Genomic DNA, 57,671 nt, shown 5'->3' on the forward strand with positions numbered 1-57,671 from the left:
CCCGTCGCCCCGCTCACCGCAGCGCCTCTTCCTCGTCCTCGACCACGCGGCCGGCGTAGATCAACGCTGCCATCCGCACGCCCTCGGACCAGGCGACCGGCCCCACCTCGGCGAGCGGCACGCGGCCCCCGCCCTCGCCGAGCCACGTCAGCCCGCCCGTCATCGCCTCCGCGTCCGGATAGTCCGCACCGAGCCAGTACGCCGCCTCCAGCGGCCGGCCGTCCTCCACCAGCGGGCACACCGCCCGGCCGTCCCGCACCCGGTACCCCAAGGTGGCCGCGCGTGCGGTGGCGTGCCGCAACTGCTGGAACCGACCGTTCTGATACGTCTCGCAGACGTCGCCGGAGATCGTCTCCGGGCGCCGCCACACTTCGCGGAACAACTGCTCGACCTGCTGCTCCACGCCCAGCTCGACCGCGAACTCCCGCAGGTCCTCCAGGTCGTCCAGGAGCACGGGATGCGGCACCAGCACCATGGCGCAATCCAGTCGGACCGAGTCACCGTCGAGGTCGACGATGCCCAGCCCCCGGGCCCCGTCCGCGTCCCGCAGGAAACCCGCCCGCGCCATGTCCGCCGACCCGTCGTCCCCCACCGGGGCGACCACCAGGTCCCGCAGCGCCCGCTGCCATCCGGCGTCCGGCCAGACCCGGGCGAGCACCGCGACCGGCACCGGCAACGAGCGCACCAGCCAGGCGTCCACCTGCTCCCGGCACTCGCGCTCATGGCGCTGCAACCACTCCGACAACTGACGCAGCTGCACGACGACGGAGTCGTCCTTCAGCTTCGGCGGCACCTGCTTCAGCTGCCGCCCCGCCGCGTTCCTGCACAGCACTTCGCTGCCGTCCAGCGACACGGTGTAACCACCGCTCTGTGTCTCGATCCAGCCCATGGCGAGACCGCCTCCCCGACGCTTTCGGTTTCGATGACGATCACAGTAGGAGCACCCTGTGACAGTCGCTTGAGCCTGTGGATAACCCAGGTCCCGGGCGCTTGCCGACCGGACGGGCGGACAGCCTTTCGAGCCGGTTACCTTCGGTGCATGGAAGGTACGACCAGCACACCCGCCGGCCCCGCAGCCCGAGGCCCACATTCGTACGACAAGCGCACCTATTCCGAGGGGGCTCCGGGCGCCGACCACGACGCCTACGACGAAGCGGCCACCGCCCGCTTCGCCCCCGAACCCGACAAGCGCCCCGGCCGCACCGCCTTCCAACGCGACCGCGCCCGCGTGCTGCACTCCGCCGCACTGCGCCGCCTCGCCGGCAAGACCCAGGTCGTCACCCCCGGCACCCGCAACGAAGCCTGGGACGCCAGCCCCCGCACCCGGCTCACCCACTCCCTCGAATGCGCCCAGGTCGGCCGGGAACTCGGCGCCGCGCTCGGCTGCGACCCCGACCTCGTCGAAGCCGCCTGCCTCGCCCACGACCTCGGCCACCCGCCCTTCGGACACAACGGCGAGGTCGCCCTCAACGAGGTCGCCCAAGGCTGCGGCGGCTTCGAGGGCAACGCGCAGTCCCTGCGCCTGCTCACCCGCATCGAACCCAAGCGCTTCACCCATCCGGCCGCCGGGGACCCGGTCAGCGTCGGCCTCAACCTCACCCGCGCCGCCCTCGACGCCGCCACCAAGTACCCCTGGCCCCGCGGCGGGCACCCCACCGACCCGGACTCGGCGAAGTTCGGGGTGTACGAGGACGACCTGCCGGTCTTCGCCTGGGTGCGCGAGGGAGCGCCCGCACACCGCAAGTGCTTCGAGGCCCAGGTCATGGACTGGTCCGACGACGTCGCCTACTCCGTCCACGACTTCGAGGACGGCCTGCACGCCGGCCACATCGATCCCGCGCTCCTGCGCGACGACTCCGAGCGCGCCGAGATCTGGCGCGTCGCCGTCGGCCGCTACGTACCCGACGACACCGACCCCGAGGAACTGGCCGCAGCCCTGGACCGCCTCATCGCCCAGGAGTGGTGGCCCCACCAGTACGACGGCTCCGCCGTGGCACAGGCCCGCCTCAAGGACGCCACCAGTCAGCTCATCGGCCGCTTCTGCCTCGCCGCCGAGGGCGCCACCCGCAGCGCCTACGGCACCGGACCGCTCACCCGCTACGCAGCCGAGCTGGTCGTCCCCCGCGCCGCCCGGCACGAGTGCGCGGTCCTCAAGGCCGTCGCGCACCGCTACGTGATGCAGCGGGCCGAACAGAAGACGCTCAGGGCCGATCAGCGGATCCTGCTGGCGGAACTGGCGGAGGCGATCACCAGCCGTGCACCGGACAGCCTCGACCCCCAGTTCCGCGCCCTGTTCCTCGCGGCCCCGGACGACCGGGCGCGCGGTCGGGTGATTGTGGATCAGCTCGCGTCGCTCACCGACGCCTCCGCCCGCACCCTCCACGCCCAGCTCACGGCGCGCCGCTGAGCCCCTACGGGGCTCGTGGGCGGGGGCGCGGACGAGACACGCCAGACGCACTCCCTCTTCCGCCATCACGCTCCGTGCGGGACGCTCGCTGGAGGCTGCGCAGCACGGAACGGGACGGGCTCCGCACAAGCACGAAGCACGAAGGAGGCATCAAGTGGTCGACGGGCATCGCACATTCGTCATCGTCGGCGGTGGTCTCGCCGGGGCCAAGGCCGCCGAGACCCTGCGTGCCGAGGGATTCACCGGACGCGTGATCCTCATCGGCGACGAAGGCGAGCACCCCTACGAACGGCCTCCGCTGTCCAAGGGATACCTCCAGGGCAAGGAGAGCCGCGACAGCGTCTTCGTCCACGAGCCGGGCTGGTACGCCCAGGCCGACGTGGAACTCCACCTGGGGCAGAGCGTCGTAGCCGTCGATCGCGCGGGCAAGTCCGTACGCCTCGGCGACGGCACCGTCCTGCACTACGACAAGCTCCTGCTCGCCACCGGCGCGGAGCCCCGGCGCCTGGACGTCCCCGGCACCGGCCTGGCCGGCGTCCACCACCTGCGCCGGCTCGCCCACGCCGAGCGGCTGCGGCAGATGCTCACCGCGCTCGGCCGGGAGAACGGCCAACTCGTCGTCGCCGGCGCGGGCTGGATCGGCCTTGAGGTCGCCGCGGCGGCCCGCGGATACGGCGCCGAAGTGACCATCGTCGAGCCCGAGCCCACCGCGCTGCACCAGGTCATCGGCCCCGAGCTGGGTGCGATCTTCACCGAACTCCACCGCGACCACGGGGTCCGCTTCCACTTCGGCGCTCGCCTCACCGAGATCACCGGTCAGGACGGCATGGTGCTCGCGGTCCGCACCGACGACGGCGAGGAGCACCCCGCGCACGCCGTGCTCGCCGCCATCGGCGCCGCCCCCCGCACCGGGCTCGCCGAAGCCGCCGGCCTCGCGCTCGCCGACCGGGCGCACGGCGGCGGCATCGCCGTCGACGCGTCCCTGCGCACCTCCGACCCCGACGTGTACGCCGCGGGCGACGTCGCATCGGCCCACCACCCCCTCCTCGACACCGCGCTGCGCGTGGAGCACTGGGCGAACGCGCTCAACGGCGGCCCGGCGGCCGCCCGCGCCATGCTCGGCCAGGAGGTGTCGTACGACCGCGTCCCGTACTTCTTCTCCGACCAGTACGACCTCGGCATGGAGTACTCCGGCTGGGCGCCGGCCGGCACGTACGACCAGGTCGTCCTGCGCGGGGACGCCGGCCGACGGGAGTTCATCGCGTTCTGGTTGAAGGACCGGCGCGTGCTGGCGGGCATGAACGTGAACGTGTGGGACGTGACGGAGCAGATCCAGGCGCTGATCCGCTCCGGCGCGACGGTGGACCCCGAAGCCCTGAGCGACCCGTCCGTGCCGCTGGCCGCGCTCGTCCAGCAGCCCACCCCCTGACCCCGCCCCGCGAACGGGCCGAACCCGCGGTGCCCGGGGCCGGGAACGAGGTTATCCACAGGCCAGCGGGAGGGCCGCCGGGAAACCGTAGACTTCACGCGTGGCAGGCAGGATCAACGATGACGACGTCAAGGCGGTAAGGGACGCGGTCCCGATCGATGCCGTCGTGTCCGAGTACCTCCAGCTACGCAACGCTGGCGGCGGCAATCTGAAGGGGCTCTGCCCCTTCCACGACGAGAAGTCGCCGTCCTTCCAGGTCAGCCCGAGCAAGGGACTCTTCCACTGCTTCGGCTGCCAGGAAGGCGGTGACACGATCGCCTTCGTCATGAAGATCGACCACCTCACCTTCTCCGAGACGGTCGAGCGGCTGGCGGCCCGCGCGGGCATCACCCTGCGGTACGAGGAGGGCGGGTACAACCCCAGCCACCAGCGGGGCGAACGCATCCGCCTGGTGGAGGCCCACAAGATCGCGGCGCAGTTCTACATCGAGCAGTTGGAGAACGGCGCCGAGGCGGAGAAGGGCCGCGCCTTCCTCGCCGAGCGCGGTTTCGACCACGCCGCGGCCCAGCACTTCGGCGTCGGCTACAGCCCCCAGGGCTGGGACCACCTCACCCGCTTCCTGCGCGGCAAGGGCTTCAGCGACAAGGAGCTGGTGCTCTCCGGCCTCTCCCAGGACGGCCGCCGCGGCCCGATCGACCGCTTCCGCGGCCGACTGATGTGGCCCATCCGGGACATCTCCGGCGACGTCGTCGGCTTCGGTGCCCGCAAGCTCTACGACACCGACAACGGCCCCAAGTACCTGAACACCCCCGAGACGGCCATCTACAAGAAGTCCCAGGTCCTCTACGGCATCGACCTGGCCAAGAAGGAGATTGCCAAGTCCAGCCGCGCCGTCGTCGTCGAGGGCTACACCGACGTGATGGCGTGCCACCTCGCCGGGGTGACCACCGCCATCGCCACCTGCGGCACCGCCTTCGGCGGCGACCACATCAAGATCCTCCGCCGTCTCCTGATGGACAACGCCACCGCCGAGGTGATCTTCACCTTCGACGGCGACGCCGCCGGTCAGAAGGCCGCCCTGCGCGCCTTCGAGGACGACCAGAAGTTCGCCGCGGAGACCTCCATCGCGATCACCCCGGGCGGCATGGACCCCTGCGAGCTGCGGCTCGCCGACGGGGACGTGGCCGTGCGGGGTCTGGTCGACAGCCGTACGCCGCTGTTCGAGTTCGCCCTGCGCCACGTCGTCTCCCGGCACAACCTGGAGACCCCGGCCGGCCGGGCCGCCGCCCTGGACGAGGCCGCACCCATCGTCGCCGGCATCAAGAACATCGCGATCCAGCACGAGTCGGCCGTGCAGCTCGCCGGCATGGTCGGCATCCTCGACACCCAGTTCGTCGTCAAGCGGGTCGCCCAGCTCGCCCGTTGGGCCCGGGACCGCGGCGGCCGCGGCCCGGCGGGCTCGGCCCGCTCCGACGGGTCCCGCGCGCCGTCCCGCGCCGGGCAGGCCCAGGCCGTCGCCGCACCGCCCGTCCCCGGCGGCCCCGCGCTGAATCTGCGCAGCCCCGCCCACCGCACCGAGCGCGAGCTGCTGAAGCTCGCCCTCCAACACCCCGAGCTGGTCTCCCCGGCCTTCGACGCCTACGGGGTGGACGAGTTCACCGCCCCGCCGTACGCGGTGGTGCGCCAGACGATCGCCGAAGCCGGCGGCGCCGAACAGGGCCTGACGGACTCCGCCGGATACCTCGCCCGGGTCCGCGACGCCGCGTCCGACGACACCGTGCGCGCCCTGGTGACGGAGCTGGCCGTGGAGGCCGTGCACTGCCGCACCGTCGACGAGACGTACGCCGGCGTCCAGCTCGTCCAGGTCCGGCTGCGCGCGGTCGACCGCCGCGTCGCCGAGGTCCAGGGCACCCTCGCCCGCCTCGGCCAGCACGCGGACGCCGAGCAGTACGCCGCCGTGCAGAACGAGCTGTGGGTGCTCCAGCAGTACGGCCAGTCCCTGCGCAACCACGGCGCCGCGGCCCTCTGAACGACGGTCCGCCACCACCGCGGCACCCGCCCGCGGCGGTGGCGGCGCACCATGGAGCGTAACCGCACGGTCACGGACCGGACTCAAAAAACCATCGCACGCCCCTCGTGGTGGGGATGTGCCGTACCCCACACTGGGGGCGGTGCCTGAGTCCTCGGAGCGCGGCCGGCCCACCCCCGGTGGGCCAACCATCCCCGCGGATCCGCTCATCGTGTACGGGACGGACAGCGGCCCGGCCGCAGCCGTCCCGCTGCCGCACGCCCTCGAACCGGCAGCGATCACCCTGGAGGTCGCCCCCGTGCAGACCCAGACCCTGACCGAGACGGAGGCCGCTTCGGCGCCGGCGCCCGCGCCGGTGGCGGACGCCATCGCGGCCGTCCCCGCCCAGAGCCCGCCCCCGCAACACCCCGAGACGATGCCGCAGGCACTCGTCGACGTGCTCCCCACCGACGCACCCGGCGAGGAGCAACAAGGGTCCGAACAACGAGGACCCGAGTCGGAAGCGTCGGACTCGGGAGCGGCGGAGCCCGCGCGGGCCGCTCCCCGCGCCGAGAGCAGCGGCCCGTCCTCCGACCTGTTCCGCCAGTACCTGCGCGAGATCGGACGGATCCCGCTGCTCACGGCGGCCGAGGAGGTCGAGTTGGCCCGCCGCGTCGAGGCCGGCCTCTTCGCCGAGGAGAAGCTGAGCAACACCCCCGACATCAACAACTCCCGACTCGCCGTCGACCTCGACCGGCTGGTCGTCATGGGCCGGATGGCCAAGCGCCGGCTGATCGAGGCCAACCTCCGGCTCGTCGTCTCGGTCGCCAAGCGCTACGTCGGCCGCGGCCTGACCATGCTCGACCTCGTCCAGGAGGGCAACCTCGGCCTGATCAGGGCGGTGGAGAAGTTCGACTACGCCCGCGGCTACAAGTTCTCCACGTACGCCACCTGGTGGATCCGACAGGCCATGTCCCGCGCGCTCGCCGACCAGGCCCGCACCATCCGCGTCCCGGTGCACGTCGTCGAGCTGATCAACCGCGTGGTGCGCGTCCAGCGCCGCATGCTCCAGGAGCGCGGCCAGGAACCGACGCCGGACGAGGTCGCGATCCAACTCGACCTCACGCCCGAGCGCGTCAGCGAGGTGCTGCGGCTCGCCCAGGAGCCGGTGTCGCTGCACGCGCCCGTCGGCGAGGAGGACGACGTCGCCCTCGGCGACCTGATCGAGGACGGCGACGCGGCGTCCCCGGTGGAGTCCGCCGCGTTCCTCCTGCTGCGCGAGCACCTGGAAGCGGTGCTCTCCACCCTCGGCGAGCGCGAACGCAAGGTGGTCCAACTGCGGTACGGGCTGGTCGACGGCCGGCCGCGGACCCTGGAGGAGATAGGCAGGATCTTCGGCGTCACCCGGGAACGGATACGCCAGATCGAGTCCAAGACCCTCAACAAGCTCCGCGACCACGCCTTCGCCGACCAGCTCCGCGGCTACCTGGACTGACGCCGAAGGCCCGGCCGCCCGGCTACTCCACCTCCGCCACCGCGTGCGCGAACTGCGCCGAGTACAACCGGGCGTACGCCCCGTTCACCGTCAGCAGTTCGTCGTGCGTGCCCTGCTCCACGATCGAGCCGTCCTCCATCACCAGGATCACGTCCGCGTCCCTGATGGTGGAGAGCCGGTGCGCGATGACGAAGCTGGTGCGCCCGTGGGACAGCCGCGCCATGGCCTTCTGGATCAGCACCTCCGTACGGGTGTCGACCGAGCTGGTCGCCTCGTCGAGCACCAGGATCACCGGGTCGGACAGGAAGGCGCGCGCGATGGTGATCAACTGCTTCTCGCCGGCGCTCACCCCCGCGCCCTCGTCGTCGATCACGGTGTCGTAGCCGTTCGGCAGCGTCCGGATGAAGCGGTCCGCGTGCGCCGCCCGCGCGGCCTCCTCGACCTCCTCGCGCGTGACCTCCCGGGACGCCCCGTACGCGATGTTGTCCGCGATCGTGCCACCGAAGAGCCAGGTGTCCTGGAGGACCATCCCGATCCCCGAGCGCAGCTCGTCCCGCGGCATCTTCGCGATGTCGACGCCGTCGAGGGTGATCCGACCGCCCGTGACCTCGTAGAACCGCATCAGCAGATTGACCAGGGTGGTCTTGCCGGCACCGGTGGGTCCGACGATGGCCACGGTGTGGCCCGGCTCCACGGTCAGCGAGAGGTTCTCGATCAGCGGCTTGTCCGGCTCGTAACGGAAGGCGACCTCCTCCAGCGCGACGTGCCCGAGCGGACGCTTGAAGCCCTCGCCCACCGCTGCCGCCGCCGGGCCCGCCTCGGGACCCGCGCCCGCCGTGCGGCCCTTCTCCGACACCGCGTCCGGCTCCTGCTCCTCCGCGTCCAGCAGCTCGAAGACCCGCTCGGCCGACGCGACGCCGGACTGCACCAGGTTCGCCATCGAGGCCACCTGCGTCAGCGGCATCGAGAACTGCCGCGAGTACTGGATGAACGCCTGGACGTCGCCGATCGACAGCGACCCCGACGCCACCCGCAGCCCGCCGACCACCGCGACCAGCACGTAGTTCAGATTGGAGACGAAGAACATCAGCGGCTGCATCACACCGCTGTTGAACTGCGCCTTGAACCCGGCCTCGTACAACGCGTCGTTCTGCTCGGCGAAGTCCCGGGCCGACTCCTTCTGCCGCCCGAAGACCTTCACCAGCGTGTGCCCGGTGTACATCTCCTCGATGTGGCCGTTGAGCCGGCCCGTCGACCGCCACTGCTGCACGAAGTGCGGCTGCGAACGCTTGCCGACCTTCGCCGCCACGACGATCGACAGCGGCACCGTCACCAGCGCGACCAGCGCCAGCAGCGGGGAGACCCAGAACATCATCGCCAGCACCCCGATGATGGTGAGCAGCGAGTTGATCAACTGCCCCATCGTCTGTTGCAGGGTCTGCGCGATGTTGTCGATGTCGTTCGTGACCCGGCTGAGCACCTCACCGCGCTTGGCCCGGTCGAAGTACGCCAGCGGCAGCCGCTCCAGCTTCGTCTGGACGTCCTCGCGCATCCGGTACACGGCGCGGTTGATCGCCTTGATCGAACATCGCGTGGCGACCAGCGCCAACAGCCCCGAGGCGAGGAACAGCACCAGCGCCAGCAGCAGCGCCTGGCCGACGGCGGTGAAGTCGATGCCCTCGCCGGGAGTGAAGGCCACCCCCGAGAGCATGTCGGCGAGCCCGCCGTCCCCCTCGCTCCGCAGCCCCTCGACGGCCTCCGCCTTGGTGAGGTCCTCCGACATGCCCTGCCCGACGACGCCGGCGAAGATTACGTCGGTGGCGTGCCCGAGGACCAGCGGCCCCACGACCGACAGGCCCACGCTCAGCACGGCCGCGGCCGTCATCAGCCACAGCAGCGCCCGGTCCGGCGCCAACTGCCGCAGCAGCCGCTTGCCGGACCCCTTGAAGTCCAGGGACCGCTCGCCGTTGCTGGCCATCATCATGCGCGGCCCGCTCATGCGGCCTCAGCCTCCGTCAGCTGCGAGAGCACGATCTCCCGGTACGTGTCGTTGTCCTGCATCAATTCGTGGTGGCTTCCGACGCCCACGACCCGTCCTTCGTCCAGGACCACGATCCGGTCCGCGTCCCTGATGGTGGCCACGCGCTGGGCCACGATCACCACCGTCGCCTCGGCGGTCTCGCTCGCCAGCGCCGCGCGCAGCGCCGCGTCCGTGGCGTAGTCCAGCGCCGAGAACGAGTCGTCGAAGAGGTAGATCTCCGGGCGCTGCACCAGCGTGCGCGCGATGGCAAGTCGTTGCCGCTGACCGCCGGAGACGTTGGTGCCGCCCTGGGCGATCGGTGCGTCCAAGCCGTGCTCCAGACCCCGCACGAAGTCGGCGGCCTGCGCCACCTCCAGGGCGTGCCACAGCTCCTCGTCGTCCGCGTCCGGCCGGCCGTAGCGCAGGTTGGTGGCGACGGTGCCGGAGAAGAGGTACGGCTTCTGGGGCACGAGCCCCACGGTGCGCGCCGTCAGCGCGGCGTCGAGGGCACGCACGTCCACGCCGCCGACGAGCACCTGGCCGTCCGTGGCGTCGAAGAGCCGCGGCACCAGGCCGAGCAGGGTGGACTTGCCGCTGCCGGTCGAGCCGATGATCGCGGTCGTTTCGCCCGGCCGTGCGGTGAGCGAGACGTCGCGCAGCACGGACTCCTCCGCACCGGGGTAGCGGAAGTCCACGTTCCGTACCTCCAGGTGGCCGTGGCGCGCCAGCTCGGCGACGGGCCGGGCCGGGGGCGCCACGCTGGACTCGGTGGCCAGCACCTCTTCGATCCGCTCGGCGCAGACCTCGGCGCGCGGCACCATCATGAACATGAAGGTCGCCATCATCACGGCCATCACGATCTGCATCAGATACGCGAGGAACGCGGTCAGCGCACCGATCTGGATGGCGCCGCTGTCGATCCGCTGGGCGCCGAACCAGACCACGGCGACGGACGACACGTTCACCACCGTCATCACGGTGGGGAACATCAGCGCCATCAGCCGGCCCGTGGCCATCGAGACGTCCGTCAGCTCGGTGTTCTCCTTGCGGAAGCGCTCCTGCTCGTAGGCGTCGCGGACGAAGGCCCGGATGACGCGGTTGCCGGTGATCTGCTCCCGCAGCACCCGGTTCACCGTGTCCACCCGCTCCTGCATGGTGCGGAACAGCGGGCGCATCCGGATGACGATCAAGGTGACCGCGATGCCGAGCACCGGCACGACGGCCAGCAGCACGGCGGAGAGCATGACGTCCTGCCCGAGCGCCATCGCGATGCCGCCGATGCACATGATCGGCGCGGACACCAGCAGGGTGAACGCCATCAGCACCAGCATCTGGACCTGCTGGACGTCGTTGGTCGTCCGGGTGATCAGCGAGGGCGCCCCGAAGTGCCCGACCTCGCGGGCGGAGAAGCTCTGGACCCGGTCGAAGATCCCGGCGCGGATGTCGCGCCCGATCGCGGCTGCGGTGCGGGCTCCGTAATAGACGGCGCCGATGTTGCACAACACCTGCACGAGGCTGATGCCGATCATCACGGCACCGAGCTGAAGGATGAGGCCCGTGTCGCCCTTGACCACGCCGTCGTCGATGATGTCGGCGTTCAGGGTGGGCAGGTAGAGGGTGGCGCTGGTCTGGAGGAGTTGAAGCACCACCAATAGGACGATCTGGACTTTGTACGGGCGCGCATACGTCCGTAGCAGGCGTATCAGCACGTGCTTGTCTCTCGGAGTCGGCGAGGGCGGGTGCCCCGGAAGTCATGGGCGGCATCGGACCACGACCCGACACGATGACCTGACGGATCCGGCACGGGCGACGCCCCGACCCAGTTTGCGGCACCGTGGCGCTGAACCCCAGGTGAATTCTGCCAAGGCAGGGTCAAGACGGCGTGCTGTCCGGGCGCCCGGACAGCACGCGCCCCCGACCGCCGGACGCCGTGCTTCCGGACTCCGTTTGCCCGCCGCCGGCGACGGGCAGGGCCCGGCCGGCAGTCGGTGCGCGGGCCGACGCCGACGTCAGCCCGCGCTGCTGGGATCGACTCGCCCGCGCGCAGAAGCGCTGGTCGAGGCCGGCTCAGTCCGTGGCGTCGTTCACGGAACCAGTCCGAGCAGGCCCGGGTCCCCGCCCGGCAGCCCGTTCCCGTACGGCCCCGGCACCGGACCGAACGCCCCCGGGTGGAGCTGGTCGCGCGTCGCACCGTACTGCTGGCGCACCGCCTGGCCCACCGGCCCGTCCTCGCCCGGCTCCAGCACCTCCATCGCCGGCGGCTGCCACAGCGGCGGGGCGGCGGGGGAGAGGGAGCCCTGCGAGACCCCGAGCGCCCAGGCGGCCTGCCGGGCCGCGCCGATCGCCGTGTAGTCCGCCGGCTGCGGGACGACGACCTGCGCCCCGAAGATCGCCGGCGCGGCCGACCGGACCGCGGGCAGGTCGGCGCTCGCGCCCAACAGGAAGACCCGGCGCACCGCGACCCCCCGCCCCCGCAGCACGTCCAACGCGTCCGCGAGGGAGCACAGCATCCCCTCGAACGCGGCGCGCGCCAGGTGCTCCGGCCGCATCGACTCCCGGCGCAGCCCGCTGAGCGTGCCCGCGGTGTGCGGGAGGTGCGGGGTGCGCTCGCCCTCCAGGTACGGCAGGAACACCAGCCCCGAAGCCCCCGGCGTGGACGCCATCGCCAACTCCGACAACGCTTCGAGGTCCGCGACCCCCAGCATCTCCGCCGCGCCGCGCAGCACCCGCACCGCGTTGAGCGTGTGCACGACCGGCAGGTGCATGCCGGTGGCGTCGGCGTACGAGGTGATCATCCCGCTCGGGTCGGCCAGCGCCTCGTGGTGCACGGCCATCACGGACCCGGAGGCGCCCAGCGACACCACCGCGTCACCGGGCCCGACGCCCAGCCCGAGGGCCGCGGCCATCGTCTCGCCGGTGCCCGCGGAGATCAGCAGCCCCTCGGGCGTGGTTCCGGCGGGTTCGGCGGGGCCCAACACGTCGGGCAGCGCGCACGGCCGGCCGAGCGCCAGCTCGACGAGGTCGGGCCGGTAGGCGCCGGCCGCGGCGGACCAGTAACCGGTGGACGAGGCGCCGCCGCGGTCGGTGGTGCGCCGCGCGGGTCGTCCCAGCAACTGCCACACCAGCCAGTCGTGCGGCTGGAGCACGGCCGCGACCTGCTGCGCGGCCTCCGGCTCGGAGCGCGCCAGCCAGCGCAGCTTCGCCACGGGCAGCGAGGACTGCGGGACGGAGCCGACCGCGTCGGCCCAGGCGTGCCGTCCGCCGAGCGCGTCGATCAGATCGGCGGCGGCGACCTGCGCCCGTCGGTCGTTGCCGACCAGCGCGGGCCGCACCGGTGCGCCGTGTTCGTCGAGCGGTACGAGTCCGTGCTGCTGCGCGGAGACCCCGATCGCCTGCACGCCGTCCAGCAGCCCGGCCCCGGCCGCCTCGCCGAGCGAGAGCAGCCAGGACTGCGGGTCCACGTCGGTGGACTTCGGGTCCACGGGGTGTTGGGCGTACCCCTGCCGTAGTACGGCACCGGAGTCCGCGTCACAGACGATGATCCGAGTGAAGGCGGACGAGCTGTCCAAGCCGGCGACTATCCCCATGGGCATGGATTGTGCCGCACGCCCGGACCGCGGGTGTCACAAGCCGTCGGTTCCGCCCCTCGACCCCGTGGCCCCTCGGAGCTACGTATTGCTGGTGCCCCAGTCGTCCTCGCCGTTCTGCGTGCGCTCCCGCAGCGTGCGGACGCGTGCCGCGACGGACTCGGGCACGTGCTCCCCGACCTTGTCGCTCACCACGTGGAACGCCCGGCCCGCCACCTGTCGGCCGTTGTGCGCGGCGGACTCGGCGGCGTTGCGCACCGCCGGGTTCTGGGAGAACTCGCGGACCGACTTCTTCATCTGCTCGTAGCGTTCGCGGCCCGCACGCGTGCCGATCACGTAGCCGATGGCCAGCCCGACGACGAACGTGAGCTTGTACCGCATGGGTCTGCCACCCTTCCCTGGTGTACCTCGGTGCCCGCCCGCCTACCCGGGCCGGACCGTGATCACCCGGGACCCTACCGATTGGCGGAGCACCCCCCTGCTTGCGCTAATGTATGTGTCGCAGCGAGCACACGCCCTCCGGGAGCCCCCCGGTAGGTACGTTCGGTGCATGCAGCAGTCCCCTGTAGCTCAATTGGCAGAGCAGCCGGCTGTTAACCGGCAGGTTACTGGTTCGAGTCCAGTCGGGGGAGCGCGATCCCCTGTAGCTCAATTGGCAGAGCATTCGGCTGTTAACCGGAGGGTTGCTGGTTCGAGTCCAGCCGGGGGAGCACCTAACGGAACGGGACCCCTTGTGGGTCCTTTTTCGTATGACGAGGTTTGTGTGATCTAGGTGACTCTTCCTGCCGTCGGGAACCGGTGGGGCCCCGGCACGGTCTTCACCTGCGAGCGTTGCCGGCCATCCGAGGCAGGAGATCGTATGACCGGCTATGCTGCGGCAGACGGCGCGCACATTTGTGCGCGACGCGCCGTTAGGGGCGGTAGCTCAGCCGGTTAGAGCAGCGGACTCATAATCCGTCGGCCGTGGGTTCGAGTCCCACCCGCCCCACTGCGGGTCGAGGGTAAGAACCCCCTCTGACCTGCGGAAACGTTCCACCGCTCGGTGGTCTCGCCGCTCGTCGGCAAGGCCGTCGGGCGGTGGTTTTTTCATGTGCGGCTGCCGTAAGCCGTCCGGGTGCGCCGAAGGCGGTCGTCGAGGAGACGGGCGCGGGCTTCCCGGTCGACCCGGCGGACCGGGAGGGCGCGCTGCGCGCCCCCGGGAAGCGAGGGACGGAACGCAGAGGGAGGGCGCCCGGGCGGGGGCCCGGGACGCCCTCCCTCCTCCGTGGGAAGGGTCCGGCTACTGCTGCTGGGAGTGGTCAGACCGCGTGGTCTCAGGCGCCGGGGCCGGGAGCGGCACGTACGGTGGGCGCCGCTCAACGGACGGCCCGTCAACGCCCTTGCCCGCGCCCCGGCCGGACGCCGAGTGGCGGCCCCGGCTGCCGACGGCCGGGCCGCCCGGCCACCAGTTCCACCCGCCGACGACCGACATCAGCGCCGGGAGCACGAAGATCCGGATGGCGACGGCGTCCAGGAAGATCGCCACGGCGAGACCGATGCCCAACTGCTTGAACTCGACCGCGTTCAGCGTGCCGAAGATCGCGAACACCCCGATCATCACGACCGCCGCACTGGTCACCACGCCGGCCGAGCGGGTGATGCCGTCCTGGACGGCCTGTCGGACGGGGGCGCCCGCCAGTGCGGCCTCGCGGATCCGGCTCACCACGAACACGTGGTAGTCCATCGACAGTCCGAACAGCACCACGAAGAGGAACAGCGGCAGCCAGTTCACGATGGCGCCGGTGCTGTCGAAGCCGAGCAGCCCTTCGGCCCAGGTGTTCTGGAAGACCGCGACCAGGACGCCGAAGGACGCCGCCGCCGACAGCAGGTTCAGCACGATCGCGGAGAGCGCCACCGCCAGCGAGCGGAAGATGATGCCCATGGTGGTGAAGGTCAGCAGCAGCACGAAGCCCACCACCCACGGAATGCGCTCCGCCAGGTGGCCGGTGAAGTCGGCACCCCTGGCCACCTCGCCGCCGACGCCGCTCTCGACGCCGTCGATCCCGTCCAACTCCTGCGGCACCCAGGCGCGCAGCACCTTCAGGGACTCCTTCGCCTCGTCCGTGTTCGCCTGATGTGGCGTGGCGACGTCGACCGTGTGCACCCGCTCGTCCTCGGACGTGCGGATCGCCGGCTCCTGGTCGTGCGCGAACGCGTCGTCCGCAGCAGTGCGCTCAAGCAGGTTCCCCAGGGCCGCCTTGACCTCGTCGGCCGCCTCGGCGGGCGCGCGCACCGCGACCCTGTGCACGGTGCCCTCGCTGGGAAAGGACTCCGTGAGCCGGTCCAGCGACTGCACCACCGGTATGTCCCGGGACAGGTCGTCCGAGCCGGACTGCTTCAACTCCATGTCCAACGCGGGCAGCGCCAGCAACAGCAGCGCGCCGATCGACACCACCAGCGTGATCACCGGCTTGACCAGCGCCGGGCGCAGCAGCGCCGGCCACAGCGTGGACTCGCCCGTACGCATCGTCAGCCGCCACAGGAACGGCACCCGCGGCCGGTCCACCCAGCCGCCCAACTTGCCCAGGAGCGCGGGCAGCACGGTCAGCGAGCCGAGGACGGCGGCCCCGACGACGATGATGGAGCCGGTGGCCAGCGAGGCGAAGGTGGCCTCCCGGGCGAGGTAGAGCCCGGCCATCGCCACGATCACGGTGGTGCCGGAGACCACGACGGTGTGTCCGGAGGTCTCCGCGGCGATCTCGATCGCGTCGATGTGCCCCTTGCCCTTGTGCCGCTCCTCCCGCTCCCGCTTCAGGTAGAAGAGCGAGTAGTCCACGCCCACCGCCATGCCCATGAGCAGGATGACGCTGCTGATCGCACTGGTCGCCGGCAGTACGTGGGAGGCCAGCGAGGACAGCCCCATCGCGGCGCCCACGCAGGACAGCGCGAGGACGACGGGCACCCCGGCGGCGATCAGCGCGCCGAAGACGACGACCATGATCAGCAGGGTCAGCGGAAGGCTGATCAACTCGGCCTTCTTGAAGTCCTCGCCGATGGTCTCCTGCATGCCCTTGGCTGTGGAGCCGGTGCCGACCTGCTCGATCCTGAGCCCGTCGTGGGCGTCCTCGACCGCGGCGCTGACGTCGAGCAGCGGCTCGACGTTCTCGGCGGCGTCGTCCTTGTGGCCCTTCATCGTCACCGGCACCAGCACGGCCTTGCCGTTCTCCGCCGGCACCACGGACCCCACGCTCGCCACCTCGGGCAGCGACTTCATCCGCTCCGCGACGTCGGCGGCGGCCCGCTGCGCCGCGGCCCGGTCCAGCGCACCGCCGCCCTCGGCGGTGATCAGCACGTTCTCCTCGGGCCGTTCGGGGAAGTCGCCGTCGACGACGATCTTGCCGGCCCGCCCCGACTCCCTGACCCCGGACTCCTGCTCGTCCAGCTTGTTCGTGCCCGCCGCTCCGCCGAGGAAGATGCACAGCGCGACGAAGACGGCCCACAGCCCCATCGCGGACCACGGATGGGTGGCGCTCCATCGAGCGATCCGTACCGTTGCCGGTTTCTTGGCCACTTTCTGCATTCCTTCCGCCGAGCCAACGTGGAAAACGCTAGTTCGGCGGCCCGGGCGTGGACACGAGGTTAACCGTCGAGGTCCGCGGGGTTTTCCACAGTTGAGACCCTGCGGTTTCCCGCAGTTGGTACCCAGTGGATTCCCGTACTTGGGAACCTGCGGGAGGTCGTAGGCGGTCGGGGTAAACCTTGACCGAAAGAAATGGGAGCGGATATTTCCATGCTCCGGTTCTCGAATTGTCTGGCGATGATCGAGCGGCGTCGCCCTCGGGCCCGGCTTGCTCGCCCTGTGCGCCGCGCAGGAGGCGGCCGCTGCCCGGCGGGAGCGGGTGAACGTCTTCGACTCGACCGGCTTCGGGCCGGAGGAGCACATCGTCTTCGACGTGCTCCTCGAACTCGTCTCAGGACTCCAAATAGCGCAGGACCGCCAGGATCCGCCGGCTGTAGCCGGTGGTGTGGGACAGCTCCAGCTTGTCGAAGATCGTGTTGAGGTTCTTCTCCACCGAACTCAGCGAGATGTGCAGCTTCTGCGCGATGGCCGTATTGGTGTGTCCCTGGGCCAGCGCCTCCAGCACTCCGTGCTCGCGCGGGGTGAGCCGGGCCAGCGGATCGCCGTGGGTGGTGCGGATGACCAACTGCCGCACCACCTCAGGGTCGATGGCCGCGCCGCCTGCGTGGATCCGCTCCAGCGCGTCGAGGAACTCCTCGACCTGCGCCACCCGGTCCTTGAGCAGGTAGCCGACCCGCTCCGCGTTGGAGGACAGCAACTGGGCCGCGTAGTTGCGCTCCACGTGCTGGGAGAGGACCAGCACGCTGATCTCGGGCCAGCGCCGGCGGATCTCCACCGCGGCCCGCAGTCCCTCGTCCGTGTGGGTCGGCGGCATCCGGATGTCGACGACGGCGATGTCCGGCTTCCGCTCCTCGATCTCCCGCATCAGGGCGACCGCGTCGCCCAACGCCGCGAGGACCTCGTGGCCCTCATCGACGAGCAGCCGCACCAGGCCCTCCCGCAGCAGGGTCGAGTCCTCGGCGAGGATCACACGCATGGCAGCTCCGCGGTAATCGTGGTGGGTCCCCCGGCGGGGCTTTCGACGTGCAGCACGCCGTCCAGGGCGCCCACCCGGCTGCGCAGCCCCGTCAGCCCGCCGCCGGCCGGGTCCGCCCCGCCGGCGCCGTCGTCCTCGACGCGCAGCACGAGGATGCCGCCGGTCCGGACCAGCCTGACCGAGATCCGGGTCGCGCCGGAGTGCTTGGCCGCGTTCGTCACCGACTCCGACACGACGAAGTACGCGGCGGTCCGCGCCGGTTGCGGCAGCGGCCCCTCGACCGCGCACTCCATCTCGATCGGGATCGCGCACCGCTCGGCGACCCCGCGCAGCGCCTCCGGTAGCCCCTGGCTGTCGAGCGCGGACGGATAGACCCGCCAGGCGGCCTCGCGCAGTTCGGTCAGGGCTTCCCGGGCCGCCTCGTGGGCTTGCAGCAGCAGGGCGTCCGCTTGCTCCGCGTCACGGGACCGGCTGCGGCGGGCCCGGCCGATGAGCATGGCGAGGGCCACGAGGTGCTGTTGGACGCCGTCGTGCAGGTCCCGTTCGATGCGCCGGCGCTCGGCGTCCACGGCCCGCACCACCCCGGCCCGGCTGGTGGACAGTTCGTCGATGCGCCGGCGCAGCAGCTCCGAATCGGACGGCCCGAAGCACTCCCGGGCCAGCCGGGCGTCCAGCGCGGCCAGCGAGTACAGCCCCTGGACGTCGAGGAAGAGCAGTGCACAGCCCAGGAACGCCTGGAGGAACAACTCCCGCCAGCCGACGGTGCCCCGGACGATCGCCGTGACCAGCACCACGGCGAGGATGAGGCCCACGCCGAGCAGCCCGAGGACGACGGCGCTCAGCAGCCCCGCGCGGCCGCGGACCAGGACGTAGCGCAGGATCTTCTGGTCCGACGCCTTGTAGTGCTCGGGGAAGCGGTCGCCGAAGAAGACGGAGCGGCGCAGCCGGTCCCCGTCCGCCAGCCTGCGGGCCCCGACCGCCACCGTGGCCAGCGCGCGGTCCCTGGTGCTCGGGCGCACCAGCCGATGGCCGAGTGCCAGGCCCGCCAGCAGGCAGTAGAGCAGCCCGATCAGGGCGGTGGCGCAGCCGAGGACCACTCCGGGAAGGACGCGGTGCCAGGAGGGGAAACCGGTCGGTCCGGCCGGGGCGCCCTTCGCGTGATGGGCCGTGACGCCCGCGTGAGACACCGGCACGGGTGTTGGGTCCCATCGCGCCGTCGGACTGGAACAAGATCGCTCCGGGGCGCCGTGCCGCGCTGCGGGAGGACGTACGCGGATCACGAACCGCCTTGCTGTCGAGCCTGGTCGCGGCCGCGGAAGCGCACCGCGACATAGCCGACGACGGCCAGCACGACCGCGACGAGCACGACCTTGGACAGCACGCCGACGTACGTCTCGACCGCGTCCCACTGGTCGCCCAGCCAGTAGCCGGCGAGCACCAACACCGAGTTCCAGATCAGGCTTCCCAGGGTGGTCAGCGCCAAGAACACCGGCAGCCGCATCCGCTCCACCCCGGCGGGCACCGAGATCAGGCTCCGGAAGATGGGCACCATCCGCCCGAGGAAGACGGCCTTGGTGCCGTGCCGTGCGAACCACTCCTCGGTGCGCACCAGGTCGGACGGCTTCACCAGCGGCAGCTTGCCCCACAGGGCGTGCATCCGCTCGCGCCCGAACCACATGCCGATCCAGTACAGGACCACCGCGCCCACCACGGACCCGAGCGTCGTCCAGAACAGGGCCGAGGCCAGGCTGATGACGCCCTGCCCGGCCGCGAACCCGGTCAGCGGCAGGATCACCTCGCTCGGCAGCGGCGGGAACAGGTTCTCCAACGCGATGGCCAGCCCGGCGCCCGGCCCGCCCATCGCGTCCACCAGATCCGCGGCCCACCCCGCGATCCCGCCCGCCGGCTCATCGGGCAGAGCCAGTCTCACGAACTCCATGACGGGGCCTCCAAGCGCAGGTCTCTTTCGGTCGGGACCCCTCGGCCCCGACTCGGTCACACGCTAGAAACCGCAGCTCAGTAGCGGTATGAGGATGGCCGTTCGGTGCGGTGGTGTTCGCCGTACCACCGAATTGCGGAAAACCGCAGTTCGGTGGTGGAGGGGCTTGGGGGAGGGGCCGAGCGGGGTACGGGCGGGCGGCGGTGCGCCGGGCCTCACGCCAACGGCTGCGGCGCCTTGGTCAGCGGGCCGCCCGCGTCGCCCGTGTTGGGCGTGCCCTTCGGCTCCAGGAGCAGGATGGCCGTCTCCTCGTCGGCGACCGGGCAGTGCTCGGCGCCCCGGGGCACGACGAACAGTTCGCCGGGGCCGAGGACGACGTCGCCCTCCCGCAGCCGGATGGTGAGCCGGCCGCTGACGACGAGGAAGAGTTCGTCGGTGTCGGGGTGCGAGTGCCAGACGAACTCCCCTTTGAGCTTGGCGAGCTTGACCTCGTAGTCGTTGACGTCGGCGATCTTCTTCTGCGCCCACAGGTCGTTGAAGAGCGAGAGCTTGTGGGCGATGTTGACGGCGGCGCGGTCGGCGGCGCGGTCGGGGGCGGCGGCGTTCGGGGTGCAGTGCGAGGTCGTCGGGGTGGAGTGCGTGGTGGTCGTGGGGTGCGAGGTGTTCATGGAACGAGCGTGCCGACCGCCGTCGCCGCGGGTCTTGTACGTTCCTTGCATGAGCGACGGACGGACCGGGGCGCGGGTCAGTGCGTGGCGGCCCCCGGTGACCGGGATCGCCGAGTCGTTCCACGCGTACTTCGCCGACCACGCGTACCCCGTGCACACGCACGACACCTGGACGCTGATGATCCTCGACGACGGCTGCGTCGACTTCGGGCTCGACCGGCACCGGCACGGCGCGGCCGGGCTCGGCACGGTCGTCCTGCTGCCGCCCGGGGTGCCGCACGACGGGCGGACGGTGGGCGCGCGGGGGTTCCGCAAACGCGTCCTCTACCTGGAGGGGGACGTACTGCCGGAGCGGCTGACGGGAGCCGCCGTCGACATCCCCGTCCACCGGGACGTCCTGCTGCACCACCGCATCGGGCAGTTGCACGGAGCCCTGTGCGCAGTCCCGCCCGCGGCGGGCGGCGGAGCCGGATTGGAGGCGGAGTCGCGGTTGGCGCTGGTGAGGGAACGGCTGCTGCGCCATCTGCGGGCCCTGCCCGCCCACGACCCCGGCCCGCCGTCCGGCCCGCTCGCCGGGGCGCTGCGCGAACTGCTCGACTCCCGGATCGCGACCGGCCTCTCCATGGCGGAAGCGGCCGGCCTCCTGCACGCGCACCCCACGCACCTGATCCGCGCGTTCACCCAGCGGTACGGGATCGCGCCGCACGCCTATCTGACGGGGCGACGCATCGACCGGGCGCGCCGGTTGCTGCTCGCGGGTCAGCGGCCGGCCGAAGTCGCCACCAGCGTGGGCTTCTACGACCAGGCACATCTGAACCGGCACTTCACCCGCCACCTGCGGATCCCGCCCGCGCGCTACGCGGCGTCGCACGGCCCCCGCGGCGCCACCGCGCCCGCCCGGGGCAACCTCCCCGTCTGAAGGGCCACGCGGGATTCTCCGGCCGTGGACCTGCGGCCAGCGGCGGACTGACGGTCCGGGCTCGTGGCCCGGGCTGACGTGGGCAGATGTGCGCTGACGCGGGCGAATGGTCTCCGCGGCGCTGGCCGCCGTCCGCACTGGACCGGCATAAGATTTCAGCCATGGCTGAAATTGCGCTAACGGATGAGTTGGTGGCCCTGGAGACCCGGGCGTGGGAGGAGATCCAGGCCGGCGGGCTCACGCTGGAGACCGCGCAAGCGGTCCAGGCGGCGATCACGGCGCACGCCGCGGCCAGCGGACAGGGGCGGTACGCGGTGGAGAAGGCGCTCAAGGTGCGGGTGCGGCACCCCGTCGAACCGGAGGGGGAGCCGGGCGTGGAGGGCGGGGCCGGGGCGGCCTGAGGGCGAAGGCCCCGACCGGAGGGGATTCGTCGGGGCCTTCATGGGGGTGGTCCGTGAAGTCGCCCGGCCCGCGGCGGGCGCACTTCGAGTCTCCGCCCGTACGCGCAGCCGGTCAAGCGCCCGCACCGCCAGCCGCAGACGGAGCGACCGAGGTCAGCGGCGGCACACGTCGACCTCCTCGCAGATGCCAAGGCGTCAGGCGCATCTCCTTGTAGATGCAAGGCTGGTCCGCTTATCGTGCGGCATATGCAGTCTTATACGATCGGTCAGGCGGCGCGTCTGCTGGGCGTGAGCCCCGACACCGTGCGCCGCTGGGCGGACGCCGGCCGGGTGGCCACCCACCGCGACGAGAGCGGCCGTCGGCTCATCGAGGGCCGGGACCTGGCCGCCTTCTCGATCGAGGTCGCCCAGGGTGGCAGCAGCGGTGACGGTGACGAGGACCCGCCCTACACCTCGGCGCGCAACGCCTTCCCCGGCATCGTCACCGCGGTCAAGCTCGGGGACGTCGCGGCGCAGGTGGAGATCCAGGCCGGCCCGCACCGCCTGGTCTCCCTGCTGACCCGCGAGGCCGTCGAAGAGTTGGGCTTGGAGGTCGGCATGACGGCCACGGCCCGGGTGAAGTCGACCAGCGTGCACATCGACCGCCCCTGACCACCCCGGGGCGTCCCCGGCCGCATCGCCCGCCGCCCGCCCTGCCCGTACCGCTCGTGCCCCGCCTCCTCCGGGCCCCAAGGAGTGACCCCATGTCCCCGTCTCCCACCCGTCGTCGCACCGTCGTCGCCGCGCTGGCCACCGCGCTGTTGCTGCCGCTCGCCGCCGCCTGCGGCAACGACGGCTCCAAGGAGGACGCCGGCGACTCCGCCACCGGCACGGGGAGTCACCCCCCGAAGGCCGAGCTGACGGTGCTCGCCGCCGCCTCTCTCACGGACGTCTTCAAGACCGCGGGCGCCGCGTACGAGAAGGCACACCCCGGCACCAAGGTCACCTTCTCCTTCGCCGGTTCCCAGGAACTGGCCGCCCAGGTCCGCCAGGGCGCACCCGCCGACGCACTGGTGACCGCCGACACCAAGACGATGGACGGGCTGTCCTCGGACACCGGAACGCCCAAGGTCATCGCCAAGAACCGGCTCGTCATCGCGACCGAGGACGGCAACCCGAAGAAGGTAGACGAGCTGAAGGACCTCGCCGACCCGGGCCTGAAGGTGGTTCTCGCGGCGCCCGAGGTGCCCGTCGGGCGCTACGGGCAGAAGATCCTGGACGCCCAGAGGATCGCGGTGAAGCCGGTCTCCCAGGAGCCCAACGTCCGTGCCGTGCTCAGCAAGGTCGAACTGGGCGAGGCCGACGCCGGACTCGTCTACAAGACCGACGTCGCGACCGTGCCGGACAAGGTCGACGCGATCGAGATCCCGGACGCCCAGAACGCCATCGCCGAGTACCCGGCGGCGACCCTCAAGACCTCCAAGCACGGCGAGGCGGCCACCGCCTTCGTCACCTGGCTCGCCGGCCCCGAGGCGCAGAAGATCCTCCAGGACGCGGGGTTTCAAAAGCCTTGAGGCGTGTCCGCACCGAACCGTAGGAACGTGATGAAGCCCCGCCCCCGCAGCAGGCCCCGCCCCGTCCGCGGCCGTCCGCGCGGGGGCGTGCCCCTCGCGCTCGCCGTGCCCGCGCTGCTGGCCGTCGCGTTTCTGCTGATCCCCCTGCTTGGCATCCTCGTCCGTACCGAATGGGCCGACCTCGGCACCCATCTGACCAGCCCCGGCGTCACCGAGGCGCTGGGTCTCTCGCTGCTCGTCTCCGGCTGGGCGCTGGGTCTGTCGCTGGTGCTGGGCGTACCCCTGGCCTGGCTGCTGGCCCGGGCCGACTTCCCCGGCAAGGTGCTCGTACGCTCCCTGGTGATGCTGCCGATGGTGCTGCCGCCCACCGTCGGCGGAGTCGCCCTGCTCCTCGGCTTCGGGCGGCGCGGGCTGGTCGGGCCCTGGCTGGAGGACACCTTCGGAATCACCCTGCCCTTCCACACCTCGGGCGCAGTCGTCGCCGCGACCTTCGTGGCGATGCCGTTCCTCGTCATCAGCCTGGAAGGCGCCCTGAACGGCCTGCGCCCGGAGTACGAGGAGACGGCGGCCTCCCTCGGCGCCTCTCCCGTACGGGTCTTCTGCACGGTCACGCTGCCGATGGTCGCCCCCGGGCTGATCGCGGGCGCCGCGCTCACCTGGGCGCGGGCGCTCGGGGAGTTCGGTGCGACGATCACCTTCGCGGGCAATCTGCCGGGCGTGACCCAGACCCTGCCGCTCCAGGTGTACCTGCTCCTCCAGGACGATCCGGCGGCGGCGACGTCCGTGTCGCTGCTGCTGCTGGCCATCGCCATGGCGGTACTGATCGCGCTCCGCGGGCGGTGGACGGGCGGGGGGAGCGCGGACCGCACGGAAGCGGCTGCTCCGGGCGGCGCAACGGATCCCGAGCCAGGGCCCGAACCGCTGCCCGAGCCCGAGCCGGCGCATGCACCCGCACCAGGGCAGGCGCCCGCGCCCGGCGGGGAGCCGGGCGGGCGCTGGTCCATGGACGCCGCCGTCACCGGCTTCACCCGACTGACCCTCGACGCCGAACCCGGCACCGCCATCGCCGTCGTCGGCCCCAACGGCGCGGGCAAGACCACCCTGTTGCGCGCCCTCCTCGGACTGACCGACCGCGCCCACGCAGAACTCCGCCTCGGCGACGACGAGGTGACGCAACTGCCGCCGCACCGCCGCAAGGTCGCCTGGGTGCCCCAGAACGGCGCGCTGTTCCCGCATCTGAGCGCGCTCGGCAACACCGCGTACGGGCTGCGCGCCCAGGGCGTCCCGCGCACCGAGGCCCGGCGCACCGCACAGGCGTGGCTCGACCGCCTCGGCGTGGGCGGGCTCGCCCACCGCAGACCGGCACAACTCTCCGGTGGCCAGGCGCAACGCGTGGCCCTCGCCCGGGCCCTCGCCACCCGCCCCCGGCTGCTGCTGCTCGACGAGCCACTGGCCGCGCTCGACCAGACCACCCGCGCCCGGGTGCGGCACACGCTCCGCGGCCACCTCGACGGCTTCGGCGGAGTCTGCCTGATCGTCACCCACGACCCGGTGGAGGCGGTGTCGCTGGCTGACCGGGTCCTCGTCCTCGACGGCGGCCGGGCCCTCCAGGACGCACCGCCCGCCGAGGTGACCCGCCATCCGCGCTCCCCGTGGGTGGCCCGGATGCTGGGGCGCAATGCCTGGCCCGGGACGGCGGCGGGCAACGGCCTCGACCTGACCGGCGGCGGTCGCATCGTCGTTGCGGACCCGCTGCCCGAGGGCACCAGGGCGCTGGCGATCATCGCCCCGGAGGCGGTCGCCGTCCACCGGGAGCGACCGGGCGGGAGCCCCCGCAACGTCTGGCCCGGCACCGTACGGGAGATCACCGCCAGCGGCAGCCGGCTGCGGGTGCTCGTCACCTCGCCCAACGCCCCCGACCTCGTCGCCGAGATCACCCCGCAGGCCGCTGCCGAACTGGCGCTCGCCGAGGGCGGTTCGGTGTGGACGAGCGTCAAGGCGACGGAGGTCACCGTCGTCGAGCTCTGAGCCCGACGGACGCGTCGGGACGTTCTGCGCGTGTCGGCGCAGAGCCCCGGCGCTATCGCTCGGAGAAGTCTTGTTGCACATGTGAGGGCTGTGCAAAGGTGAGCGTCCGCGCGCCCGGACCAAGGGCGTTGGTGATCGACCGTTCGCATGGGACGGTGGCGAGACCCGCGTGCGCCCCGAGACGCCCGCCCCATCCGACGGTCGACCGCCCGACCCGTGACCTCGACACCCGCCCCTGACCAGGGCCCGGAAGGCACCGGCCAACCCCCCACCGCACTGCTCCGGATGGAAGACGTCCCATGCAGCCACCCCTCCCGCCGCCCTGCTCCGCCTCCCACCCGGCCGTCGCCGGCGCCGGCACGTCCGATGCGGAGCTGGCGGAAGAACTGCGGAACGCAACGCGACGACCGCCTTCGCAAACCCGCCAAGAGGCCCACCCGACGGCCGTTCTGATGGCGCGCCACTGGCAGTCGGTCCATGACTACGCGGCGATCGCGACCCCCTCGGCCAAAGCCGCTGCCCTGCTGGCAACGGCCGCCTTCAGCAAGGGACTTGAGCAGCTGCGCAGGTCCGGCGCTCTCATGCCCCACGGGACGCCGCGCGCGCCGCGCCCGCTGCTCCTCGTCACCGCCCGGCGCATCGCCCGGACCTGGGCACTCGACGACCGGGTGACCGCGCTGCCCGACTTGCAGAACCCCGCGAGCGGACGGGCCGTCCCCGCGGAACTCTTCAGCCCCGCCGCGGACCGCACGCTCGTCACCCGGGCCTTCCTCGCCCTGCGGGAGACGGACCAGTGCCTGCTGTGGCACGCCGAGGTGGAGGGCGAGGCGATGTCCCTCCCCGCCGGACTGCTGACGATGGATCCGGGCACCGCGGCCGTCCAACTGGAACAGGCCCGGGAACTCCTGCGGGCCGGAGTGCTGCGCGGCCACCTGGAACTCGCCCCCGACGGGGAATGCCGCGGCTACCACCGCCTCATCGACGTCGCCCTGCGTCGCCGTCGGACCTTCCTCCCCGACGTCCGGGCCCATCTGCGGGCCTGCCGGCACTGCCGGTCCACCGTCGAACAACTCGACCACCACGGAGATCGAAGGGGGCTGCTGCTCGCAGAAGGGCTGCTCGGCAAGGCCGCGCGGCCTTACGTCGACTCCCGCCCCGCCCGAAGAGCGACCGCCGACTGGGCCCCGACGGCGTCGCGTGCGGTGCGCTTCGCCCTCCTCGGCGTCGGACGGGCCAAGCGCGCCGAACACACCGGCACACCAACACCCAACGGCACGTACCACCTTGCGGACCCGGGAGGCCCGGGCAGCCCAGGCGATCCGCTCAACCTGGTCAGACCCGGCCCCGGCCGCTCGGCCCGTCGACGCTCGGCGCAGCGCGGGCGATCGACCCTCGTCACCGGGATGGGGCTGAGCGTCGGCCTGCTCCTGGCAGCGACCGCGGTCTCCCGGCCCTGGGTCGACGATGGCGCCAAGACCACGACGGGCTGGGGCACCGTACCCTCCGCCGTATCCGCGCCGGGCTCCATCTCCGTCACCGACCCCGCGTCGCCCCTGAACCTCCGGCTGCGCCACCTCGCGTCCGGCCTCTGCCTCGATGTACGTGACCGGCAGCCGACCGCGGGCGCCGAACTCGTCATGGCCGTCTGCACGAAGGCGGCCGGCACCCAGACGTGGACCTACGGGGACGATGACCTGCTGCGCAGCGCGGCGGCGCCCGGGCTCTGCCTCGACTCCCGGCAACTCGACGGCGTACCCGAACTGAGCCCCTGCACCAGCCACTCCAACGGCCCCGACAACCCCGCCAGCCCCGGCGGCATCGGCGACGCGACTCCCGGCGTCGACCTGCGCCACGACCTCACCGTCCGGGGGCACCTGCTGCCCGGCTGGAGCGAGGGGTCGACGCTCGTTCCCAGCGCCCCGGACGTGGGTGCCGTGACCGTGGTCAAGGTCCGCAACCGCACCCCGGAGCAACTTTGGCGGGCGGAGGACGCCACGGCCGCGGCAGCCAGCGGCGGTGGGCCCGGCAGCCCCGGCGAGCAGCCCCTCGCCGCGGACGGAACGACCGTACGCGCCCTGGCGCCACCGAGCCGTACTCCCGGAGGGCGTGGGGCACCTCCACTGGTCCAGCTCCATCCGTGAGACACGCCCTAACAGCGGCCTACTCACGGAGCGCCCGCTTCATCACCTTGCCCATGTCATTGCGGGGGAGCGCGGTCAAAAAGCGCACCTCCCGCGGGCGCTTGTGCGGTGAGAGCAGCCCCGCCACGTGCGCCGCGAGGGCGTCCGCCGACGGGCGTGCGGCCGGGTCATCCAACTCCGTCGGCACGATCCAGGCGATCACGCGCTCCCCGAGGTCGGGGTCCGGCTCGCCCGTCACCGCGGCCTCGCGGACGCCCGGGTGGTCCAGGAGCGCGTTCTCGATCTCGCCCGCGCCGATCTTGTAACCACCGCTCTTGATCAGGTCCGTCGCCCTGCGGCCGACGAGGCGCACGGAACCGTCGGGGTCGCGCACCGCCATGTCGCCGGTGCGGAACCAGTCGCCGTCGAACGCCTCCGCCGTCGCGTCCGGACGGTTCAAATATCCGGAGAAGAGATTCGCACCGCGCACCTGGACCTCGCCGATGGTCTCCCCGTCGTACGCCGCGACGGGCGCGCCGCTCTCGTCGACGAGCCGCAGCTCCACTCCGGGCAGCGGCACCCCGACCGAACCGGGGCGCGGCTGCGGTGCGTCGACCCGGACGCTGGTGTTCATCAAGGTCTCGGTCATGCCGTACCGCTCCACGACCGTGCGGCCGGTGGCCGCGGTGATCCGGGTGTGGTCGTGCAGGGGGAGTGCGGCGGAGCCGGACACCAACAGCCGGGCCCCTGCCAGCGCCTTCACCAACGCGGGCTCGTCCGCCAGCGCCTCCGCCAGCCGGTGGTACATCGTCGGGACGCCGAACAGCATCGTCCCGCCGTCGCCCAACTCCCGCGCGACGCCGTCGACGGAGAACCGGCCCAGGTGCCGCACCTGCGCGCCGCGGCGCAGCGGGCCCAGGATCCCGAGGATCAGCCCGTGGACGTGGAACAGCGGAAGCCCGTGCACCAGGACGTCATCGGCGGTCCACGCCCAGGCGTCCTCCAACGCGTCCAAGCTGGTGGCGATCGCCCGTCGGGAGAGCACCGCGCCCTTGGGCGGGCCGGTCGTGCCGGAGGTGTAGACGACCATGGCCGGTGCCGTCGGGTCGATGCCGGTTCCGTAGCCCGGCAGGGGTGCAGCGCCCTGCGGCGCCAGGCCCGCGCCCCCGTCCAGATCGACCGTGATGCGGTCCAGCGCTTCGAGCGCCGCGGGCACCTGATCGTCCGGCCCCGCCAGCAAGGCCGTGGGCGCGCTGTCCCCGACGATGTGCGCCAACTCCCGCTCGCCCGTCTTCGGATTCAACGGCACCACCGGCACGCCGGCGAGCAGCGCAGCCACCGCCCCCACCGCGGTGTGCGGCGTGGGTGCGGCCCACAGGGCGACCCGCGACGCCGCCCCTATCCGCCGCGCCACGGCGCCCGCCACCGCCGCCAACTCCCCGTACGTCAACGAGCGCGCGGGGAAGTGCAGGGCGGGTCGATCGGGGGTGGAGCGCAGCGCGGGAAAGAGGTCACTCACGTCGATCGTCCTCCATCGGAAGCCGGGCGGCCTGGGATCTCCATTCTCCCCATCGCACCGCCTCCGGTCATCGCGCCTTTGAGCTAGCTCCTTCGGGGGAGGCGCCCTCAGCAGCCACCGGGCGAGCGTTCCGCATCCGCCCGTACGCGTACACGCAACCGGCCAGCGCCAGGTCCGAGAGCAGCATGAACCCGATCGCGTACGACCCCTTCGCGCTGTAGATCGCGCCCATCACCAGCGGCGGTACGAAGCCGCCGAGCCCGCCCATCGCACCGACGATGCCGGTCACGCTGCCGACCTGGGCCTGCGGGGTCACCTGGGCGACCAGCGCGAAGACGCTGCCGGACGCGGTCCCGAGGCCCGCGGCCATCAACAGCAGCGCGACCGTTCCACCGGGCTGGAGCTGCGGCTCGAATGCCTGCACGATCGCCATCAGCGCCACCAGGCCGAGGGCGACCGCGGTGACGTACGCCGGGTGGATCCGGTCCGACAGCCAGCCGCCGAGAGGCCGGAAGACCACCGTGACCAGCGCGAATCCGGCCGCCTTGGTGCCCGCGTCCGTCAGGCTCAGGTCGTACCAGGTCCTCAGGTACGTCGGCAGGTACACCCCGAAGGCCACGATCCCGCCGAAGCCGATCGCGTACAGCGCGGACAGCTCCCACGTCACCCGCAGCCGGGCCGCACGCGCGAGCCGTGTCCCCAACGACTCCGTCGGGACGGGCCGGTCGGGCCGGTCGGTGATCAGCAGCGCGCCCAGCACGGCGAAGGCGGCGAGGGCGATCGCGACCACCACGAAGGGCAGATTCTCGCCGTGCTCGGCGATCCGCGGGGTGAAGTAGCCCGACAGCGCCACCCCGCCCATGCCCATCCCGAAGATGCCGATGGCGAAGCCCCGCTTGGCGGGCGGGAACCAGGAGTTCACCAGCGGCACGCCGATCGCGAAGGTCGTGCCCCCCAGGCCGAGCAGGAAGCCCACGACCAGCATCAGCGGATACGAGTCCTTGACCCAGATCAGCAGCAGCACGGGCACGATCGTGCCGGCCGTCACCAGCGGGAACATCAGCCGCGCGCCGTAGCGGTCGGTGAGCGCGCCCACCGGGATCCGGCCCAGCGACCCGACGATCACCGGCACGGCGACCAGCAGGGACTGCTGGAAGGAGGTGAGGTCCAGCCGGTCCTTGTAGAAGCTGCCCAGCGGGGAGATCAGGTTCCACGCCCAGAACGTGAGCGTGAAGCCGATCGTGGCCATGACCAGGTTGCGATAGGCCGAGAAGGGGGTCCGGGCGGGGGCGGTGTCCACACGGCCAGTCAAGGACGGCCCGGCGGACGGGGCGCGCTGGACTGCGCCGTACGGATCACCCGCGATCCGCCTGACGTCCGCTAGCGCGGTGCCTCCCAGGCGAACACCGTGCCGGTGTCGTCGCCGTCCTCGCGTGGTCCGTCGTCCGTGACCGTGAGCCGTACTCCGGCACCGCCGTCGTCCAGCCGGGCCGCGGCGTCCACGACGACCTCCACCGCGGTGGTGCCCACGCGCCGGTGCGCCGCGGCGAGCGCCCCGCGCAGCGCCGCGATCAGCCGTTGGTCGGTCGGCTCCCGCACGAGCGTGTCGACCGGCCCCCGGAAGTGCACGGACGGCTGGAAGCCGAGCAGTGCCGCGGCGCCCGCCGTCTCCCGCAGCACCCGTCCGCGGAAGCTGCCCTGTGCCTCCGCGGGCGGCTGTTGGAGGGCGAAGATCGTGGTGCGGACCTCCTGGATGGTGGAGTCCAACTCGTCCACGGCCCGGCCCAACAGCTCGTCCGCCGCACCGCCCGCCGCCCGCCGGCGGGTGGACTCCAGCATCATCTCCGTGGCGAACAGGCGCTGGACGACCAGGTCGTGCAGATCGCGGGCGATGCGGTCGCGGTCCTCGAACACCGCCAGCCGTTCGCGGTTGTGCTGGGCGTCCGCCAGCACCAGCGCCAACGCCGCCTGGGAGGCGAACTGCGAGGCCAGCAGGCGGTCGGCGGAGGTGTACGGGCGGCCGTGGCGGCGCCTGGGCAGTGCCAGGGTGCCGATGAGCCGGCCGCCGGACTGGAGCGGCAGCATCATCGACGGGCCGAAGCGGGCCCGTACGTGCGTCGTCATCCGAGGGTCGGTCGCGGAGTCCTCGATGAAGACCGGTTCGCCGCCGAGGAGCTGGACGAGCACGGGGGAGCCGGGCGCGATCGTCGTGCCGACGATGTCGCCGGGGTCGTCCACGGTGGACGCGGCGACGATCTCCATGCCGCCCTCCGCGGTGGGCTGGAGCACGACGCCCGCGGACGCGTCGGCGAGGAGCCTGGCCCGTTCGGCGACCGTCGTCAGGGCGTCCTCGGCGCTGCTGCCGGTGAGCAGCGCGGTCGTCACGGCCGCCGCGCCCTCGATCCACCGCTCGCGCTGGCGGGCGGACTCGTACAGCCGGGCGTTGCCGATCGCGATGCCCGCCTGCGAGGCGAGCACCCGCAGCAGCGCCAGGTCGTCCTCGGTGAAAGTTCCGCCGTGCTTCTCGGTCAGGTACAGATTGCCGAAGACCTCGGTGTGCACCCGGATCGGGACGCCGACGAACGAGCGCATGACGGGGTGGTCCGCGGGCACCCCGGAGGACCGCGGGTCTGCGGCGAGGTCGTCGATCAGCAGCGGCTGCGGCTCCCGGACGAGCAGGCCGACGATGCCGGCGTCACCGCTCGGCAGGTCGCCGATCCGGGCCCGCTCCTCCTCGGTCATGCCGTGCGTGAACAGGTCGGAGAGGGTGCCGCGCTCGGGGTCGATGACGCCGAGCGCGCCGTAGCGGGCGTCGGTGAGGCCGGCGGCGGTGTCCACGATGTGCTGGAGGGTGGTGGCCAGGTCCAGATCGGTGCCGAGGCTGAGCACGGCCTCCAACAGCGCCGACAGTGCCGACGGAGACGACGCTGACCGGGACGGAGCAGGAGCCCGGGACGTCGCCGAGGGCGTCGGCGTCGGGGGAGCGGGCTCCTCGTCGTACGGGCCGTGACTCACCCCGTCGCCCTCCCTGCCCCGCCTGATCGCCACCACAGCCCTACCCGATCGAAACCAACGCCGTACCCGGACGAACCGCTCGGCGCACCCGGCCCCGTCCGCGCCCGTCCCTACCCGGAGACCTGGGCCAACGGATTGAGGACCAGTGGCTGGATCCGGCCCTCCAGCATCGCACCGAGGCCCAGGATCGCGCAGACGTCGGGGCGCTCGGCGATCTCCACCGGCATCCCGGTCGCGTCGCGCAGCATCTGGTCCAGGCCGGGCAGCAGCGCACTGCCGCCGACCATGGTGATGCCCCGGTCCGCGAGGTCGGCGACCAGGTCCGGCGGGCAGTCCCGCAGCACCTTCCCGATGCCGTCGAGGACCGAGGTGAGGGGGGTGTGGATGGCGTTCAGCACGGCCGCGGTCTCGATGTGCACCGTCCGCGCGAGCCCGGTCGCCACGTCCCTGCCGTGGATCTCGGCGACCGCGGGGCCCTGCGAGGTCAGGCCGTTGCCGCTGAGCGCCAGTTGCAGCGGGCGCACTGACTGGCTGGGCAGCATCAGTTCGTGCTGGGTGCGCAGGTGCTGGATGACGGCGGCGTCGATCGCGTTGCCGCCGACCGGCAGCCGCTCCGCCGTCACGATCGAGCCCAGCGAGAGCACCGCGACCTGGGTCGTCGCCGCACCGCACACCATGATCATCGTCGCGGTCGGCTGCTCCACGGGCAGTCCGCAGCCCACGGCGGCGGCGATCAGGGTGTCGACCAGCTCGACCCGGCGCGCCCCAAGCCCCACCAGCGTCTCGACCGCGGCGCGCTGCGCCAGCGGGTCCGCGTCGTGGGGAGTGCAGGCGGCGGCCCGCAGCCGTAGATTGCGCCGCAACTGCCGGCGCAGCTTCTCGCCGAGCAGGTGCCGCAGCATCCGCTGGGCCATCTCGATGTCGACGACCGTGCCGCCGGAGACGGGGCGGACGACCCGGATGTAGTGCGGGGTGCGACCCGTCATCTGCTCGGCCAGCGCGCCGACCGCGATCAGGGAACCGGTCCTGGTGTTCACCGCCGCGACGCTCGGCTCGTCGACGACGAGTCCGGCCCCCTTGACGAACACCCGGGTGCGCGCGGCACCGAGGTCCACCGCCACATGACAACGGCGCAACTGCTCCAGACTGACACTCACGACGGATCCTCCCGGGCGCGGCGGATTGGGTTCGCCTTCGCATCGTCCGTCCGTGGCGGTCCGGGCGCTCGCTGGGTGCGCCGCTCGGGTGAGTCCACCGGCTGACGCGCCGTCATCAGGGATGGTCGGCCCGGGGCTCACAGCAGGCGTTGCAGCAGGCCCCAGCAGAATTCGGCCACGCGCTGCTCCCCGTTCGGGAGCGTCAAGGACAGTTGCCAGCGTGTCGGCGCGGATCCCTCCATCGGAGTCGCGGGGGCGAAGGCGCGGGCGGCCTCGTCCACGGTGCAGGACCAGGGGGCGAGGTCGTCGACCGTACGGAGTGCGGGAGGGGCCGCGCCCGGGGCGCGGACCAGCCACTCGTTCCAGACCGCCCCGCCCCGGGCGGCCGCCAGGACCTCGAAGCGCAGCTCGGGCCAGAGCGGAACGGGCCACAGATGGGCCTCGCACTCCAGGTCGCCGATGCGCCGGTGCACGGTCGTCTCGGGCGGGCCGAGCACCGAGCGGTACCGGGAGAGCGGGCCGCGGGAGCCACGGGCCCGGGTCATCGCCTGCCACCGGCGGTTCGCCTCGCGCATCTCGGCAGTGGACGCCTCCAGCGCGCGGCGGGCGTCGTCCACCAAGCCCGGCTGGTGGTCCGCCATCCGACGCAGCAGGACGAGTTGGAACTCACGGGGACCGAAGGGCGGGGTCGTGCTCATGCCCGACATCCTGCCGGATGCACGGTGTCCCGCCGGATGCCCGTGGTGCCGCCCTTTGCCCTGGTCCCGCCCGTCAATCCGGCAAACCCGAAATCACTCGAAGGTGGAGAGTCCACACACGATCCTCACAGGGCCCGTCACCACTGGCCTCGTCCGCCACATAACCTGCGGGCGCCATGGATTACTGCCACCAGTGCCGACGACACCTCAACGGAGCCCTGGCCTGCGCGGGTTGCGGGACCCCGGCCCAGGAGCTGCGCCAGCAGAGCGCCGACCCGCAAGGGGAGGGGCGCGTCATCGAACTGGACGACGTCGCCATCGCCGGGAGCGGTCGGTCGGTCGGCGAAGACGCCGGCAAGGCTGACTACATGGCGGACGACAAGGTCGTTGGCCGGGTGGACGGCGAAGGCGACGACGGACGTGATGGCGGCGAGGGCCGGGCGGCGCGGCGGGCCGAGCTTCGTCGGGGCGCCCGTAAGGGAACTGCGCGCCCCCGCGGTGCCGGACGCCGCGCCCGCAAGAAGCGCGGTCGCAACGTACTCGTCGGCACCCTCGGCCTGGCGCTCGCGGCCGGTGCGCTGAGCCTCGCCGAGCTGGCCTCGGAGGGCGGTGACGACGGCTCCGCCACTTCCGTGAAGGAGCGCGAGGACCAACTCGTCGAGCCGATGCCCGACGCCACCACAGGCGGTGCCACGCCGGACGCCCCCGCCCGGGTGAGCCAGCGGCCGACTGACGGGGCGGGCTCGCGGGGCTCCGTACGGCCCACCGGCACCCGCTCCGGCGCGCCGGGCGGATCGTCCCCGACCGGCCCGAAGGAGCGCCCGCCGAAGCCCAGCGGATCCGCGGCCAAGCCGCCCGGTGCTTCGCAGGGCCCGCCCTCGGCGCCGGGCCCCACGTCCACGCCGGGGCCCGGGGGCCCGGGCTCCACGCCGTCCGCGCCGTCGGTGCCGCCTACGGGCCAGCCCACTCCTCCGGAACCCACGCCCACCGAGACCTGCAAGCCGGTCCTGTGGTGGTGCTGGTGAGCGCGCGCGGCTGATGCTTCGGGGTGGCCGTCGGTCCGGTCTACCCCAGCAGCCGCTTCAGCAGGTCCCGCAGCAGTCGCTGCTCCACCGCCGTCATGTCGGCGAGCGGCGCCAGCGCATCCAACTCCTTCAGGGAGCCCTTCAGTCGTTGCGTCGTCTCCGCCCCCTCTTCCGTCGCCACGGCGAACTTCACCCGGCGGTCGTGCGGATCCGGGTGGCGCTCCACGAGCCCGCGCAGCTCCAGCCGGTCGACTATGCCGGTGATGTTCGACGGCTCGCAGACGAGTCGGTCCGCGAGCTGCCGCATCGGCAACGGCTCCTTCGTCAGCAGGGCCAACACCTTGGCCTGGGCGGCGGTGAGGGAGTGCTCGGCGGCGGCACGGTCGTACGCCGTGATGTAGCGCGCGACGAGTGCGGTGAGGAGGTCCAGCACCTCCGAGGAAAGAGCGTCGACGGACTCGATGACGTCGGCGCCTTCGGTGCGCGAAGTGGCCATGTGCACCAGAGTACTCCGATACTTGACAACATGAAATATCGAGGGCCATGATTGTTTCAGAACCTGAAATGTTTCCGTCGTGAAAAGCTATCTCAGGAGGTAGCCCAGCATGTCCGCACTCCCCACGACCGGCCGTGAATGGCAGCTCGTCGCCCGTCCGCACGGCTGGCCCACGGCGGAGGACCTGGCCCTGCGCGAGGTCCCGGTCTCGGCGCCGGGTGAAGGTCGGATCCTCGTGCGCAACCTCCACTTCTCCGTCGACCCCTACATGCGAGGCCGGATGAACGACGTTCCGTCGTACATTCCGCCGTTCCAGCTCGACCAGCCCCTGGACGGCGACGCGGTCGGCGTGGTCATCGCCTCCGCCGCGGAGGGCTTCGCCGTCGGCGACACCGTGGCCCACCGCCTCGGCTGGCGGGAGTACGCGGAGGTGCCCGCCGCTCAGGCGCGTGTCATCGACACCTCGCTCGCCCCCGCCTCCGCCTTCCTCGGCGTCCTCGGCATGCCCGGCCTCACCGCCTACGCGGGCCTGTTCCGCACCGCCGGCTTCAAGGAGGGCGACGCCGTGTTCGTCTCCGGTGCCGCCGGCGCGGTCGGCAGCCTCGTGGGGCAGATGGCGCGGGTCAAGGGCGCCTCCCGGGTGGTCGGCTCCGCCGGCTCCGCAGCCAAGGTCGAGCGGCTGATCGAGCGGTACGGCTTCAGCGCCGCGTTCAACTACAAGGAGGGGCCCGTTGCCGAGCAGTTGGCGAAGGCCGCCCCCGACGGCATCGACGTCTACTTCGACAACGTCGGCGGTGACCACCTGGAAGCCGCGATCGGCGCACTCAAGCTGCGCGGTCGGGTCACCCTGTGCGGCGCGGTCGCCCAGTACAACGACACCGAGCCCACCCCCGGCCCGAGCAATCTGGCGCTGGTCGTCGGCAAGCGGCTGCGCCTCGAAGGCGTGCTGGTCTTGGACCACGAGGACCTGCGGCCCCAGTTCGTCCAGGACGTCGCCGGCTGGATCGCCTCGGGCGACATCGTCTACGACGAGACGGTGGTCGAGGGCATCGAGCACGGCTTCGACGCCTTCATCGGCATGCTCCGCGGCGAGAACACCGGAAAGATGATCGTCTCGCTCCCGCAGTGAGGCGTGCGAGTGGGACCCACCGGGGCCGCACCCGTTTCGCCGTGCGTCACGGAGTGCGGCCCCGGGGGGCCGGGCGAAGATGTCCGGCCCGGTCCGTCATGAGGAGTCAGTCGGTCAGCGGGTGACCAGCGCCCGTCCCACCTGAGCGAAGGAGCCCTTCGGATGGTCACGGAAGAGCGGCTCGGTGCCGATCAGCACCGCCGGGACCCCGCCCGGCCCCTTCGCGCTGACGATCGACGGCTTGCCCGCGGCGTCCGTCGGACCGCCGGTGCCCGCGGCCGTCGGCCGCCAGTGGCCCGACACCAGCGGATTCCCGGCGGCGTACGACTGGTCCACGCGCACGCCCGAGCCCAGCCCGGTGAACCACACCGGCGAGTAGACGAAGCTGTGGCCCGGCGCACCGGCGGTCAGCGGACCGTTCGCACCCGCCATCCGCACCACGCCGTTCGCGTCCTCGTTGCCCTGCACCGCCGTGGCGGAGATCAGCCCGGCCGCGTTGCCGAACGCGGCACCGACCTGCCCGATCCCCACGAAGCCCGCACCGCTCGCCGCGAAGGCGTCCCGGGCGGCCTGGGTGAGCCCCGCGTGGGTCAACCCGGACGACACCATCAGCACGTCCGCCCCGGACCAGTCGAAGCCGGCGTTGAGGGACGCCGTCGACACCGGCACCACGTCGAAGCCCATCTCCCGCAGGGCGAACTGCTCGCCCGACGTCACCGCTGCGGCCACCCGCACCCGCTCCAGCGGGGCGACGCCGCGCTCCCTCGTCGCCGTGAAGACCACTCCGTACCGCTCTGCGGCCACCTTCGCCGCCTTGCGCGCCGACGACGGGAGGATCGCCGCGCCGTCGTCCGTGCGGCGTACGGAGACGCCCTGCGCGAGCAGCGAGTTGAGCGCCGCCAGTTCCTTCGGGTCGTCCATGCGCAGCTTCAGGTCGCCCCGCGGCGCGACGTAGCCGGTCGCAGCCGCCGCGGGCACCGGCCGGCTGAGCACCCGAAGGTCCCCGCCGCCGGTGACCTTCTCCACCGTGGCGCCCCACAGCAGCCCCAGGCTCCAGCCCGAGATGTCGTACATCGCCGACACGTCGCCGCTGATGTCCCGGCCGTCGGCGAGCATCACATTGGCGATGCCCCGCTTCGGCTGCTTCATGTCCACGAGGTAGGAGCCCGCCGGGTACGCCTTGCCACCCAGCTTGAACGGCAGCACCGCCCGCTCCACCCGCACGTCGTTGGCGACCAGGTGGTCCACCAACCGGGCCGCGGCGACCGAGCTGCGCTGCCCCGTCCCCGTCGGAATGACGTACGCGCGCGGGAAGGTGGTGGTGTACACGTCCTCCGGGCCGATGCCGGGCACCCCCGGCACGGTCTCCGGGGACACCGGCCGCTGGGCCTCGCCCGCCGCGCCGCGCCGGAAGGTCTCGATCTGGTCGGACAGCACCTGCGTGCGGTTGGTGCGGGTGAAGTCCAGGGTGGCGCGCATCGCGGCGCCGGCGATCGCGGTGTTGATCGACGAGCGGCGCCGCAGCTCCGGCACCGAAAGGTTCTCGTACGAGCTGCCGTTGACCCGCATCGGGAACTCGATGGTGTGCGAGGCCACCGCGCCCTGGAAGGGCATGTACTGCGGGGTGAAGATGGGCGGCCAGTCGTCCCAGCCCTCCGCCGAGTCGCGGAAGGGGATCTCCGCCGGCAGCACCCCGTCCTTCTCGGCGGTGTAGCCGAGGGCGTTGACGGCCTTCTCCATGCCGAGCGCGTTCGCGTAGGCGTTCTTCAGGAAGAGGTCGTACTCGTAGTTCTCCCCGTGCGGCGGGGTCGTCGGCTCGATCAGGGTGCCGTTCACGTATCCGTGCAGGTCCAGCATGACGGCGGGCTGCTTGTCGATGGCGATCTGCCGGACGGCCCGCGTCTCGGGCTGGGTCGCGGTGATGAAGTCGCGGTTCAGGTCGAAGCCGTTGGCGTTGGCCCGGGTGCCCGCGATCCGGCCGTCCGGGTTGGCGGTCACGTTCAGATAGATCCGGTTCTGCGCCAGCAGCGAGAGGGTCTTGGCGTCCTTGGCCTTCGCCAACTCCTCGATGAGCTTCAGGGCCGCGTCCGTGCCCTCCCACTCGTTCCCGTGGATGTTGTTGTTGATGAAGACGGGCGTCTTGTACGCCTTCTTGAGGTGCGCGTCCCGCGCGGCGAGGGCGGGCGCGTTCTCTATTCGCTCCCGCATCCGCTCCTGCTCGCGCGTCTCGCGGGCGCTCTCCGGCGCGGTCACCGTCACGAGGTACAGATCGTTCCCGGACGCCGACTTGCCGGCGACCTCCACGCTGACGCGGTCCCCGATCTTCTGGAGCTCGTTCAGCTTGGGGGCTATGGAGTGGTACGGGACGAGGCCCAGCTTGATCGACTTGTCCGCCGGGTTGGCCGCGGGCACCTTCAGGGCCGTGCGCCGCGGATACCCGTCGGGCCGGTGGAAGGAGGGCGCCGGCGCCTCCAGTGCGTTGCGTGCCGCGCCCAGGCTGCCGCGGGCGGGCGCGGAGTCGGTCGCGCCCTTGTCGCGTACGGGGTCGCGGTCGCCCCGCAGTTCGCGGCCCGGTGCTGAGGACGGGCCGTCCGGCTCGCCGGGCAGCGCGATGGCCGGAACGGGGGCGAGGAGGACGGCGACGGCGAGCGCCGCGGTGGTGACCAGAGTGGATCTGGGAATGCCCATGCGTGGTGCCTCCGGGGTCGAGGGTGCGACGGCTGTGACAGGAGTGCCCAGGTGAGGCACACGAGTTGTGGCTGTCGTTGACGCAGGGTCTACCGGTTCAACTCTGAAACAATCAAGGGGTATACAGCACGTATTCCGGACCACAGCGCTCAAAGCGCGCTCCGATGCTGGCTGGACCGGGCCTTAGGGTGACGACATGCGTGATTTCGCCAGGGGCTTCGGCTATCTCCTCAAGGGCCAGCGCTGGGTCGGCGCCCACGGCCGCCAGTTCGGCATCGGGCTGCTGCCCGGACTGATCACCCTCGTGCTGTACGCGGGGGCCCTCGTCGGGCTCGCGTTCGGCGCGGACGACCTGGTGGGGTGGGCCACGCCGTTCGCCGACGACTGGTCGTCGCCCTGGCTCGGGGTCTTCCGGGGCACCCTGACGGTGCTGGCGTTCGTCTTCGGGCTCTTCCTCGCGGTGATCACCTTCACCGCGGTGACCCTGCTGATCGGTCAGCCCTTCTACGAGTCGCTCTCGGAGGACGTGGACCGTTCCGAGGGCGGCGAGGTGCCCGAGTCCGGCCTGTCGCTCTGGCGCGATCTGGTCATCTCGGCCCGGGACTCCCTACGGATCCTGGTGCGGGTCGCGTTGTACGGGGTGCTGCTGTTCGCGCTGGGCTTCGTGCCGGTGCTCGGGCAGACCGTGGTCCCCGCGATCGGCTTCTGCGTCTCCGGCTTCTTCCTCGCGGAGGAGCTCACCGCGGTGGCGCTCCAGCGCCGCGGAGTCGAACTGCGCCAGCGGCTGGTGCTGTTGCGGGGCCGCCGGATGATGGTGCTCGGCTTCGGCGTCCCGCTGACGCTGGCGTTCCTGGTGCCGTTCGTCGCGGTCTTCCTGATGCCGGGGGCGGTGGCGGGGGCGACGCTGATGGTGCGGGACCTCTTGGGGGAGTCGGGGGAGTCGGGGGAGCGGGAGCCGGGGGCGGCGTCTGAGGGCGCTCAGGCCCAGCAGCCGCACGGTTCGGGCGGCCCTTACGCGCCGCAGCGGCGGAATCCTTACGCGCAGCCGTAGTTAGGGGGCGCGCCTGGACGCCCCGCCCGTGCGCACGGGGACCCCTTGCGCCCGTGGGGCGGGTGGGGGTCTTCGGGAGCCAGGGAACCGCGTGGGTGGCAATCGCAGGCCAGTCGCCGGTGCAACCCACCGGTGGGGCCGGGCGTTACGGGAGGGAGATCGTCACGCAGCCCGGGGCGGTGTTGGGGGACGTGGTGAGGAGGGTGCCGGTGGGGGACCATGCTCCGCTCCCGCCCGCACACTCGCCGCCCTCGTTCGTGCCCAGGGCGTTCGCGAGCAGCACGTAGAGCGCGTTGTCCCTCGCCCGTACGGGATACACCGACTCGAACGAGTCGTTGCCGACCTCCAGCACCGAACTCGCCAGGTACACCGTCGCCCCCGCCGCTCGGGCCCGCGCCGCGAGTTCGGGGAAGCGGTTGTCGTAGCAGACGGCCAGGGCGAAGCCGACGCCGTCGAGGGTGAAGCGGCCGTCGCGAGTGCCCGCGAGGAACAGGTCGTTCTCGACGCCGTGCAGGTGCTGCTTGTCGTAGCGGGTCAGCAGCGCGCCGTCCGGGCCGAGGACCAGGGAGCTGATCGCCGGACGCCCGGACGGCGTGCGGACCGCTGCGTTGACCACGGCCGCAGCGGCGGCTTCCCGGCACGCCTGACGCAGCGGGGTCAGCCGGGCGTCGTCCTCGTCGAGCACGAGCGCCGGATCGCGGGCGAGGAGCGTGAGGAAGTAGCCCGTCGTCGACAACTCGGGGAAGACGACGAGCCGGGCGCCCTGCCCGGCGGCCGTCCGAACCAGGTCCGCCATCGCGCGGACGTTGGCCTCGACGTCGCCGGGCACGGGCTCGAACTGCGCTGCTGCGATCCTCATGCGCACATCATCGCTCAGCCGGCCGGGCCGCTCACCGCGCCGACTTCCCGTCGTCCTGCGCCGCCGCGACCCGGATGATCTCCCGTACCTGCGCGATGATGTCCAGCCGGTTGCGGACGAACTCCGGGTCGGTGACCGCCGTGGTGTTGCCGGCGCCGAACTGCAGCACCGGAGTGTGCACATGGCCGCCCGGGGTGGTCAGGCCGAGCCTGTCCCGCAGCAGCGTGGCCCGGTAGGCGATCTCGTTCGACAGGTAGTCGCCACCGCCGCCCGCGCGCGCCGTGGAGCCCGGCGTCGGGCCGTCGGGCCGGACCACCGGGGTGGTGCCGCCGGCCGGTATCTCGGTCACCGACGTGTTGTCGTACACCGGGAAGCGGCCCGTCTGCGCGGCCACGATCGCCGCGTGCGGCAGCGTCGACGACGTCCACTGCGGCTGGGACGCCGGGTCGCGCACCGGGACGACCTCCAGCCGGGACACGTTGTCGTTGTCGCCGAACCCGCCCCGCCAGGCGCCGTTGGTCCGCTCGATGTCGAACCGGCCGGGCCGCCCCTGGCTCACGGTCGTGAACAGGTCCGCCTTCGGGAGCTGGCGCCGCAGGGTGCGCTCCACCGTGCCGTCCGCGAAGTCCGCCCAGCGGACGGGGAAGACGGCCGTCTCGATCCGGGCGGGGCCGTCGGCCGTCTGGAGCACGGTCCCGTCGAGCGCGAGCGCGGTGGCCCCCGACGGGTTGCTGATCCGTACGTCACGGTCGAGCGTGAACGGATCGAAGCCGGTCATCACGATCCGCTTGAGGCCCTTGCCGCCGCCCGACAGGTCGAGCGAGTCCTGGCCGCGCGAAGCCCGCTCCAGCCGGTCCAGCAGCCGGGCGCGGTCCGCGTCGGTGAACTCGAAGGCGGGCTGCCACTGCCGCAGTTCGCGCGTCATCCCCAGCCGCGCCCAGTACAGCGGCCGGTCGTCGTCCCGACTCAGGTCCCCGACGAGCGGGCCGCGCCCCTGCGCACGGTCCACGGCCCTCTGCCACAGCGCGCCCGCGTGCCGCGCGACGGCCTTCTCGGCCTGGCGGTACGACGCCGCCCGGTCGAGGGACCGGGCGAAGGCGGGCGCCACGGAGTCGAAGCCGCTGCGCCGCAGGATCTCCTGCGGCACGGCCCGCTCCAGCCGCGCTTCCTCGACGGTGACCGGGCCGGGCGCCGCGGCGGGCTCGGCGGTCGGAGCGGTGGCCTGCGCGGGCACGGCCAGGGCGAGCGAGAGCACGACGGTCACGGCGGCCGTGCCGGCAGCCCGTACCCGTACCGAAGACGACGAAGACAAGGAGGTGGTCCTTCCGTTGAACGGTGGCGGAAGTATCACCTCGGGACGCCCCCGCTGGCTACGGCACTACGGACCCGTCCCCTCGGCCCCGGTCACCTCGGCGCCCGGGCCGCCGTGATGTTGCGGTACGCGATCTCGGCCAGCTCGCCCTGCCCGTTCTTGTTCGGGTGGAACCAGTCCCAGCGGCTGAGCTGCTGGTCGTCGAAGCGGAAGTCGAAGACCGCCCCGCCGTCGTAACGGCACCGCGGGTCCTTGCCGCAGACGTCCTTGAGCACCGCGTTGTACGCCACCACCCGGTTCTGCACCGACGTGCGGCGCGCCGTGGCCTTGGCGCTCAGGTCCTGCGCGTCCGCCAGCATCGACGCGCAGATGCCGAGCTTCCAGATCTGCCGGCTGAGCGGATTGTTCCGGCCGGTCTGCCACAGCCGCTCCAGGTCCGGCACGCTCGACACGTACACCTGGGTCTTCGGCGCGGCCTTGCGCAGGTCCTGCAGGGCGGTGGTGAACGAGGCACGGAAGTCGGCCACCGGGGTCATCGCCTCGGGGGTGTCCGCGCAGGCGTCGTTGGCGCCCACCAACACCGTCACCAGGTCCGGCCGGTGCTTCGCCGACTTGGTCATCTGGGCGGGCAGGTCGGCGACCTTGGCGCCGGTGCGGGCGTAGTTCCAGGTGCGCTGGGAGATGGCGGCGGGTTCGCCGAGGAGCCGTAGCGCCAGGCTCTGCACCGAGGCGTCCGTGCCCGTCGCCCAGGACACCTCGGGGCAGTCGGAGAGCACCACGCAGGCGTCGAAGCCGCGGGTGATGGAGTCGCCCACGGCCGCGATGGAGGCGGGGCTGCGGTCCCAGACGACCGCCGGCTTCTTGGCGGGCGCGCCCTTCGTCTCGGCGCCCGAGGTGTCCTCGCAGGCGGTGAGGGTGCCGGTGGCGAGCAGGGCGACGCCGAGGCCCAACGCGTACGTCCGGTTCCTCGCCCGGCTCCGCCGCTTCACCGTAGCCCCGGGGCCCGTCGTCGGTTCGGGCCTGGTCGTGGTCATGGGCGCGGGCTCGTACGGCTCCCCCGTGCGCCCCGTGCGCTTCTCGCGCATCCCCGTGTCCCCTCCGTGTCGATGCCCCCGAGGTCCTGCCGAGTGAAAGCTTGGTGCGTACCACCCTCCGGACCGACATTACGTCACCCCGCGGGCATCCACTCACGGTAGCTTTTCCCCGTCGGCCCAGAGGCGTCGTGCCCGTCGGCTCCGGTAAATTACATCACGTCACATGCTGTCCCTTTTGTGGAGATTCACTGCTGATGATGTTTACTGAGACCACTGGGAAGGCGACCCTCGTCCCACACTGGAGGTCCCGGTGACGACACGCGGCGTTCTCTACGTCCACTCCGCCCCGCGCGCGCTGTGCCCGCACGTCGAATGGGCGGTCGCGGGTGTGCTCGGCGTACGGGTGCAGCTCGACTGGATCCGTCAGCCGGCGTCCCCCGGCACCTGGAGAGCCGAGCTGTCCTGGCGCGGCGAGGCAGGCGCCGCGTCCAAACTGGCCTCCGCGCTGCGCGGCTGGCACCTGCTGCGCTTCGAGGTGACCGCGGAGCCCTCGGCCACCGCGGAGGGGGAGCGCTACAGCGCCACCCCCGACCTCGGCATCTTCCACGCCGTCACGGGCATCCACGGCGACATCCTGATCCCCGAGGACCGACTGCGCGCCGCGATGGTCCGCGCGGCGCAGGGCGAGACGGACCTGGAGGCCGAGTTGTGCAAGCTGCTCGGCAAGCCGTGGGACGACGAGCTCGAACCGTTCCGTTACGCCGGCGAGGGCGCGCCCGTCCGCTGGCTGCACCAGGTCGTCTGACCTCCCGGCGCCCCGCCCGGCCGCGACCGTCGATCCGGCCCGCCCGCCGCGAACTTCGAGCGGTTCGCCCGTCGCGACCGTCAACCGGACGGGCAGCCGCGACCGTCAACCCCGCGCCCGCGCCGCCAGCGGTGCCGCGTCAACGACGACGACAGGGCCCGTACGTCCACGAGGGACGTACGGGCCCTGCCACTGCGTCAGCGCCGGTTCAACCCGCGGCGGGTCACACGGACGCGGCGGGTCACACCGAGCGGAACGCCAGGCTCACGTTGTGGCCGCCGAAGCCGAACGAGTTGTTGATCGCGGCGATCGTGCCGTCGGGCAGCGCCCGCGCCTCGCCGCGCACCACGTCCGCCTCGATGTCGGGGTCGAGGTTGTCCACGTTGATCGTCGGGGGAGCGAGGCGGTGGTACAGCGCGAGGACCGTGGCCACGGTCTCCACGCCGCCCGCGCCACCGAGGAGGTGGCCCGTCATCGACTTCGTCGAGGTGATCGCGATGTGGTCGAGGTCGTCGCCGAGCACCTGGCGCAGCGCCTTCACCTCGGCGGCGTCACCGAGCGGGGTGGACGTCGCGTGCGCGTTCAGGTGCACGAGCTGCTCGGGCTTGAGGTCCGTGGTCTCCACCAGGGCGCGCACCGCGGCCGCGATGCCGCGACCGGTCGGCTCCGGCTGGGCGATGTGGTGGCTGTCGGCGGACAGGCCCTGGCCCAGGACCTCGCAGTAGACCTTGGCGCCGCGCTTGGCGGCGTGCTCGGCCGACTCCAGGACGATCACGCCGGCGCCCTCGCCGAGGACGAAGCCGTCCCGGGCGGTGTCGAAGGGGCGCGACGCCTTCTCGGGCTCGTCGTTGTTCTTCGACATCGCCATCATGTTGGCGAACGCGGCCACCGGCAGCGGGTGGATCGCCGCCTCCGTGCCGCCCGCCACGACGACGTCCGCACGACCGGTGCGGATCATCTCCACGGCGTACCCGATGGCCTCCGCGCCGGACGCGCACGCCGACACCGGAGTGTGCACCCCGGCCCGTGCGTTGACCTCCAGGCCGACGTTGGCCGACGGGCTGTTCGGCATCAGCATGGGCACGGTGTGCGGGGAGACCCGGCGCGCGCCCTTCTCCTTCAGCACGTCGTACTGGTCGAGCAGGGTGGTGACGCCGCCGATGCCGGAGGCGATCACCGTGCCCAGCCGGTCCGGGTCGACCGCGTCGCCCTCACCGGCCGGAGCGGTGTAACCGGCGTCCGCCCACGCCTCCCGGGCCGCGATCAGCGCGAACTGCGCCGAGCGGTCCAGCTTGCGGGCGACCGGCCGGGGCAGCACGTCCCCCGGCTCGACCGCGACGGGCGCGGCGATGCGGACGGACAACTCGGCGAAGCGCTCACCTTCCAGGTGCTTCGCTCCGGAGCGCCCGGCCACCAGGCCCTCCCAGGTCGTTGCGCTGTCGCCACCCAACGGTGTGGTTGCGCCGATACCGGTGACGACCACGGTGCGATTGGTCGAGTTCACAGGAATTCTCTCTCCACGTGTATGGGGGTGCGAGTCTCACGACGCCACCGACGGGTGGCGACCAGCGCGCCCTGGTTCCGGCTGGTGATCAGCCCTGGTGCTTGAGGATGTAGTTCGCGGCGTCCCCGACGGTCTTGAGGTTCTTGACGTCCTCGTCGGGGATCTTGACGTCGAAGCGCTCCTCGGCGGCGACGACGACCTCGACCATGGACAGCGAGTCGACGTCCAGGTCGTCGGTGAAGGACTTGTCCAGCTGGACATCCTCGACCGGGATGCCGGCGATCTCGTTCACGATCTCCGCGAGACCTTCGACGATCTCTTCCTGCGTGGCGGCCATGTGGCGCTCCTTCGATTCTTTTCGGTGTCAGAGGTGTGGCGTCCGGATGGTCCGGCGCCGGTCCGGAAGATCCGGGCCGGATCGGGAGATCCGGTGCCTAGGGGAGGGTAACGACCGTGGCGGCGTAGACGAGACCCGCCCCGAAGCCGATGACGAGCGCCGTGTCGCCGCTCTTGGCCTGCCCGGTCGCCAGGAGCCGCTCCATTGCGAGCGGGATCGAGGCGGCCGAGGTGTTGCCGGTGGTCTCCACGTCACGGGCGACCGTGACGTGCTCCGGCAGCTTCAGTGTCTTCACCATCGAGTCGATGATCCGCATGTTGGCCTGGTGCGGAATGAAGACGTCCAGTTCGTCCGCGCTGATCCCGGCCGCGTCCAGCGCCTGCTGGGCGACCTTCGCCATCTCGAACACGGCCCAGCGGAAGACCGCCTGGCCCTCCTGGGTGATCGCCGGGAAGCGCGCCACGGTGCCGTCGCGGTAGTCCGTCCACGGCACGGTCTGCTTGATGGTCTCGGACTTGTCGCCCTCCGAGCCCCACACCGTCGGGCCGATCATCGGCTCCTTCGCCGGGCCCACGACGACCGCGCCCGCGCCGTCACCGAACAGGAAGGCCGTCGCACGGTCCTCCAGGTCGGTCAGGTCGCTCAGCCGCTCCACGCCGATGACCAGCACGTACTCCGCGGAGCCGTCGGTGATCATGCCACGGGCGAGGGTCAGTCCGTAGCCGAAGCCCGCACAGCCGGCGGAGATGTCGAACGCGGCGGGCTTCGCCGCGCCGATCCGGTCCGCGATCTCGGTGGCCACCGCGGGGGTCTGCTTGAAGTGCGACACGGTGGAGACGATGACCCCACCGATCTGGTGCGGCTCGATGCCCGCGTCCGCCAGCGCCTTGCCCGACGCTTCGACGGACATCGCGGTCACGGTCTCCTCGTCGGAGGCCCAGTGGCGGGTGGCGATGCCGGAACGGGACCGGATCCACTCGTCCGACGAGTCGATCTTCTCCAGGATCACGTCGTTCGGCACGACCCGCACCGGGCGGTAGCCGCCGACGCCCATGATCCGTGCGTAGGGAGCGCCCTTACTGGGCTTGATCTTCGCCATCTGTACGGCTCTCCTTGTCCGGGCTGCGTCAGGACGCCGACGGGCCGGCGTGCTCGGCGATCAGGGCGCGCGCCGCTTCCAGGTCGTCCGGGGTCTTCAGCGCCAGCGTCTTGACGCCGGGCAGCGCCCGCTTGGCGAGACCGGTGAGCGTACCGGCCGGGCAGACCTCGATCAGCGCGGTGACGCCGCGCTCGCGGAAGGTCTCCATGCACAGGTCCCAGCGGACGGGGTTGGCCACCTGCCCGACGATGCGCGCGAGGACCTCCTCGCCGCCGGTGACGACCGCGCCGTCCTTGTTCGACACGTACGGAAGCAGCGGGTCCGCGACGGTCAGCTCCGCCGCCGCCTCTTCCAGTGTGGCAACCGCGGGAGCCATGTGCGCCGTGTGGAAGGCGCCGGCCACCTTCAGCGTGATGACGCGGGCCTTCTCCGGGCGGTCGGCGGACAGTGCGGCGAGCTGCTCGATCGTGCCGGCGGCAACGATCTGACCTGCGCCGTTGACGTTCGCCGGGGTCAGGCCGAGCCCTTCGAGATGGCCGAGGACGGCGTCCGGGTCCCCGCCGAGCACGGCGGACATGCCGGTCTCCGTGACGGCGGCGGCCTCGGCCATCGCCAGGCCGCGGGTGCGGACGAAGCGGAGCGCGGCCTCGTCGTCGAGGACGCCGGCCAGGGCGGCGGCGGTGATCTCGCCGACGCTGTGGCCCGCCACCGCGTCGGGCGTGACGGGCGCGCCGTCACCGAGGGCGGCGGCGGACAGCAGACCGGCTGCCACCAGCAGGGGCTGCGCGACGGCCGTGTCCCGGATCTCGTCCGCGTCGGCCTTCGTGCCGTAGTAGGTGAAGTCGAACTCCAGGGCGTCCGACCAGGCCGCGAGGCGGTCGGCGACACCGGGGAGGTCGAGCCAGGGGGTCAGGAAGCCGGACGTCTGAGCGCCTTGGCCGGGAGCGACGAGTACGAGCACCCTCACACTCTCTCTTGTGTGCGGTCCCCGACGCCCGTGGGGACAGGGACGAAGAACCGTTGGGGGAATTGTTGGTGTCCAACAAAAGTCTAGGACTGGGGATCTCCGTCGGCCAAGCGTCCGAGGATGAGCGCGATTCGCAGGGTGAACGCGGACCGGACGTCGGAGGGTGACCAGCCGGTGACGTCAGTCACACGTCGTAGCCGGTAGCGCACGGTGTTGGGGTGCACGAACAGCATCCGCGCCGCGCCCTCCAAGCTGCTCGCCTGCTCCAGGTACACACTGAGGGTCTCCAGCAGCGCGGAGCCCGCTTCCTCCAGCGGTCTGTAGATCTCCTCCACCAACTGCTCCCGCGCCGCCGGATCGGCTGCGATCGCGCGCTCCGGAAGGAGATCGTCCGCGAGCACCGGGCGCGGCGCGTCCTGCCAGGCCGAGCACGCCTTCAGCCCCGCCGCCGCGGCCTGCGCGGAGCGGGTGGCGGCCAGCAGGTCCGGCACCACCGGTCCGGCCACCACGGGACCCGCCGCGTACGGCCCGATCAGCGCCTTCGCGACCTGGAGCGGGTTGTCGCTGCCGCCCGCGATCACCACCAGGCGGTTGCCCAGCACGCCCGTCAGCACCTGGAGCTTGGCGTGCCGCGCGGCCCGGCGGATCGCCTCCACCGTCAACTCGCTGTCGCCGTCCGGAGCGGTCCCGAGGATGACGCACACGTGGTCCGGCGCGTTCCACCCCAGGGCCGCGGCGCGCGACACCGCGCCCTCGTCGGCCTCGCCGGAGAGCACGGCGTTGACGACCAGCGACTCCAGCCGGGCGTCCCAGGCGCCGCGCGCCTCGGCGGCCTGCGCGTACACCTGGGCCGTCGCGAAGGCGATCTCCCGCGCGTACACCAACAGCGCCTCGCGCAGCACCGCCTCGTCGCCGGGGGCCGCGACCTCCTCGATCGCCGACTCCATGACCTCGATGGTGGTGCGCACCATCTCCACGGTCTGCCGCAGCGTGATCGCCCGGGTCAGCTCGCGCGGCGCCGTGCCGAAGACGTCCGTCGAGATCGCCTGCGGGGTCTCCGGGCGCCGGAACCACTCCGTGAACGCGGCGATGCCGGCCTGCGCCACCAGGCCGATCCACGAGCGGTTCTCCGGGGGCATCGCCCGGTACCACGGCAGCGTCTCGTCCATCCGTGCGATGGCGTTCGCCGCGAGGCGCCCCGAGGACTGTTCCAGTCGCTTCAGGGTCGCGGAATGGGGGTGGGGGTCGTTCGATCCAGGTTCGGGCACGGGACAAGACTGCCTTATCCGGAGGCCGAGCCGGATTGCCGGGGCACGAGTGCCGCCGCCGCGCAGGCTACGGTTGCCGGTGTGATCGACGTACGACGCGCCGCGCAGCGGTACCCGGGCGGGGAGCCGGGCGCCGGCATCGAGACCGCGCACGCCTTCTCCTTCGGCGGCCACTACGACCCCGACAACCTCCGCTTCGGCACGCTGATCGCCTGCAACGAGGAGCGCCTCGCCCCGGGCGCCGGCTTCGCCGAACACCCGCACAGCCACACGGAGATCGTGACCTGGGTCGTCGAAGGCGAACTGACGCACGAGGACTCCACGGGTCGCGCGACGGTGGTGCGCCCCGGCGACCTCCAACGTCTGAGCGCGGGCGACGGCGTCCGCCACGTGGAGCGCAACGCGGGCGATGTCCCGCTGGTGTTCGTCCAGATGTGGCTCGCGCCGGGGGAGTTCGGCGGCGCCCCGTCGTACGAGGTCGTACGCGCCCTCCCGGCAGCCGCGCCGTACGCCCTTCCGCAGGCGAACGCGACCCTCCACGTGTGCCGCGTGGACCCGGGGGAGCGGACCTCGCTGCCGCCCGCACCCCGCGCGTACGTGCACGTGGTGCGCGGCGAGCTGTCCGTGCGGACGGCCGAGGGCGATGCGGTGCTGTCGCCGGGCGACGCGGCGCGCTTGGTGGACGCGGGGGGCGTCTCGCTCACCGCGGTGGCCCCGCGGTCCGCGGAGGTCCTCACCTGGAGCTTCCCCGGGTGACGCCACTGCGTGGCGGGGCTGCGTGCGCCGTTGCCCTCTGCGGCTGGTCTGTGGTTGTTCGCGCAGTTCCTCGCGCCCCTAAAACCCTTGCCCCTTGCGGGAGCATGGGATTCTGCGGGGCGTCTGTGGCTTGTCGCGCAGTTCCTCGCGCCCCTAAAACCCCCTGCCCAGCAGACGGGACGACGGGGGCAGCGAAACAGGTGGCACAGGGGGTGGAACTGCCCGACAAGCCACAGACGGCCCGCAGAGACCAACGCACCCGGAGGGTACGACGCAGGGGTCAAGACGCGCGGAGGTCGTGCAGGACCGCGTCCGTGAAGGCGGGCCACGCTTCGACCGCCCAGGGGCCGAACGCGCGGTCCGTCAGGGCGACGCACGCCGCCGCCGCGTCGGGGTCGATCCACAGGAACGTGCCCGACTGGCCGAAGTGGCCGAAGGTGCGGGGGGAGGACGTCGCGCCCGTCCAGTGGGGCGACTTGGCGTCGCGGATCTCGAAGCCGAGGCCCCAGTCGTTCGGGGTCTGGCGGCCGTAGCCCGGCAGCAGGCCGGCGAGGCCGGGCCACGCGACCGTCATCGCGTCCAGGACCGTGCGGGGGTCCAGCAGCCGCGGCGCCTGGACCTCCGCGGCGAAGCGGACCAGGTCGTCCACCGTGGACACCGCGTCCTTCGCCGCGGAGCCCGCGCCCTCCAGGGCCGTGGCCGTCATGCCCAGCGGCTCCAGGACCGCCTGCCGCAGGTACTCGGCGAAGGGGATGTCCGTCGCCGCGGCGACGTGGTCCGCCAGCACCTCGAAACCCGCGTTGGAGTAGATCCGGCGGGTGCCGGGCTCCGCGCTGACGCGGTGCTCGTCGAAGGCGAGGCCCGAGGTGTGCGCCAGCAGGTGGCGGACCGTCGAGCCCGCGGGGCCGGCCGGCTCGTCCAGTTCGACCGCGCCCTCTTCGTACGCGACCAGGACCGCGTACGCGGCCAGCGGCTTGGTCACCGACGCCAGCGGGAAGCGGTGGTCGGTCGGGCCGTGCCGGCCGGCGACCGTGCCGTCCGCCAGGACGACGGCGCTCGCCGCGGTCGGGACGGGCCACGTCTCGGTCAGTGCCAGGCTCTGCATGGTCATGAAGCCTACGGGGTGGCCCCGGCGCCGCTCCGCGGGGGATCCGGCCGCGACGGCCGGCAAGACGTGACCCCCACGATCCGGCCAATCGCTCCGCGCACCCGGCCGCGATCACCGCGTACTCACCGATCTCCGCTTGCTTAGAGTGCGCTCGAAGGTCCTAGCGTGGAAGGCATGACGCTGACCCAGGACGATCGCGTCCGCACGGACACCCCGGTTGACTTGTGCCTGGCCGAGGCCGGCCACCCCCGCCCCGACGGCGCCGACCGCTACACGATCGGCGAGGTCGCCGCCTGGACCGGACTCTCCGCGCACACGCTGCGCTGGTACGAGCGGATCGGGCTGATGTCGTACGTGGACCGCTCCCACACCGGGCAGCGCCGCTTCAACAACCAGGACCTCGACTGGCTCGCCTTCGTCGGCAAGCTGCGGCTGACCGGGATGCCGGTCGCGGACATGGTCCGCTACGCCGAGCTGGTGCGGGCGGGCGAGCACACCGTGGACGAGCGGCGCGAGCTGCTGGAGCGGACCCGCCGCACCGTCCTCGAACGAGTCGCGGAGCTCCACGGCACCCTCGCCGTCCTGGACCACAAGATCGAGCTGTACGGAAGGACGGACCCGACGTGACCGACGACAACGGAACCGACGCCCGCACCACCCCCATCGCACGGGTGCACCTCGGCACCGACGGCCCGCTCGTCGGCGTCCAGGGCCTGGGCTGCATGGGCATGAGCGAGTTCTACGGCGGCACGGACGAGGCCGCCGCCCGCGCCGCCCTGGACGCCGCCCTGGACGCCGGCGTCACCCTCTTCGACACCGCCGACATGTACGGCCGGGGCGCCAACGAGCGCTTCCTCGCGCCCTTCTTGGCCCGCCACCGCGACGAGGTCACCATCGCGACCAAGTTCGCCATCGACCGCTCCGCCGACGCCGGCTCGGACGTCGAGGTCCGGCACGTGCGCAACGACCCCGCCTACATCCGGCAGGCCGTCGACGACAGCCTCCAGCGGTTGGGCGTGGACGTCATCGACCTCTACTACATGCATCGGCGCGACCCCGCGGTGCCGCTCGCGGACTCCGTCGGCGCCATGGCCGAGCTGGTGCAGGCGGGCAAGGTGCGACACCTGGGGCTGAGCGAGGTGACCGGCGCGGAGCTGCGGGAGGCGCACGCCGTGCACCCGATCGCCGCGCTCCAGTCGGAGTGGTCGCTGTTCAGCCGGGACGTCGAGCACACCGCCGTACCGGCGGCGGCCGAGCTGGGCGTCGCGTTCGTGCCGTACTCGCCGCTCGGCCGCGGCTTCCTGACGGGCGCCTTCACTGACGCGGCGAAGGAGCTGGCCGAGGGCGACTTCCGGCACCAGCAGCCGAGGTTCACCGGCGACAACGCGCGGGCGAACGCCGAACTGCTGGCGCCGGTGCGGGAGATCGCGGAGGCCCACGGCGCGACGCCGGGCCAGGTCGCGCTCGCCTGGGTGCAACAGCAGGCCGACGTGCACGGACTGCCCGTGGTCCCCATCCCCGGCACCCGCAAGGCGAGCCGGGCCCGGGAGAACGCGGCGGCCACCCGGGTGCGGCTGACCGCGGACGAGTTGGCCCTGCTGGAGCCGATCGCGGCGAAGGTCGTGGGCGCCCGGTACGCGGACATGGCGGGCACCTCCGCCGACCGCGAGTAGCTCCGCCCGCCCCGGGCCTCACGTCCACCCGAGGGCGAAGGCCGCGAAGCCGGCCGCGAGCAGCCCCGCCAGCGCCCGGCGGGCCGTCGCCGCCCGGGTGCCCCCGCGCCAGGGGGACTCGAACCCGCGCGCGTACCGCCCGACGAGCACCAGCAGCGCGGTGAACACCGGCAGCCACGCCAGCCGGGCCGCGATCCAGCCGAGCGTGTCGGGTGCGGTGGTCAGCCCGGCGACCTCGCCGACGTACGACGCGGGGACCGCCGCCGCCAGCATCGCGGTCTGGTGCCAGCACAGGATCGTCATCGCGGACAGGTTGACCACCACCACCGGCGCCCACAGCGCGGGCCGGGCGAGCAGCCGGCCGATCCGCTCGCGCAGCAGCAGCGCCGCCCCGCTCTGCGCCGCGGCCAGCGCCAGCACCAGCAGGGACGGCGGGTGCGAGTTCGTCCGCGCCTCGCCCGGCACGCCGACCATCGACAGCGGATAGTCGAAGGCCAGCAGCAGCGTCGCGAACAGCGCGCCGCCGCCGAGCAGCAGGACGCGGGCGTGGAGTCGGGTCAGCCGGCCCTCGCCCCACGCCGCGCCCAGTTGGTACGCGAACAACCAGCCCGGCAGTACGTTGAGCACGCCGAGCCACCCCGGCACCGCCTCCGCGTACGGGCCGTACCGCAGCAGGTCGACCAGGGCGACCGAGCCGAGCAGCGGCGCGGCGCTCCACCCGCCCCACCTGCGGGCGGCCCGTGCGCACAGCGGGGTCAGCGCCGTGACGACGACGTACACGCCGACGAACCACAGCGGCTGCACCACCAACGTCGTCCCGGTGCGCACGGTGGTGGCCGGCACGCCCAGCGCGTACAGCAGCGGGACCAGCGCCGCCCACACGGCGGTCACGCCCACCACGGGCCGGCCCAGCCGGGCCGCGCGCTGCCGCAGCCAGGCGGCGGTGGAGCCGGTGCGGCGGCGGTACGACAGCACGGACGCGTACCCGCCCACCAGGAAGAAGATCCCCAGCATCTGGAGGACCCAGCTCGCGGGCGCGAAGAAGCCGAAGGAGGAGAGCGGGCTGGCGTTGCGCAGTGCGCCGTCGTCGCCGAGGGCGAAGCCGCCGAGCATCCAGTGGCCGAGCGGGACGGCGAGCAGGGCGACGGCGCGCAGTCCGTCGACGGCGCGGTCGCGGTGGGCGGGGGTGCCGGCCTCGATCCGGGCGGCGAGGCGGCCGGCGCGGTGGGAGAGGCTCATCGGACCGCACCTCCGGTGTCCTGCGCGATCGCGGCGAAGGCGGCGAGCGAGTCGGTGCCGGGGGCGAAGTAGCCGGTGTGGCCCTGCGCCCGCTCGGCGGGCACCCGATGGGCGCCGAAGCCGCGGGCGGCGGGGTCCGTGCCGTGCCCGAGGCCGAACAGCTCCACGTTCGGCACCTTGGAGATCCAGTCGGTGGGGTTCTTCGCGGCCCACACCCGGGCCGTCGTCCCCAACTCGCGGACGGAGTCGGCGCGCATGCCGGGGGAGCCGAACACGACGACGTCCTTCGCCACCGCGTCCTTCGCCGCCAGGCCGCACACCACCGAGCCGTAGCTGTGGCAGAACAGGCTGGGGCGCGGGGCGCCGACCGCGGCCAGGCCCCGGGTGAAGCGCGCCAGCCGCGGCGCCCCCGCCTCCGCGTGGCCGCCGGTGGCCGAGTCGGGGCCGACGCCGACGGGCGTGGTGTAGCCGGTCCACGCGACCACCGCGGTGGTGCCGTCGGTGGCGGCGCGCAGGGACTTCGCCATGCCGGTGGGAGTGCCGTACGGGTCCTTCGCACGGTCGAACGAGCCGGCGTCCACGTCCGCCCCCGGCACGATCACGGCCACCTGCCGCGCCCGCTCCAGATCGCCGTGCACCTCCGCGACCTGGCCCCGTCCGCGGGGGTCGAACGCGAGGATCTGCCGCCCGGGCTGCGCCAGCCGTGCGTACGGCGTGCCTTGCACGGCACGGGCGTTCGCCGCGTAGCGCAGGCGGACGGGTACGCCGTCGAGGTTGCCGACGACGAGGGGGTGCCGCTCCACCAACTCCTGCCGATCGGCCGGGCCGAGGCCCGCGAAGAACGCGGCGACGTCCGCGGGGGCGGCACGGGTCGGGTCGGGCAGGGCCCGGCCGAGCGCCCGGTCCGCGTTCCACGCGGCGGTGCCGGGCGGCGGCCCGGTGACGGGCGGCTCCCCGCTCCCCGCGACGCCACCGGTGGCCCCCAGCGCTGCCGCCGCGGCGACGGCGACCGCGGTCCTCTTGTACCGGCGCATGTGCTGTTCCTCCCTCCCCCGGGGCGCGGGCTGCGCCGGTGGGACGGGAGGAAGGTAGGAACCAGGTGTCGCTGAGGGCGTCCCCCCGCGGAGCGATGTGGGGCGTAGCCCCGGGGTAGGGGGTGAGCTCGCCCCCGGCCCTCCGACGACTGCGCCGTTTCCCTGCGGGAGCGTTGGTCTCTGCGGCTGCTCTCCGGCTGCTCGCGCAGTTCCGCCCCCTATGCCCAGAGGCATGGGGGGACCCCCAGCGCCCCTTTTGCCACTCGCCGCGGCCCTGCCGGAGCACTGGCCCCTGCGGCCCGTGGGTGGCTTGTCGCGCAGTTCCCCGCGCCCCTGTTGTGGCTGCTGTTGTCCTTTAGCCGTCCGCAGCGGGCAGGGTGTTTAGGGGCGCGGGGAACTGCGCGACAAGCCACCCACGGCTTGCAGAGACCAACGCTCCCGTAGGGCAACGGCGCGTACGTCAGGGGGGCGCGGAACTGTGCGAACAGCCCATCACCGGGCCGCAGGGACCAACGAAGCCGCAGAACGACGGCGCGGCAAGCCGCACCCGGGTCGTACGGGCAAGCGCCAGCGTTACGCCGTGCCCGGGCGCACCAGGCCCGACTCGTACGCGAAGATCACCGCCTGCGCACGGTCGCGCAGGTCCAGCTTCGCCAGCACCCGGCCGATGTGCGTCTTCACCGTCTGTTCCGCCACCACCAGGTCCCGCGCGATCTCCTGGTTCGACAGGCCGCGGGCGATCAGCTCCAGCACCTCCGTCTCCCGCGGGGTGAGCCCCTTCAGCCGGAGCGAGGGGTCCTTCCGCGGGGCCGGGCGTTGCGCGGCGAAGTCGGCGATCAGGCGGCGCGTCACGGACGGCGCCAACAGCGCCTCGCCCGCCGCGACGACCCGCACCGCCGAGATCAGGTCCGCCGGCGGCGCGTCCTTCAGCAGGAAGCCGGACGCGCCCGCGCGCAGCGCCTCGTACACGTAGTCGTCCACGTCGAACGTGGTGAGCATCAGCACCTTGGGGACGTGCACCACGCCCAGCGGGGGCTGGAGGATCGCCCGGGCCGCAGCCAGGCCGTCCATCTCCGGCATGCGGACGTCCATGAGGACCACGTCGGGGTGGGCGGAGCGGGCCACCTCCACGCCCGCCCGGCCGTCCGGCGCCTCGCCGACGACGTCGATGTCGGCCTGCGCGGACAGCAGCGCGGCGAAGCCGGCACGCACCATGGCCTGGTCGTCGACGATGATCACGCGAATGGTCACTCGGGGTCCTCCGGGACGGACGGTCACGGCACGGGCGCGGCAGGCACGTCGGGCGCGTCCGGCCCGTCCGACGCGGACGGGGCCAGCGGCAACCGCGCAGCCACCCGGAATCCCCCGTCCGGCAGCGGACCGGTGTCCAGCGTGCCGCCCGTCAACCGTACGCGCTCGCGCATCCCGACCAGACCGTGCCCCGTGCCCGCGGACTCCAGCGGCGACGCGGCCGCCTCCGCCGGGCCGTTGACCACCACCACGATCAGGTCCGTGCCGTCGGACACCACGGACGCCCGGGTCGCGGCCCCGGGCGCGTGCCGCACCACGTTCGACAGCGCCTCCTGGACGATGCGGTACGCGGACAGGTCGACGGCCTGCGGCACGGAGCCCGCGGGCACGCTCAGCGACAGCTCGACCGGCACCCCGGCCCGTACCGTCGCCTCCACGAGCTGCTGCACCCGCGCGACGCCCGGCTGCGGCGCCAGCTCCCCGTCCGCGCCCTCGCTGCGCAGCACCGCCAACAGCCGTCGCATCTCCGTCAGGGACTCGCGGGCGCTCGCCGCGATCGCGGTGAACTCCTCCCGGGCCTCGTCCGGCAGCCCGGTGATGCGGTACGGCGCGGAGTCCGCCTGCACCGTGATGACGGACATGTGGTGGGCGACGACGTCGTGCAGCTCGCGGGCTATCCGGGTGCGCTCCTCCAGCAGTGTGCGCTGGGCGCGCTCGGCCTCGCTGATGGTCTCCTGCGCGGCCAGCCGCCGCTGGGCGTCGCCGCGCTCCCGCAGGGCGCCGGTGACCACCAGGACCACCCCGGACAGCACGAGCATCAGCAGCCAGCTGCCGTCGCTGAGGTCGGAGCGGACCAGCTCGAAGAGGGTCCCGGCCAGGCCCGTGGCCAGCCAGACGGCTATCAGCGCCCGACGTGACTCACGCAGCCCGAGGAAGACCATCAGGATCACATAGCCGATGATCACCATCGGGGTCCACGGCCAGGAGTGGCCCGTCACGTCGGAGGCGCCCGCCAGCGCTATGCCGCCGAGGACGTCCGCGGTGAAGACGATCCACCACGCCTGGAGCGGGCGCGTCACCGCGAGGAGCAGGGGTGCGGTCTGCGCGACGCCCAGCGCTCCGGCGGCCGGGCCGCTGAGGCCGTACCCCCGGGCGACCACCGTCACCGAGGTCGGCAGCAGGATCGCGACCGCGACGAAGGCGATCACGAACGGCGCGTACCGCACCAGGGCCCGCTCGGAGGTGGCGAAGAGCGGGGCCGCGGCGTGGGACGGGGTGCGCACGGCCGCGACGAGCAGCCGGAGCTGGGTGCGGGCGGAGCGCCACAAGGGTGGCTGGGGCGAGGTGGCAGGTGTGGGAGGCATGGTCCCGCCAGAGTAGGCAGCACCCGCGCGCCGCGGCGTCATACCCGGGGTGCGGTACGACGTCATACCAGGGTGTTACGCCGCGACCAGCCGGAACAACCGGGGCGTTACGCG

The 57,671-nt window shown here is 72.5% G+C and carries 48 protein-coding genes and 3 tRNA genes (1 of these 51 only partly in view); 20 read left to right on the forward strand and 31 right to left on the reverse strand.

All coding sequences use genetic code 11. The annotated features are described in order from the left end of the window. A protein-coding gene (locus ACH4E8_RS11050) for a hypothetical protein (RefSeq protein WP_398446609.1) crosses the window boundary here: on the reverse strand, positions 1–17 show its 5' end (the start). The gene continues 5,071 nt to the left of window position 1, outside the view; only the first 17 of its 5,088 coding nucleotides appear in the window; its start codon is at positions 15–17; its stop codon lies beyond the left edge, outside the window. After that, positions 14–889, reverse strand: coding sequence for a DUF4132 domain-containing protein (locus tag ACH4E8_RS11055; RefSeq protein ID WP_398446611.1), 876 nt, complete (start codon positions 887–889; stop codon positions 14–16). The genes ACH4E8_RS11050 and ACH4E8_RS11055 overlap by 4 nt, the downstream gene beginning before the upstream one ends. Before the next feature lie 150 nt (positions 890–1,039). On the opposite strand from ACH4E8_RS11055, the gene ACH4E8_RS11060 reads away from it, so the two are divergent. The 4 genes from ACH4E8_RS11060 (at position 1,040) to ACH4E8_RS11075 (ending at position 7,339) form a co-directional block, all read left to right on the forward strand. Then, positions 1,040–2,407 (forward strand): deoxyguanosinetriphosphate triphosphohydrolase, encoded by a 1,368-nt coding sequence (locus tag ACH4E8_RS11060; protein ID WP_398446613.1) that lies wholly within the window; start codon positions 1,040–1,042, stop codon positions 2,405–2,407. A gap of 154 nt (positions 2,408–2,561) precedes the next feature. Continuing rightward, complete coding sequence (locus tag ACH4E8_RS11065; protein WP_398446615.1) at positions 2,562–3,836, forward strand: NAD(P)/FAD-dependent oxidoreductase; 1,275 nt, start codon at positions 2,562–2,564, stop codon at positions 3,834–3,836. Between the two features lie 100 nt (positions 3,837–3,936). Beyond that, positions 3,937–5,865: a DNA primase gene (gene dnaG, locus ACH4E8_RS11070; RefSeq protein WP_398446617.1), complete on the forward strand. Its 1,929-nt coding sequence runs from the start codon at positions 3,937–3,939 to the stop codon at positions 5,863–5,865. A gap of 142 nt (positions 5,866–6,007) precedes the next feature. Further along, a complete protein-coding gene (locus ACH4E8_RS11075) occupies positions 6,008–7,339 on the forward strand; it encodes a sigma-70 family RNA polymerase sigma factor (protein ID WP_398446618.1) in 1,332 nt (443 codons plus the stop codon). Positions 7,340–7,361: 22 nt separating this feature from the next. Here ACH4E8_RS11075 and ACH4E8_RS11080 read toward each other — a convergent pair whose 3' ends face one another. The 4 genes from ACH4E8_RS11080 to ACH4E8_RS11095 all read right to left on the reverse strand — a co-directional run bounded on the left by ACH4E8_RS11080 (position 7,362) and on the right by ACH4E8_RS11095 (position 13,327). After that, the gene (locus ACH4E8_RS11080; RefSeq protein ID WP_398446620.1) at positions 7,362–9,338 is read right to left on the reverse strand and encodes an ABC transporter ATP-binding protein; all 1,977 of its coding nucleotides are present in this window, start codon (positions 9,336–9,338) and stop codon (positions 7,362–7,364) included. Then, the gene (locus tag ACH4E8_RS11085) at positions 9,335–11,068 is read right to left on the reverse strand and encodes an ABC transporter ATP-binding protein (protein ID WP_398446622.1); all 1,734 of its coding nucleotides are present in this window, start codon (positions 11,066–11,068) and stop codon (positions 9,335–9,337) included. Before ACH4E8_RS11085 ends, ACH4E8_RS11080 begins: the two co-directional genes overlap by 4 nt. 375 nt (positions 11,069–11,443) lie before the next feature. Continuing rightward, positions 11,444–12,946, reverse strand: coding sequence for an FGGY-family carbohydrate kinase (locus ACH4E8_RS11090; RefSeq protein WP_398446624.1), 1,503 nt, complete (start codon positions 12,944–12,946; stop codon positions 11,444–11,446). An 81-nt stretch (positions 12,947–13,027) separates the two neighbouring features. Beyond that, positions 13,028–13,327, reverse strand: coding sequence for a YtxH domain-containing protein (locus tag ACH4E8_RS11095; protein WP_398446626.1), 300 nt, complete (start codon positions 13,325–13,327; stop codon positions 13,028–13,030). Between the two features lie 178 nt (positions 13,328–13,505). Between ACH4E8_RS11095 and ACH4E8_RS11100 the strand changes: the two genes are divergently transcribed. The 3 genes from ACH4E8_RS11100 to ACH4E8_RS11110 all read left to right on the forward strand — a co-directional run bounded on the left by ACH4E8_RS11100 (position 13,506) and on the right by ACH4E8_RS11110 (position 13,934). Then, a tRNA-Asn gene (locus ACH4E8_RS11100) sits at positions 13,506–13,578 on the forward strand. A 5-nt stretch (positions 13,579–13,583) separates the two neighbouring features. Beyond that, positions 13,584–13,656 (forward strand) — tRNA-Asn (locus ACH4E8_RS11105). A 204-nt stretch (positions 13,657–13,860) separates the two neighbouring features. Further along, a tRNA-Ile gene (locus ACH4E8_RS11110) sits at positions 13,861–13,934 on the forward strand. Between the two features lie 291 nt (positions 13,935–14,225). Here ACH4E8_RS11110 and ACH4E8_RS11115 read toward each other — a convergent pair. From ACH4E8_RS11115 to ACH4E8_RS11135, 5 genes are all read right to left on the reverse strand, one after another. Then, complete coding sequence (locus tag ACH4E8_RS11115; protein WP_398446628.1) at positions 14,226–16,496, reverse strand: MMPL family transporter; 2,271 nt, start codon at positions 16,494–16,496, stop codon at positions 14,226–14,228. A gap of 400 nt (positions 16,497–16,896) precedes the next feature. Continuing rightward, complete coding sequence (locus ACH4E8_RS11120; protein WP_398446629.1) at positions 16,897–17,541, reverse strand: response regulator; 645 nt, start codon at positions 17,539–17,541, stop codon at positions 16,897–16,899. Then, positions 17,532–18,734, reverse strand: coding sequence for a sensor histidine kinase (locus tag ACH4E8_RS11125; protein WP_398446631.1), 1,203 nt, complete (start codon positions 18,732–18,734; stop codon positions 17,532–17,534). Before ACH4E8_RS11125 ends, ACH4E8_RS11120 begins: the two co-directional genes overlap by 10 nt. A gap of 83 nt (positions 18,735–18,817) precedes the next feature. Continuing rightward, positions 18,818–19,480 (reverse strand): DedA family protein, encoded by a 663-nt coding sequence (locus ACH4E8_RS11130; RefSeq protein WP_398446633.1) that lies wholly within the window; start codon positions 19,478–19,480, stop codon positions 18,818–18,820. Positions 19,481–19,695: 215 nt separating this feature from the next. Then, positions 19,696–20,148 (reverse strand): cupin domain-containing protein, encoded by a 453-nt coding sequence (locus tag ACH4E8_RS11135; RefSeq protein ID WP_398446635.1) that lies wholly within the window; start codon positions 20,146–20,148, stop codon positions 19,696–19,698. A gap of 49 nt (positions 20,149–20,197) precedes the next feature. Here ACH4E8_RS11135 and ACH4E8_RS11140 point away from each other — a divergent pair, with 49 nt between their 5' ends. The 6 genes from ACH4E8_RS11140 (at position 20,198) to ACH4E8_RS11165 (ending at position 27,190) form a co-directional block, all read left to right on the forward strand. Next, positions 20,198–21,067: a helix-turn-helix domain-containing protein gene (locus tag ACH4E8_RS11140; RefSeq protein WP_398446637.1), complete on the forward strand. Its 870-nt coding sequence runs from the start codon at positions 20,198–20,200 to the stop codon at positions 21,065–21,067. Between the two features lie 161 nt (positions 21,068–21,228). Further along, a complete protein-coding gene (locus ACH4E8_RS11145; protein WP_398446639.1) occupies positions 21,229–21,468 on the forward strand; it encodes a hypothetical protein in 240 nt (79 codons plus the stop codon). A 246-nt stretch (positions 21,469–21,714) separates the two neighbouring features. Then, positions 21,715–22,119 (forward strand): molybdopterin-binding protein, encoded by a 405-nt coding sequence (locus ACH4E8_RS11150; RefSeq protein WP_398446641.1) that lies wholly within the window; start codon positions 21,715–21,717, stop codon positions 22,117–22,119. A gap of 92 nt (positions 22,120–22,211) precedes the next feature. Beyond that, positions 22,212–23,021: a molybdate ABC transporter substrate-binding protein gene (gene modA / locus ACH4E8_RS11155; RefSeq protein ID WP_398446643.1), complete on the forward strand. Its 810-nt coding sequence runs from the start codon at positions 22,212–22,214 to the stop codon at positions 23,019–23,021. Between the two features lie 30 nt (positions 23,022–23,051). Beyond that, complete coding sequence (locus tag ACH4E8_RS11160) at positions 23,052–25,049, forward strand: ABC transporter permease (protein WP_398447280.1); 1,998 nt, start codon at positions 23,052–23,054, stop codon at positions 25,047–25,049. A 299-nt stretch (positions 25,050–25,348) separates the two neighbouring features. Next, positions 25,349–27,190 carry an RICIN domain-containing protein gene (locus tag ACH4E8_RS11165; protein WP_398446646.1) on the forward strand — a complete coding sequence of 614 codons (1,842 nt, stop codon included), beginning with the start codon at positions 25,349–25,351 and terminating at the stop codon, positions 27,188–27,190. Between the two features lie 19 nt (positions 27,191–27,209). Here the strand turns inward: ACH4E8_RS11165 and ACH4E8_RS11170 are convergent, their stop codons facing one another. The 5 genes from ACH4E8_RS11170 to ACH4E8_RS11190 form a co-directional block, all read right to left on the reverse strand. Continuing rightward, the gene (locus ACH4E8_RS11170) at positions 27,210–28,688 is read right to left on the reverse strand and encodes an acyl-CoA synthetase (RefSeq protein ID WP_398446648.1); all 1,479 of its coding nucleotides are present in this window, start codon (positions 28,686–28,688) and stop codon (positions 27,210–27,212) included. A gap of 67 nt (positions 28,689–28,755) precedes the next feature. Then, on the reverse strand, positions 28,756–29,937 hold the full coding sequence (locus ACH4E8_RS11175) for a nitrate/nitrite transporter (protein WP_398447282.1): 1,182 nt from the start codon (positions 29,935–29,937) through the stop codon (positions 28,756–28,758). 131 nt (positions 29,938–30,068) lie between these two features. After that, entirely contained in the window at positions 30,069–31,598 is a 1,530-nt protein-coding gene (locus tag ACH4E8_RS11180; protein ID WP_398447284.1) for a GAF domain-containing protein, read from the reverse strand. Positions 31,599–31,813: 215 nt separating this feature from the next. Continuing rightward, positions 31,814–32,860, reverse strand: a complete 1,047-nt coding sequence (locus tag ACH4E8_RS11185; protein WP_398446650.1) for a rod shape-determining protein — start codon at positions 32,858–32,860, stop codon at positions 31,814–31,816. Positions 32,861–32,997: 137 nt separating this feature from the next. Further along, positions 32,998–33,558: a hypothetical protein gene (locus ACH4E8_RS11190; protein ID WP_398446652.1), complete on the reverse strand. Its 561-nt coding sequence runs from the start codon at positions 33,556–33,558 to the stop codon at positions 32,998–33,000. A gap of 176 nt (positions 33,559–33,734) precedes the next feature. Here ACH4E8_RS11190 and ACH4E8_RS11195 point away from each other — a divergent pair, with 176 nt between their 5' ends. Further along, positions 33,735–34,583 (forward strand): hypothetical protein, encoded by an 849-nt coding sequence (locus ACH4E8_RS11195; RefSeq protein WP_398446655.1) that lies wholly within the window; start codon positions 33,735–33,737, stop codon positions 34,581–34,583. A 40-nt stretch (positions 34,584–34,623) separates the two neighbouring features. Here the strand turns inward: ACH4E8_RS11195 and ACH4E8_RS11200 are convergent, their stop codons facing one another. Next, a complete protein-coding gene (locus tag ACH4E8_RS11200) occupies positions 34,624–35,079 on the reverse strand; it encodes a MarR family winged helix-turn-helix transcriptional regulator (RefSeq protein ID WP_398446657.1) in 456 nt (151 codons plus the stop codon). 109 nt (positions 35,080–35,188) lie between these two features. Between ACH4E8_RS11200 and ACH4E8_RS11205 the strand changes: the two genes are divergently transcribed. Next, positions 35,189–36,208, forward strand: coding sequence for an NADP-dependent oxidoreductase (locus ACH4E8_RS11205; protein WP_398446660.1), 1,020 nt, complete (start codon positions 35,189–35,191; stop codon positions 36,206–36,208). Positions 36,209–36,322: 114 nt separating this feature from the next. On the opposite strand, the gene ACH4E8_RS11210 is transcribed toward ACH4E8_RS11205, so the two are convergent. Continuing rightward, positions 36,323–38,896: a M14 family zinc carboxypeptidase gene (locus ACH4E8_RS11210; protein WP_398446662.1), complete on the reverse strand. Its 2,574-nt coding sequence runs from the start codon at positions 38,894–38,896 to the stop codon at positions 36,323–36,325. A 196-nt stretch (positions 38,897–39,092) separates the two neighbouring features. On the opposite strand from ACH4E8_RS11210, the gene ACH4E8_RS11215 reads away from it, so the two are divergent. Continuing rightward, on the forward strand, positions 39,093–39,947 hold the full coding sequence (locus ACH4E8_RS11215) for an EI24 domain-containing protein (RefSeq protein ID WP_398446664.1): 855 nt from the start codon (positions 39,093–39,095) through the stop codon (positions 39,945–39,947). Between the two features lie 145 nt (positions 39,948–40,092). Here ACH4E8_RS11215 and ACH4E8_RS11220 read toward each other — a convergent pair whose 3' ends face one another. From ACH4E8_RS11220 to ACH4E8_RS11230, 3 genes are all read right to left on the reverse strand, one after another. Then, a complete protein-coding gene (locus ACH4E8_RS11220; RefSeq protein WP_398446666.1) occupies positions 40,093–40,806 on the reverse strand; it encodes a carbon-nitrogen hydrolase family protein in 714 nt (237 codons plus the stop codon). Positions 40,807–40,837: 31 nt separating this feature from the next. Beyond that, the gene (locus tag ACH4E8_RS11225) at positions 40,838–42,118 is read right to left on the reverse strand and encodes a pyroglutamyl peptidase (protein ID WP_398446668.1); all 1,281 of its coding nucleotides are present in this window, start codon (positions 42,116–42,118) and stop codon (positions 40,838–40,840) included. Between the two features lie 92 nt (positions 42,119–42,210). Further along, positions 42,211–43,152, reverse strand: a complete 942-nt coding sequence (locus ACH4E8_RS11230; protein WP_398447286.1) for an SGNH/GDSL hydrolase family protein — start codon at positions 43,150–43,152, stop codon at positions 42,211–42,213. Positions 43,153–43,462: 310 nt separating this feature from the next. On the opposite strand from ACH4E8_RS11230, the gene ACH4E8_RS11235 reads away from it, so the two are divergent. Then, entirely contained in the window at positions 43,463–43,957 is a 495-nt protein-coding gene (locus ACH4E8_RS11235) for a DUF3145 domain-containing protein (RefSeq protein ID WP_398446670.1), read from the forward strand. Positions 43,958–44,198: 241 nt separating this feature from the next. Here ACH4E8_RS11235 and fabF read toward each other — a convergent pair whose 3' ends face one another. The 5 genes from fabF to ACH4E8_RS11260 form a co-directional block, all read right to left on the reverse strand. Further along, positions 44,199–45,461 carry a beta-ketoacyl-ACP synthase II gene (gene fabF / locus ACH4E8_RS11240; RefSeq protein WP_398446672.1) on the reverse strand — a complete coding sequence of 421 codons (1,263 nt, stop codon included), beginning with the start codon at positions 45,459–45,461 and terminating at the stop codon, positions 44,199–44,201. Between the two features lie 88 nt (positions 45,462–45,549). Next, entirely contained in the window at positions 45,550–45,798 is a 249-nt protein-coding gene (locus ACH4E8_RS11245) for an acyl carrier protein (RefSeq protein WP_361548325.1), read from the reverse strand. A gap of 97 nt (positions 45,799–45,895) precedes the next feature. Continuing rightward, positions 45,896–46,897: a ketoacyl-ACP synthase III gene (locus ACH4E8_RS11250; RefSeq protein WP_398446674.1), complete on the reverse strand. Its 1,002-nt coding sequence runs from the start codon at positions 46,895–46,897 to the stop codon at positions 45,896–45,898. A gap of 28 nt (positions 46,898–46,925) precedes the next feature. Then, positions 46,926–47,858, reverse strand: a complete 933-nt coding sequence (locus tag ACH4E8_RS11255; protein ID WP_398446676.1) for an ACP S-malonyltransferase — start codon at positions 47,856–47,858, stop codon at positions 46,926–46,928. Between the two features lie 89 nt (positions 47,859–47,947). Next, positions 47,948–49,132 carry a PucR family transcriptional regulator gene (locus tag ACH4E8_RS11260; protein ID WP_398446678.1) on the reverse strand — a complete coding sequence of 395 codons (1,185 nt, stop codon included), beginning with the start codon at positions 49,130–49,132 and terminating at the stop codon, positions 47,948–47,950. An 81-nt stretch (positions 49,133–49,213) separates the two neighbouring features. On the opposite strand from ACH4E8_RS11260, the gene ACH4E8_RS11265 reads away from it, so the two are divergent. Continuing rightward, on the forward strand, positions 49,214–49,888 hold the full coding sequence (locus ACH4E8_RS11265; protein WP_398446680.1) for a pirin family protein: 675 nt from the start codon (positions 49,214–49,216) through the stop codon (positions 49,886–49,888). A 280-nt stretch (positions 49,889–50,168) separates the two neighbouring features. Here the strand turns inward: ACH4E8_RS11265 and ACH4E8_RS11270 are convergent, their stop codons facing one another. Further along, a complete protein-coding gene (locus tag ACH4E8_RS11270; RefSeq protein WP_398446682.1) occupies positions 50,169–50,999 on the reverse strand; it encodes a serine hydrolase domain-containing protein in 831 nt (276 codons plus the stop codon). A gap of 171 nt (positions 51,000–51,170) precedes the next feature. Here ACH4E8_RS11270 and ACH4E8_RS11275 point away from each other — a divergent pair, with 171 nt between their 5' ends. Beyond that, positions 51,171–51,623, forward strand: a complete 453-nt coding sequence (locus ACH4E8_RS11275; RefSeq protein WP_398446684.1) for a MerR family transcriptional regulator — start codon at positions 51,171–51,173, stop codon at positions 51,621–51,623. Then, positions 51,620–52,669, forward strand: coding sequence for an aldo/keto reductase (locus ACH4E8_RS11280; protein WP_398446686.1), 1,050 nt, complete (start codon positions 51,620–51,622; stop codon positions 52,667–52,669). Before ACH4E8_RS11275 ends, ACH4E8_RS11280 begins: the two co-directional genes overlap by 4 nt. An 18-nt stretch (positions 52,670–52,687) precedes the next feature. Here ACH4E8_RS11280 and ACH4E8_RS11285 read toward each other — a convergent pair whose 3' ends face one another. The 4 genes from ACH4E8_RS11285 to ACH4E8_RS11300 all read right to left on the reverse strand — a co-directional run bounded on the left by ACH4E8_RS11285 (position 52,688) and on the right by ACH4E8_RS11300 (position 57,557). Continuing rightward, positions 52,688–53,908: an acyltransferase gene (locus tag ACH4E8_RS11285; protein WP_398446687.1), complete on the reverse strand. Its 1,221-nt coding sequence runs from the start codon at positions 53,906–53,908 to the stop codon at positions 52,688–52,690. Continuing rightward, positions 53,905–54,942 carry an alpha/beta hydrolase gene (locus ACH4E8_RS11290; RefSeq protein ID WP_398446689.1) on the reverse strand — a complete coding sequence of 346 codons (1,038 nt, stop codon included), beginning with the start codon at positions 54,940–54,942 and terminating at the stop codon, positions 53,905–53,907. Before ACH4E8_RS11290 ends, ACH4E8_RS11285 begins: the two co-directional genes overlap by 4 nt. Positions 54,943–55,515: 573 nt before the next feature. Beyond that, a complete protein-coding gene (locus ACH4E8_RS11295; RefSeq protein WP_398446691.1) occupies positions 55,516–56,193 on the reverse strand; it encodes a response regulator in 678 nt (225 codons plus the stop codon). Between the two features lie 23 nt (positions 56,194–56,216). Next, on the reverse strand, positions 56,217–57,557 hold the full coding sequence (locus tag ACH4E8_RS11300; RefSeq protein ID WP_398446693.1) for a sensor histidine kinase: 1,341 nt from the start codon (positions 57,555–57,557) through the stop codon (positions 56,217–56,219). Between the last annotated feature and the right edge of the window lie 114 nt (positions 57,558–57,671).

The sequence above is a fragment of the Streptomyces sp. NPDC017979 genome, from assembly GCF_044328175.1.
Lineage (GTDB): Bacteria > Actinomycetota > Actinomycetes > Streptomycetales > Streptomycetaceae > Streptomyces.

Coding starts and splice junctions, on each gene's coding strand:
- ACH4E8_RS11165 (WP_398446646.1), top strand. CDS start 25,349: ATGCAGCCACCCCTCCCGCCGCCCTGCTCCGCCTCCCACCCGGCCGTC.
- ACH4E8_RS11245 (WP_361548325.1), bottom strand. CDS start 45,798: ATGGCCGCCACGCAGGAAGAGATCGTCGAAGGTCTCGCGGAGATCGTG.
- ACH4E8_RS11300 (WP_398446693.1), bottom strand. CDS start 57,557: ATGCCTCCCACACCTGCCACCTCGCCCCAGCCACCCTTGTGGCGCTCC.
- ACH4E8_RS11080 (WP_398446620.1), bottom strand. CDS start 9,338: ATGAGCGGGCCGCGCATGATGATGGCCAGCAACGGCGAGCGGTCCCTG.
- ACH4E8_RS11090 (WP_398446624.1), bottom strand. CDS start 12,946: ATGGGGATAGTCGCCGGCTTGGACAGCTCGTCCGCCTTCACTCGGATC.
- ACH4E8_RS11195 (WP_398446655.1), top strand. CDS start 33,735: ATGGATTACTGCCACCAGTGCCGACGACACCTCAACGGAGCCCTGGCC.
- ACH4E8_RS11145 (WP_398446639.1), top strand. CDS start 21,229: ATGGCTGAAATTGCGCTAACGGATGAGTTGGTGGCCCTGGAGACCCGG.
- ACH4E8_RS11190 (WP_398446652.1), bottom strand. CDS start 33,558: ATGAGCACGACCCCGCCCTTCGGTCCCCGTGAGTTCCAACTCGTCCTG.
- ACH4E8_RS11160 (WP_398447280.1), top strand. CDS start 23,052: ATGAAGCCCCGCCCCCGCAGCAGGCCCCGCCCCGTCCGCGGCCGTCCG.
- ACH4E8_RS11055 (WP_398446611.1), bottom strand. CDS start 889: ATGGGCTGGATCGAGACACAGAGCGGTGGTTACACCGTGTCGCTGGAC.
- ACH4E8_RS11095 (WP_398446626.1), bottom strand. CDS start 13,327: ATGCGGTACAAGCTCACGTTCGTCGTCGGGCTGGCCATCGGCTACGTG.
- ACH4E8_RS11130 (WP_398446633.1), bottom strand. CDS start 19,480: ATGGAGTTCGTGAGACTGGCTCTGCCCGATGAGCCGGCGGGCGGGATC.
- ACH4E8_RS11230 (WP_398447286.1), bottom strand. CDS start 43,152: ATGACCACGACCAGGCCCGAACCGACGACGGGCCCCGGGGCTACGGTG.
- ACH4E8_RS11275 (WP_398446684.1), top strand. CDS start 51,171: ATGACGCTGACCCAGGACGATCGCGTCCGCACGGACACCCCGGTTGAC.
- ACH4E8_RS11200 (WP_398446657.1), bottom strand. CDS start 35,079: ATGGCCACTTCGCGCACCGAAGGCGCCGACGTCATCGAGTCCGTCGAC.
- ACH4E8_RS11215 (WP_398446664.1), top strand. CDS start 39,093: ATGCGTGATTTCGCCAGGGGCTTCGGCTATCTCCTCAAGGGCCAGCGC.
- ACH4E8_RS11285 (WP_398446687.1), bottom strand. CDS start 53,908: ATGAGCCTCTCCCACCGCGCCGGCCGCCTCGCCGCCCGGATCGAGGCC.
- ACH4E8_RS11150 (WP_398446641.1), top strand. CDS start 21,715: ATGCAGTCTTATACGATCGGTCAGGCGGCGCGTCTGCTGGGCGTGAGC.
- ACH4E8_RS11270 (WP_398446682.1), bottom strand. CDS start 50,999: ATGACCATGCAGAGCCTGGCACTGACCGAGACGTGGCCCGTCCCGACC.
- ACH4E8_RS11210 (WP_398446662.1), bottom strand. CDS start 38,896: ATGGGCATTCCCAGATCCACTCTGGTCACCACCGCGGCGCTCGCCGTC.
- ACH4E8_RS11250 (WP_398446674.1), bottom strand. CDS start 46,897: ATGGCGAAGATCAAGCCCAGTAAGGGCGCTCCCTACGCACGGATCATG.
- ACH4E8_RS11060 (WP_398446613.1), top strand. CDS start 1,040: ATGGAAGGTACGACCAGCACACCCGCCGGCCCCGCAGCCCGAGGCCCA.
- ACH4E8_RS11140 (WP_398446637.1), top strand. CDS start 20,198: ATGAGCGACGGACGGACCGGGGCGCGGGTCAGTGCGTGGCGGCCCCCG.
- ACH4E8_RS11205 (WP_398446660.1), top strand. CDS start 35,189: ATGTCCGCACTCCCCACGACCGGCCGTGAATGGCAGCTCGTCGCCCGT.
- ACH4E8_RS11290 (WP_398446689.1), bottom strand. CDS start 54,942: ATGCGCCGGTACAAGAGGACCGCGGTCGCCGTCGCCGCGGCGGCAGCG.
- ACH4E8_RS11135 (WP_398446635.1), bottom strand. CDS start 20,148: ATGAACACCTCGCACCCCACGACCACCACGCACTCCACCCCGACGACC.
- ACH4E8_RS11220 (WP_398446666.1), bottom strand. CDS start 40,806: ATGAGGATCGCAGCAGCGCAGTTCGAGCCCGTGCCCGGCGACGTCGAG.
- modA (WP_398446643.1), top strand. CDS start 22,212: ATGTCCCCGTCTCCCACCCGTCGTCGCACCGTCGTCGCCGCGCTGGCC.
- ACH4E8_RS11120 (WP_398446629.1), bottom strand. CDS start 17,541: ATGCGTGTGATCCTCGCCGAGGACTCGACCCTGCTGCGGGAGGGCCTG.
- ACH4E8_RS11175 (WP_398447282.1), bottom strand. CDS start 29,937: ATGGCCACGATCGGCTTCACGCTCACGTTCTGGGCGTGGAACCTGATC.